The sequence below is a fragment of the Bradyrhizobium archetypum genome, from assembly GCF_013114835.1.
GTDB lineage: Bacteria > Pseudomonadota > Alphaproteobacteria > Rhizobiales > Xanthobacteraceae > Bradyrhizobium > Bradyrhizobium archetypum.
Genome location: NZ_JAAVLW010000003.1, coordinates 55993 through 113314 on the forward strand (window position 1 = coordinate 55993; position 57322 = coordinate 113314).

Genomic DNA, 57322 nt, shown 5'->3' on the forward strand with positions numbered 1-57322 from the left:
TCCGGGTTCCCGTCGAATCAAGGGGTGAGTTCAGACTCACTCCTTGAGGGCCTTTTTGACGGCCGGTTCCCTCAAAAATTTTGGGTTCCACCCCCTGCCCCTAGGGGCGATTTGGCGCTCAGCCCCTGTATATTGGGCAAATGATTTGTTTTTGCATCGAGCGATTTAGATGCGATTTCCTTGGCGGCGGATATGGCAGAATCCGGGCGAACTCCTACTCCCCGGACTCCAAGACATGGCTACTCGCGCCCTCCTTTATCGGCGGCCCGCCGAACCCGCGATTCTTTTGGTCAAACACTGCTCGCAAGTCTTTGCGATCAGGCTGCGCCGGCACCGCCGGGCGCGGCGATATACCCTTCGTATCCATCCGACCGATCGCGAAGCGATCCTGACGATGCCGCCGCGCGGCACGCTTGCGGAAGCCAAGGAGTTTGCGCAGCTTCATGGCGGTTGGATCGCCGCCCGTCTCGGCCGTCTGCCGAAGGCCGCGCCCTTTCAACCCGGCACCATCGTGCCGTTACGCGGCGTGCCGCACCGCCTGGTGCATCGCGCCGGCGAACGCGGCACGGTGTGGACCGAAACCCGCGACAGCGGCGAGAAGATTCTGTGCGTCGCCGGCGGCTACGAGCACATGGACCGGCGCGTCCATGATTTTCTCAAGCGCGAGGCGCGTAAGGATCTGCACAAGGCCTCGCTCGCCTATGCCGCGGAACTTGGCGTGCGGGTCAGGCGTGTGTCGATCCGCGACCAATCGAGCCGCTGGGGTTCATGCACCTCGGCCGGGTCGTTGTCGTATTCCTGGCGGTTGATCCTCGCGCCGGCCTATGTGCTGGACTATCTCGCCGCCCACGAGGTCGCCCATCTCGTCGAAATGAACCATTCGCCGCGGTTCTGGCGCGTGGTCGATCGCATCTGCGATCATGTCGAACGCGCCAAGCGCTGGCTCGACACCTACGGCAACGATTTGCACCGGTACGGGGTGGAGGATTAGCGGTCGCCGCCAACACTGCTGTCACGCCCGGCTTGACCGGCCGACGCAGTATTCCAGAGACGGTGGTGATCAACCGAAAAGCCGCAGCGTACTGGATACCCCGGTTTCGCGGGGTATGACGCTCTGAGAAGGTCGCGGGATATCTCGCTTACCTCCCAAACAACCGATCCACCAGCCAGCCATCCAATCCCGCGGCCGCTTCCGGACGCACATTTGGATTGGGCGGCGGCGCGGAGGTTCGCGCCGGCGGCGGCCGATAGGAACCGCCCGACGGGGCCGGCACCGGCGGCGGCGCGCTGACCTGCGACGCGGTCTGGAACAGGTTCGACATGAAGCCGCCGCGCTGCGTGTTCGGCAGGCTGGCCACCGGCACGCCCTGATGGGCCGCGCGCATGAAGCGGGTCCACACGTCCACCGGAAGGCCGCCGCCGGTTGCCTTCTTGGTCGGCGAGTTGTCGTCATTGCCGAGCCAGACACCGGTGACGAGGTTGGCGGTGTAGCCGACGAACCATGCGTCGCGGAAATCCTGGCTGGTTCCGGTCTTGCCGGCGGCCATCCAGCCCGGAATCTCCGCCTTGCGCGCGGTGCCGGACAGCAGCGTCTCCTGCATCATGGTGTTCATCATCGCGACATGACGCGGCTCGATCACCTGAGCGGGCCGGTCGGGCTGCCGCGCATACAGCAGCTTGCCTTCATTGGTGCGGATCCTGGTCACCACATGCGGGGAGATGCCGAGCCCGCCATTGGCGAACGGTGCATAGGCGCCGACCAGTTCGATGACGGACACTTCCGAGGTGCCCAGCGCGATCGACGGGTTGGCGTCGAGCTTCGATGAAATCCCGAGCCGGTGCGCGGTCCGCACCACATTCTTCGGGCCAACTTCCAGGCCAAGCCGTACCGCAACCGTGTTGAGCGACATGGCCAGCGCCTGCGTCAGCGTCACCGGGCCGAAATATTCGTGGGTGTAGTTCTCGGGGCGCCAGCCCTTGAGATCGAGCGGCGCATCCTGGCGGATCGTCTCCGGCGTCAGGCCGCCCTCGATCGCAGTCAGATAGATGAACGGCTTGAACGCCGAGCCAGGCTGGCGTTTCGCGGTGACTGCGCGGTTATACTGGCTCTCGGCATAGTTCCGCCCGCCGACCATGGCGCGCACCGCACCTTCAGGCGTCATCGCCACCAGTGCGCCCTGGGTGACGTTGAACTTCACGCTCTTGGCCGCCAGCTCGTCGATGATGGCAGCTTCGGCTGTGCTTTGCAGCTTCGGATCGATCGTGGTCTCGACCACGATGCTCTGGTCGATCTGGCCGACAAGATCGTCAAGCACTTCGCCGATCCAGTCGGCGACGTAGTTGACGGTACCGGCGCCGGCCGGCTTCACGTGGTAGGAGGGATGTCCGATCGAGGCCTTGGCCTGCGCGTCGGTGATGAATTTGGCTTCCGCCATCGCCGCGAGAACGATCTGAGCGCGCGCCTCCGCACCTTCCGGATTGCGGTTCGGCGCCAGCCGCGACGGCGACTTGACGAGACCCGCCAGCATCGCCGCTTCCGCGACCGTAACGTTCTTCGCCGATTTGCCGAAATAGCGCTGCGAAGCGGCTTCGACGCCATAGGCGCCGGAGCCGAAATAGACGCGGTTCAGGTAAAGCTCGAGAATTTCGTTCTTGGAATGCTTGCGCTCCAGCCACAGCGCGAGCTCCACTTCCTGCAGCTTGCGCGCCATCGTCCGCTCCTGGGTCAGGAACAGGTTCTTGGCGAGCTGCTGTGTCAGCGTCGAGCCGCCCTGCGAGACGCCGCGATGCAAGAGGTTGGCGACCGCTGCGCGCGCGATGCCGACGGGGTCGATGCCGTAATGCGAATAGAAGCGGCGGTCCTCGATGGCGATGAACGCCTTCGGCAGATAGGGCGGCAGGTCCTTCAGTGCGACATTGGAGCCGGGCGCTTCGCCGCGCGAGGCCAGCACGCTGCCGTCGAGGCCGACAATCTGGATGGTAGGCGGGCGCTTCGGAATTTCCAGCGACTGGATCGCCGGCAGATGCGCGCCGACCCAGACCACGACGCCGACCGCCGCGATCACGGCCCACAGGCCGAGCACCGCGCCCCAATAGACCAGCCGGCCAATTCTGATGCGGCCGCGCGATTTTCCGCGCCGCTTCGCGCCGCTTTTGGTCCCGCGCGGCTTGCGCTCCCGCGGCGGCTCCTCGTCGTCTTCGTCTTTGCGCTTGGCCACTGGTTTTTTCGGCTTCTCGTCGGCGGCGTCGGTGGCGTCGGGGATGCGATCGGCGGGCGAAAGGCGCAGGTCCGCGAGCGCGGCCGGAAGCCCGAACAGCGGCTCCTTGCGTGCGCCGCTCTTTTTCCGTCCCCACGCCATGACAAACGCCGTTCACACCCGTCCTGCCAAAGGCTACCGGCGGCTGTTTAAGGGTCGGTTACGGAAAGGTTAATGCGGGATTAGGAGGTGCGGCGGCGCCATATTAGGATCGGCGCAAGCGACAGCGTTTTGGGAGAAAGCCGCATGGGCCACGTCGATCCGACCAGGGAAGTATTCGCGCAGTTCAAAGCCAATGATCGGCCGGGTCCGATCCACATGCTCAATCTGGTCCGGCTGCGCACGCAGGCGGCCTATCCGGACGGCCGCCAGGCGACGGGAGCGGAAGCCTATGCTGCCTACGGACGCGAAAGCGGCCCGGTATTCGAGCGGCTCGGCGGCCGCATCGTCTGGCAGGGTCGGTTCGAGCTGATGCTGATCGGGCCGCAGGAGGAGCGCTGGGACCATTGCTTCATCGCCGAATATCCCAGCGTCGCGGCGTTCGCCGAGATGATCCGCGATCCCGTCTACCGTGAGGCCGTGAAGCACCGCCAGGCTGCGGTCGAGGACTCCCGCCTGATCCGTCACGCCGTGCTGCCGGTCGGCAAGACATTTGGGGAGATTCCGAAGTAAGAGCAATCTATCCGCTCATGGTGAGGAGGCGCGCGAGCGCCGTCTCGAATCATGCGGCCCGCTGGTGCCATTCATCCTTCGAGACGCGCGAAGACGCCCTTCGCAGGATGAAGTCCCGCAGTCGATTGCCGGGTCAAGCCCGGCATGACGACGCAAAAAATCGGCGGCCCCTAAGGGCCGCCGACCGCTTCTATCCGCCGATCATTTGGATTCTCGCCTCGCCGCGACTAGCCCGCCGGACCTGCGTCCTCGAGGATCGGGCCGAACATTTCCCAACGCTCGCCGTTGAACTTCATCATCTGCAACTGCTTGTTGACGCGGTAATCGGTCGGCGTGGTGTTGACGGTGATGCCCGGCAGCAGCAGGTCGAGCTGAACGTTCTTTAGGCTGGTGGCCTGCTTCAGCACGTTCTCGCGGGTCAGATTGTCGCCGCAAGCCTTGAGCACATGAATCAGCAATTGCGTGGTCATGTAGCCATAGGAGTTGAAGCTCGAATCCTTGTCGCCCTCCGGATAGTACTTCGCCATGAATTCGAAATACTTCTTCATGCCGGGGTCGTCCTTCCAGGTCGGATCGAGCGGATCCTTGCCGTAGTTGACGCTGATCACGCCCTTGGAAGCTTCAAGCCCCGCCGGCTTCATGACGGCGCCGACTGACGTGGCATTGATGTCGAGGATGTGCACCGGCTTCCAGTTAAGCTCATGGATCTTCTTGATCGCCTGCGCCGCCTGCTTGGGCGTCGTTGCCGAGAAGAACAGGTCCGCGCCGGCGTCCTTGATCTTGAGGATCTGCGAATCGACGGTCGGGTCGGCGACTTCGTAGGAAGCTTCCGCCACGATCATCTTGGCGGCCTTGTCGCCGAGGCCGGCCTTGATGCCGTTCAGGTAATCCTTGCCGAGGTCGTCGTTCTGATAAAGGATTCCAATCTTGGCGTTCGGATGTTCCTTTAGAATGTACTGGCCGTAGATGCGCCCCTCGACGAAGTAGTTGGGGTTGAAGCCCATCGTCCATGGAAAATTCTTTGGATCGGTGAACTTCGAGGCGCCCGTCGCCGCGAAGAGCTGCGGCACCTTCTTGGCGTTCAGATATTTCTGCACCGCCGCGTTCGAAGGCGTACCGAGAACCTGGAAGGTGAGCAGCACCTCGTCGCTCTCGACCAGCTTGCGCACCTGCTCGACCGCTTTCGGCGGCGAGTAGGCATCGTCATACTGGATCAGGTTGATCTTGCGGCCGTTCACGCCGCCCTGATCGTTGATCATCTTTATATAGGCGGCCTGGGTCTTGCCGATGGTGGCATAGGCGGAGGCCGGTCCTGAGAATGGATTGGTCTGGCCGATCTTGATCTCGGTATCGCTCGCGCCGGTGTCGTATTTCTTCTGCGCCGATGCCGTCGAGACCGACAGCGCAAGTGCGAGCGCCGTGCCGGTGGCCAGATGGAAAATACCCTTCCTCATATCCTTGCATTCCTCATGTTGTAATTAAGCCGATGATCTGGCCCGGGGGCTTTATTGAGCCAAGCGGACGCCATCGCTGCCGCGATAGTGACGGAACGGATGCTGCATTGCAAGATGCTCGCGTGCCGTGATGCCGGTGCCGAGTTCCATCTGCACAAACAGAATCCAGCGCTGTTGGCCTGCGGGGCCGGGACCGGGACCTCTCGACAGTGATTGGGTCCCCGGCTCCGCGTCTCAGCGTTCCACGCTGCGCCGCGTCTGGGACACGCCAGACCGGACCTTAACCTGCCGGTCCGGTATCTTCGATGATCGGACCGAACAGCTCCCAGCGCTCGCCGTTGAATCTCATCATCTGCATCTGCTTGTTGATGCGGTAATCGGTCGGCGAGGTGTTGGTGACCATGCCGGGCAGCGAAAGGCTGCCGGTGACGTTCTTCAGGTTGGCGGCCTGCTGCATGATGTTTTCGCGGGTGAGATTGTCGCCGCATTGCTGCAGGATCTTCACCAGCAATTCCGCCGTCGAATACCCATACGTGTTGACGGTATTGAGCTTGTCGCCCTCCGGGTAATATTTGTCCATGAAGGCGAAGTAGGCCTTGATACCGGGATCGTCCTTCCACTGCGGATCGCCCGGATCCTTGCCGTAGTTGGTCGAGATGATGTCCTTGGAGATGTCGAGGCCCGCCGGCTTGAGCGTAGCCGACACCGGGCTCGCGTTGATGTCGAGGATATGGACCGGCTTCCAGCCGAGGTCGGCGGCCTTCTTGATCGCCTGGGCTGCAAATTTCGGCGTGGAGGCGTCGTAGAGCAGGTCGGCGCCGGCAGCTTTCAGTTTGACGATCTGCGAGTCGATGGTCGGATCGGTCAGCTCATAGGAGGCTTCGGCGACGATCATCGAAGCTGCCTTGGCGCCCAGGCCTTCCTTCAGGCCCGTGACGTAGTCGCGGCCGAGATCATCGTTCTGGTAGAGAATGCCGATCTTGGCATTGGGATGATTCTGCAGAATGTATTTGGCATAGATGCGTCCCTCGGACTGGTAGTTCGGATTGAATCCCATCGTCCAGGGGAAATTCTTCGGGTCGGTGAATTTCGATGCACCGGTCGCGGCGAGGAGTTGCGGCACCTTCTTGGCATTGAGATATTTCTGGACGGCGGCATTCGACGGCGTGCCGATGATCTGGAAGGTGAACAGAACTTCGTCGCTCTCGACCAGCTTTCGTACCTGCTCGACGGCCTTCGGCGGCGAGTAGGCGTCGTCGTACTGGATCAGATTGATCTTGCGGCCGTTGATGCCGCCCTGCTCGTTGATCATCCTGAAATAGGCGGCCTGGGTCTTGCCGATGCCGGCATAGGCGGAGGCAGGTCCCGAGAATGGAACGGTCTGGCCGATCTTGATCTCGGTGTCGCTCGCGCCGGCATCGTATTTCTTCTGCGCGCTGGCCGGTGACGCCAGCGCGATTGCAACCGCCGCGCCTGCGATCAGATGAAGTACACCACCTCTCATAAGCTGCTCCCTTCCCTGATGTCGACCGATGATCCTGTTCCGCCCATCCGTTCGGAAAGCCGGACGTCATCGTTGGCAGCGAGTTTGGCGGAAGGGTTTTGCCGGCGCAAGATAGAGCGAAGGCAAAGACATTACGGCCGGCCGGAGCGCTGTTGCGGCCCCCCAAACCGGCGGAATTCGGGTGGACGCTACTACAGAGGAGGTGGAAAATGCGGCCCGCTCACCGATATTTTTGTAGGGACTGACGATGCCGGAAAGCTTCAACCTTGATCGCCTGGCAACCCCGATCGGAACGGCGCTGCTCGTCACCGATGCGGACGGCCTGCTCCGCGCGCTTGACTGGGAAGATTATGAGCCGCGCATGCAGCAGTTGCTGCGCCTGCACTACGGCGTGGTGGAATTGAGGCAAGCGCGGGCGCCGCGCGACCTGCGCGCCGCCTTGTCCGGCTATTTCAAGGGCGATCTCGATCGCCTCTCGGGGATCAAATGGCGCGTCGCCGGCACGCCGTTCCAGCAGAAGGTCTGGCACGCACTGCCGAAGATCGCGCCGGGGACGACGATGAGCTATGGCGCGTTGGCGGCAAGGCTCGACATGCCAAAAGCCGTCCGCGCCATCGGCCACGCCAACGGCTCGAATCCGATCAGCGTGGTCCTGCCTTGTCACCGCCTGATCGGCGCCAACGGCTCGCTGGTGAAATACGGCGGCGGACTGGAGCGCAAGCGCTGGTTGCTCATGCACGAGGGCGCGAAGATCCAGTGCTCAGGAACAGACAAGGGGATGATCTACGCAAGCTGAAACCGCGCTCGGAGCCGTCTGCCGTTTCAAATCAATCCGGATCGCGGGGCGCGCCGCGCATGTCCCGCAGGATATAGAGAAATACAATCAGCAGAGGGCCCCACGCCAGCATCGCGCCGACCAGCATCGCGTTTACCGTTGCCATGAAGGCTCCTCCGCGCGCACCGGCTGCGCAAAATGGTCTCCGCGGGCCGCAGGCCGAGGCCCCTGATAGAGCCACTTCCAATACATCCGGTTGCGCTCCAGTTGACGCTTGTAGATCTCGCGGCACTTCGCCGAGCAAAACTGTTGGAAGTACCAGCTACGCCGGACCAGCCCGAAGGGACGTTTGCATTCCGGATTTCCGCAGCAATTATTCATGACGCGACCTCCGCATTGGCACGCCGTATCCAGCGGGTGAAATTCTCGTGGCCCTTGTCCAGGCAGAAGCGTCCGCAGTAGCGTTCGCGCGCCGGATCTCGCAGAGAGATGATATTGGGGTCTTCGCTGTCACACTCGGAGCAACGCGGTTCTGTACGCATGGCGACCTCCTTCTGAGGAATTGCCGCTTGCCGATCAAAATGTGTGATGCTTTATGCCCTTCGTTCCTCGAAGGACGATGCGAGCTTGCGTCGTCGCCCGCTTATCTTCAACTTGTCCAGATGTTTGGCGGGATCATCCTTACGTATGAATGGCTCCCTCGGCGGCCGGATCGGCTCATTTGCTGGCGGCTTCGCTATTCGGCGCCAGCGCAGTTTCGAGGCACTTGATCAGCACCTCTCCGTCGAACGGCTTCATCAAGTAGCAGGTTGCGCCCGCCTTCATGGCCTGGGCGCGCTCGCCTTCGACCGAAAAAGCCGTGACGAAGATGAACGGAAAGCGATGTCCGGTGGCGAGTAGATGAGCTTGCAGCTCGAGCCCGCTCATGGCGGGCATTCTGACATCCGTTATCACGCACGATGTCTCATGCAGGTGGGGCGATCGCAGAAACTCCTCGGCCGACGCAAATGTGTGGACGACGTAGCCAAGCGACCGGACGAGATTATCGGTCGCGGCGCGGACCGACCCGTCATCGTCGATGATTGATATGATCGGCTTGGACAAGACGGTCCTTCCCGGAGACGACCAGAGGATGTTTCTTGCTGTGCCGCCTCGCAGTGGGAGAGTGCGCTGCAAATCAGGGAGGGAAAATCATACTTAGGTTTGCGGCCGGCCGGACGCGGGCCCGATTCCAAGCAGCTCCGCCATCCTCACGAGATCAGGCAGCGACTTGGCCGCCATTTTCCGCATGATGTGCCCGCGATGTATCTTCACGGTGATCTCGGCCACGCCGATTTCGGCCGCGATCTGCTTATTCATGAGTCCTGCGGTAACGAGCGCCATCACCTGCCGTTCGCGCGGAGTGAGGGTCGCGAAAAGCGCGTGCAGGTTTGCGAGAACCTTGGCTTCATCGCGGCTGTTGCGATCGCGTTCGATCGCCGCGGTTACGGCATCCAGCATGTCCTGATCGCGGAATGGCTTGGTCAGAAAATCGACGGCTCCGGCCTTCATGGCGCGGACCGTCATCGGAATATCGCCATGACCCGTCATGAAGATGATCGGAATGTGAATGTCGGCCTTGGCCAGTTCGGCCTGAAAGTCGAGGCCGCTGACCCGGGGCAGCCTGATGTCGAGGATCAGGCAACTGGGGACATTCGGAAGCTTGCATTGCAGAAATTCGTGAGCCGAACCGAATGCTTCGGCGCGCAATCCCACCGAGCGGAAGAGATTGCTCAGCGCCTCGCGCACCGATGGGTCGTCGTCAATCACAAAGACGACCGGTTCCTCGGCGGTCGCGAGGGTGGAAGGCGATGCCGGGCGACCGGTCACGGCGCTCCCTCCTGATTTGATGGCAGGCTGAATTGGAATGTCGCGCCAGGGCCGGCATTTGCGGAGGCGGACAGCCGGCCGCCATGAGCCCCGACGATGGAGCGGCAGATCGACAGGCCCATTCCCATGCCGCGGGGCTTGGTGGTGAAAAAGGCCTCGAACAGCCGCTCAAGATTCTCGGTGGCGAGGCCGACGCCGCAATCCTTCACCGTCACCATGATTTGGGTTTCGTCCTGGCATGTCCGGATTACCAGTTCCCGCGGTCGGTCCGTGACCGGCTGCATCGCCTCGATGCCGTTGATGACCAGGTTGAGAATGACTTGTTGCAACTGGATCCGATCGGCGAGGACCAGGGGGAGATCAGGGGAGAGCTCCAGCCGCAACATTACCTGGTGGCTGAGCAGCTGATGCTGCACCAGGCTGATGACCTCGTTGATGACATCATTGATGTGAATCGCGGTCTTCTGATCGGTAGCCTTGTTAACGAGCGCACGGACGCGCTGAATCACTTCGCCAGCGCGATTGCCGTCCCTGATGATCGACTCCACGGTCGCGCGCGCTTCCTTTAGATCGGGAGGCTCGCGGTCCAGCCAACGCTGGCATGCTGCGGCGTTGGTGACGACGGCGGCGAGCGGCTGGTTCACCTCATGGGCGATCGAGGCGGCAAGTTCTCCAAGGGCAGTCACGCGCGTGACATGCGCGAGCGAAGCCTGTGCCTCATGCAATTCCACCTCGGCTCGCTTGCGGGCTGTAACATCCGAAACTGCCCCGACAAAATCGATGCCGCTCGATGTATCCTTCACCGCATGAGCCCTGGCGTGGACATGCTTGACCGAGCCGTCAGGCATCAACAGCCGATAGCCATGCTCGAAGTCCTTCCACTCGCTCAACGCACGCTTGGTGGTCCGTAGAACGCGCGCGCGATCATCGGGATGGATGCGTTGTATCACGGTGGCCCGCTTGATTGAAGGCGCCTTGTCGAATCCAAAGATTCTGAAGGTTTCTTCCGACCAGATGAGTTCGTCGCTGCCGGCGCGCCAGCCAAAGCTGCCGGTGTGGCTCAATCGCTGCGCTTCGGCCAGATACATTTCGCTCTGCCGCAATGCATTTTCAGCCTGTTTGCGCTCGGTGATGTCCTCGCAGGCGATCAGAACGATCGGTTGATCATTCATTAGCCGCACGGCCTTGGCATTTTCACGGACCCATAGCGTCGACCCGTCTTTGCGGATCTTGCAGATTTCCCAACTATGGGTGCGGCCGATGTTTCCCAGGCACACGGCAACGTTGCTCTGCGCCGTTTGCCGCTCCTCGGCAGGAAAGACCTTCAGAACGGATTGTCCCAGCAATTCGTCGACGGAGTAGCCAAGTTGCGCGGCGCCGAATGTGTTGACGGACAGCACCGTTCCTGTCGCATCGACCATGAAGTACATCACCGGGTTGTGCTCAAATACCTCCTTCCATTGCGCCTCGCTGTTGCGCAGGGTCTCGATCGCGCGCGCTTCGGCGCTCGCCCGACCCTGAAGCAGGGCTTCCATCTGCCTGCTGCTACGGCCCACCAAGCCCATCATGATGACTGACGCGGCAAGCGAAGCGACGAGCAGCGTGATTGCAATGAAATAAGGGGTAGTCGTGGGCGCCGGGCCGAGCAGGAGCCAGATGCCGGCCGCTGCGCCCAACGCCAGCGCCATGCTGCCGAGCAGCCATTGCTCGGCCGCGCGCCACGACCTTATCGCCGGGTTACGCATCATCAGCACTGACACTCGGCCATCCGAGCGGCGATGCGTCGCTTACGTGTTCGCTATCATCAGCGGCGACAACGTCGCCCTCCTAACAGGCTGGATACTAGCAGCTTTTCAGGTGTCCGGAGGCAAAATCGGCCGGTCCTCCGCGCGTCTTCCTCGTTCCCTCCGGCGCGAGCTTCGCTAGCCAGGCTGTGATCCTATACCACGGTATGCTCGGCTCAACCGAATGGAACGGCCTGATCAACCTGCGTTCAATGGCCGGTTCCGCCTTGGCGAATTACGCTGTCGGAGTGACTGCAGCGGCGTCCGCCGAACCGTAGTATTCCGGGGATCGATGATGTCGAAAGCGCGCCTGCACCTGATCCGTTGCTCCGATGACGTTGAACCTCGACCGAGGATTCGGAGACGCGAACGCAACTTCCAGCTAACCGTTATCAACGGCGGCAGACCGGCGATCGCCGCGAGGCGAGAAAGCCCCTGGCGAGAAAACGATCGGCGAGAAGATCCTCTGAAAGCCCTGTTCGGTCTGGTCGATCAGGTCGTCCTCGCTGCCGAAGCAAACTACGCCGCCTTCATCGCAGCGAGCCTGACAACACTCGAGCTCTACGGTCGGATTGATCCGGGACAGTCCGTAGGACGGATAGAGCCAAGGGGTTCGGCGTACGGCCGGCCCGACGACAAACTCCACGAAACCCATCATCGTTTCCCAACGTGATCGCTGGGTATCGCTTCCGCCTTCGCTCCTTGAGTCACGGCGGACAAGTCGCTGCATCCATCCTACAAAATCGGGGTCTGCTTCGCCTGACACGCAAGCGCAATTGTGTATGCAACGGCCTGCGACAAACTGGCACGACGGGCAAATCACTTCTGATTTTCAGGAATCGAGTCAAGCCCAGGAATCAATAAGAATCAAAAATATTCTGCTTCCGTTCTCACCCAAATCAGTCGCACAACTCGGCCTGTCTCACCGCAAGATGAGGGGCGCTTCGCGATCGTCACCAACGTGCGGTGAGATGCGATGGACGTGGATTCAGAGACAGCAGCGATAGAACCGATAAGCCGCGGCGTACTGGATCCCGGCCTTCGCGGGGTATGACGCCCGAGGGTTGCGTTGCTACCTCCCGTCATTGCGAGCGCAGCGAAGCAATCCATCTATCCCCGAACGGCGCTATGGATTGCTTCGCGGAGCCTGTCATCAGGCGCGCATTCGCGCAACCCGTCGCCTCGCAATGACGGCAGGAGGCAGGGGCCGCATCTATCACGCCGCCGGCTTGGCGACATTGTCCTCCGCGGAGAGCAGATGGATCAGCGCGCTCTTGATCGCGGCCTGACGGGTCGGCGCGGTGATCTGGGCGCCGAGCAGGTCGGTGACGTAGAACACGTCGCGGGCACGCTCGCCGAAGGTCGCGACGTGGGCGGAGGCGATGTTGAGGTTGAGCTTCGAGATCGCGGTGGTGAGCTGATACAGCAAGCCCGGGCGGTCGAGGCCGGAAACCTCGATCACGGTGTAGCGGTCCGACCACTGGTTGTTGATGGTGACCTCGGGCTCGACCACGAAGGCGCGCACCTTGCCGCGGTTGGCCGCCTTGCGCGCCACCACTTCGGGCAGCCGCAACTTGCCCTCAAGCACCTGCTCGATCATCTCGCCGATGCGGGTGGCGCGCCGTCCCTCGTCCTCGTCGCGGTCGTATTCTCTGGAGATCGCGATGGTATCGAGCGCCAGGCCGTCGGTCGTGGTGTAGATCTGCGCGTCGACGATGTTGGCGCCGGCAGAGGCACAGGCGCCCGCAATGATCGACAGCAGCCAGGGGTGGTCGGTCGCAAGGATCGTCAGTTCGGTGACGCCGCGCGCCTCGTCGAAGCCGACATTGATCGCGAGCTTGTGGCCGGCCTGTTCGCTGGCGTGGATGAAGCGCGCCTGGCGGATTTTTCGCTGCAGGTCGACCTTGAGCCAGTAGGCCGGGTAATGCCGCGCGATATAGGCGTTGAGTTCGGCTTCCGGCCACTCGGTGAAGGCGGCGCGGAATTCGGCCTGCGCAAGCGCAATGCGCTGCGCGCGGTTTACTTCCGAGAAGCCGCCGGTCAGCACCGGCTCGGTCTCGTAATACAGCGTGCGCAAGAGCTGCGCCTTCCAGCCGTTCCACACGCCCGGGCCGACGCCCCGGATGTCCGCGGTGGTCAGGATGGTCAGAAGCTTCATCTGCTCGACGGATTGCACGACAGCGGCAAAATTCTCGATCGTCTTGCGGTCGGAGAGGTCGCGCGATTGCGCCAACGTCGACATCGTCAGATGCTCTTCGATCAGCCACGCCACCAGCTCGGTGTCGCCGGGGGAAAAGCCGAGCCGCGGGCACAGTCGCCGCGCCACCCTGGCGCCCGCGATCGAATGATCCTCGGGACGGCCCTTGGCGACGTCGTGCAGCAGGGTCGCGATGTAGATCACCGCGCGATGCTCGGGCTGGATCTTGCGGAACAGGTCGCTCGCGACCGTGAACTCGTCGTTGCCGCCGCGCTCGATCTCCTGCAGGAAGCCGATGCAGCGGATCAGGTGCTCGTCCACCGTATAGTGGTGGTACATGTTGAACTGCATCATCGAGACGATCTTGCCGAAGGCGCGGATGAAGTGGCCGAGCACGCCGGTCTCGTTCATCCGCCGCAGCACGGTCTCCGCGTCGTTCGACGTCAGGATCTCCATGAACAGCCGGTTGGCTTCCGGATTCTCGCGAAGCTGGATGTTCACCAGTTTCAGCGAGCGCGTCACCATGCGCATTGCATCGGGATGGAAGGCGAGGTTGTTCTTCTGCGCCAAATGAAAGATCCGGATCAGGTTGACCGGGTCGTGCTTGAAGACGTCGGGCGCGGCGAGGTTGATGCGGTTGTTGTCGATGATGAAATCGTCGCTGTCGGGCACCCGCCGTCGCTTCGTGCTCGGCCGCAGCCGCGCCACCATGCGGCTCAGGACCGGCGCGGGCTTGGCCTGCTCGTCTTCCAGCTTGGCGCACAAGATCGCGGTGAGATCGCCGACGTCCTTGGCGACCAGGAAGTAGTGCTTCATGAAGCGCTCGACATCCTGCATGCCCGGATGCGAGGTGTAGCCGAGCCGGACCGCGATCTCGCGCTGCATGTCGAACGACAGCCGCTCCTCGGCGCGGCCCGAGACGAAATGCAGGTTGCAGCGCACCGACCACAGGAAATCGGCGCAGCGGCGGAAGGTGCGGTATTCCTGCGCGTCGAACACGCCGCGCTCGACCAGCTCGCCGGTCTCGCGGACGCGGTAGACGTATTTGGCGATCCAGAACAGCGTGTGCAGGTCGCGCAGGCCGCCCTTGCCGTCCTTGACGTTGGGCTCGACCAGATAGCGCGACTGCCCGGCGCGGCGGTGCCGCTCCTCGCGCTCGGCGAGCTTGGCGGTAACGAATTCGGACGCCGTGCCCTGCACGACATCCTTGTCGAAGCGGGCGACCAGTTCGTCATAGAGCGGCCGGTCGCCGGTCAGAAATCGCGTCTCCAGGATCGCGGTGCGGATCGTCATGTCGCCGCGGGCTTGACGGATACATTCGTCGACCGAGCGCGTGGCGTGGCCGACCTTCAAGCCCATGTCCCACAGGCAATAGAGAATTGCTTCGGCGACCTGCTCGCCCCAGGCGGTCTGCTTGTAGGGCAGGATGAACAACAGATCGATGTCGGACTCCGGCGCCATCAGGCCGCGGCCGTAACCGCCGGTGGCGACCACGGCCATGCGCTCGGCGCCGGAGGGCACATGCGAGCGATAGAGATGCTGGGTGGCGGCGGAATAGAGGATGCGGATGATTTCGTCCTGCATGAAGCAGAGCCGCTCGGCGCAGCGGCGGCCGTGGCGATCCTTCAGCAGGACGGCCTGCGCGGTCGCACGCGCCGCGATCATCTCGGCCTTGAGCAATTGCGCCAGCGCCGAGCGGAACACGTCCTCGCGACCGGCATGTTTTTCGGCAAGTGCATCGACCGCCGCGGTGATCCGCGCGGTATCAAAACGGTCATCCGCGTCGGAGCGGACCTCAGTCACGACACTGTCCATGATCTATCCCGATATCGGACGGCGCAGGGGCTGTCACGGGCGTTTGCAAGTCGACTTGAGGCTATGCAATGAGGCGGCCGAATTCCAGCCCTAACCTGTTGAAAAGATTAAAGTCGGTGAACGGAAAACCGCCCACGCCAGCCACGGTGATGACATGGCATCAATCGCCGACTATACCGGGATGCAAAATAAAGTCGGGAGACAGAACATGGACGCCGCCGAACTTCGCGCGATGCAGGCCCCGATCAAGGAACGCTACAAGTCCGATCCCTCCGCCGCGGTCATTACCCTGAAAGCCAAGGGCTCGATCGACCGTGACGGCATCGCCTGCAAGGTCGAGACCGGCCGCGCGCTGGCGGTAGCCGGCCTGCACCCGGCGACCGGCGGGTCCGGCCTCGAGCTGTGCTCCGGCGACATGCTGCTGGAGGCCCTGGTGGCCTGCGCCGGTGTCACGCTGAAGTCGGTCGCGACCGCCGTCGAAGTGCCGCTCAGAAGCGGCGTCGTCATCGCCGAGGGCGATCTCGATTTTCGCGGCACGCTCGGCGTCGACAAGGAGGCGCCGGTCGGCTTTCAGGAAATCCGCCTGCGCTTCGAGGTCGGAACCGACGCACCGCAGGACAAGCTCGACCTGCTGCAGAAGCTGACTGAGCGTTATTGCGTGGTCTATCAGACCATCAAGAACGGCCCGAAGGTCACGGTATCGATGAAGCGGGTGTGATCGCTTTCACCCTGCCCTGGAGGGGGAGTGTCCACGCGCGTGCTACGGGCGGCGGGGTGGGGTGACGTCTCTCCCCAGCCAACAGTGCCCGAGTTGAGAGATCACCCCACCCCGTCTCGCATTTCGCTACGCTCATGCGGACCGACCCTCCCCCTGCAGGGGAGGGTAAGAGAATGCAAATGCCCCCCGAACTCGCCTTCATCCTCACGCTCGGCCTGCGCATGGCGATCACCGCGGCATTCGTGGTGACGGCTTCCATCGTCACCGAACGCTCAGGCCCCGTCATCGGCGCGCTGATCGCGACGCTGCCGATTTCGGCGGGGCCGTCCTACGTATTCCTCGCGCTCGACCATGACGCAGCCTTCATCGCCGAGGGCGCGCTGGCGAGTCTGCCGATCAACGCCGCGACGATCTTCCTGGCGCTGATCTACGTCGTGCTGGCGCAGCGTCATGGCGCGTTGCTCAGTTGCCTCGCGGCCGTCGCCGTATGGCTGGCGCTTGCCACGATCATCCGCTCCGTGCAGTGGTCGCTCATCGGCGGCGTGATCGCGAACGTCATCGCCTACGCCATCTGCGTGCCGCTGCTCGCCCGCTACCGCCACGCCAAAATGCCGCCGATCCGGCGCCGCTGGTACGACATTCCACTGCGGGCCTCGCTGGTCGCGACGCTGGTGGCGACTGTGGTCACCAGCTCGAGCTGGGTCGGTCCGAAGGTCAGCGGCATGATCGCGCTGTTCCCGATTGTGTTCACCTCCATGATGCTGATCCTGCATCCCCGCATCGGCGGCCCACCGACGGCTGCCGTGCTCGCCAACAGCGCCTGGGGATTGATCGGGCTCGGCATTGCGATCGCGGTGCTGCATGTCGCGGCGCTGCAGTTCGGCTCGGCGATCGCGCTGAGCCTGGCACTGGCGACGTGTATCGGTTGGAATCTGAGCCTGTGGTGGCTCGGGCGGAGGAAGGCGGCGCATTAGCCACCGTCATGGCGAGCGAAGCGAAGCAATCCATTCCCTCCGCGCATGCGGATAGGTGGATTGCTTCGCTGCGCTCACAATGACGGGGCGAGAGTCTCACCCCTTGGGAAGCTTCGCCTTCAGCGCATACAACGCCTCCAGCGCCTCGCGCGGCGACATCTCGTCGGGATGTAGCGCCTTCACCGCTTCCATCAATTGCTCCGCTTCGCTCGGCGGCGCAGCTTCCACGGCGGCGCGGGAGGGGACGGCGAACAGCGGCAGATCGTCGACGAGGGCACGGGCGGTCTGGCCGCGATCCTGCGCCTCGAGCTTTGCAAGCACCGACTTGGCGCGCGCGATCACCGCCGGTGGAAGCCCTGCGAGCTTGGCGACCTGGATGCCGTAGGAACGATCAGCCGAGCCGGGAAGCACCTCGTGCAGGAACACAACGTCGCCCTGCCACTCCTTCACGCGCACGGTAGCGTTGAACATCCGCGGCAGCTTGGCCGAAAGCGCGGTCAGCTCATGATAGTGCGTGGCGAACAGCGCGCGGCAGCGGTTGGCTTCGTGCAGATGCTCGATCGCAGCCCATGCGATCGACAGGCCATCGAAGGTCGCGGTGCCACGGCCGATTTCGTCGAGAATAACCAGCGAGCGCGCGCTGGCCTGGTTGAGGATCACGGCGGTCTCGACCATCTCGACCATGAAGGTCGAACGTCCGCGCGCGAGGTCGTCGGCGGCGCCGACGCGCGAGAACAGCCGGTCGACGACGCCGATCCGCGCACGTGACGCCGGCACGTAGGAGCCGATCTGCGCCATCAGCGCGATCAGCGCGTTCTGCCGCAGGAAAGTCGATTTGCCCGCCATGTTCGGGCCGGTGATCAGCCAGATCTGGCCGGACTTCTGCGCCGGTCCCGGCGACAGGTCGCAGGCATTGGCGATGAATGGCTGGCCGTCGCGCCTCAATGCCTGTTCGACCACGGGATGCCGGCCGCCTTCGACCGCGAAGCCGAGCGAGCCGTCGACCTCGGGCCGCACGTAATTGTCGTCGACCGCAAGCTTTGCCAGCGCGGTCGCGACATCCAGCATCGCAAACGCATGCGCTGCGGCGCGCAGGTCGTCACTGGCGGCAAGCGCCATGGCGCAGAGCCGGTCGAAGATTTCCAGCTCCAGATTGAGCGCGCGGTCGCCGGCATTGGCGATCTTGGCCTCGGTCTCGCCGAGCTCGGCCGTCGTGAAGCGAACCTGGCCCGCCAGGGTCTGGCGATGGATGAAGGTCGCGTTCAGCGGCGGCGCCATCAGCTTGTCGCCATGCTGCGCCGTGACCTCGACGAAATAGCCGAGCACGTTGTTGTGACGAATCTTGAGCGCCTTGATGCCGGTGTCCTCGGCGTAGCGTGCCTGCATCGCGGCAACGACGAGACGGGAGGCGTCACGCAGGTTACGGCTCTCGTCGAGCGCGGCCTCATAGCCCTCGCGGATGAAGCCGCCGTCGCGCTTGATCAGCGGCAGTTGATCGCCGAGTGCGCGTTCAAATTCGCGCGCGAGATCGCGCGAGGGGCGGCGCAGCGCGTCCATCACGGCAATGATTTCGGATGGTGCGGCTTCGAGCTGCGCGAGGCGCGCCAGCGCCTGGCCTGCCGCGAGGATGCCGTCGCGCAAGGCGGCAAGATCACGGGGGCCGCCGCGTCCGACCGATAGCCGCGCGAGCGCGCGCGACATGTCAGGAGCGGCGCGCAGCGTGGTTCGGATATCGTCGCGCGCGGCGCTGTCGGCAACGAATGTCGCAATCGCATCCAGCCGCCTAGCGATGGCCGCGCTGTCGATGAGTGGAGCGGCGAGCCGCTGCGCCAGGAGCCGCGAGCCGGCGGCAGTGATGGTGCAATCGATCGCGTCAAGCAGCGATCCGCGCCGCTCGCCGGCGAGCGTCCGGGTCAGTTCGAGATTGGCGCGGGTGGCGGGATCGATCGCCATCGTGGTGCCGGCGGCCTCGCGCGAGGGCGGCGACAGCGGCGGACGTTTGCCGACCTGGGTGCGGTCGATATAGGTGACGGCGGCGGCGGCCGCAGTCGCCTCCAGCCGCGACATCGCGGCAAGGCCATCCATGGTGGCGACCGCGAAATAGTCGCACAGTCGTCGCTCGGCGGTGCCGCTGTCGAAGACGTCGCGGGTCAGCGGCGTGACCGAAGGTAGTTCGCGCAACAGCGGCCCAAGGTCAGCATCGCCATAAAGCGCGTCGGTGACGATCGCCTCGTTCGGGTTGATCCGCGCCAGCGTCGCCGCGAGTTCCGCGGTCGAGCATTCCGTGACCATGAATTCGGACGTGGAGATATCGATCCAGGCGAGCCCGATGCGGTCACCACCGGCGGAGGCGCGGGCGCGCGCGATTGCCAGGAGGTAGTTGTTGGTGCGGGCATCGAGCAGCGTATCCTCGGTCAGCGTGCCCGGCGTCACCAGCCGCACCACGCCGCGCCGGACCACGCTCTTGTTGCCGCGGGCCCGCGCCGCGGCCGGATCCTCGGTCTGCTCGCACACCGCAACGCGGTGGCCGGCATTGATCAGGCGGTGCAGATAGTCCTCGGAGCGCTCCACCGGCACGCCGCACATCGGGATATCAATACCTTGATGCTTGCCGCGCTTGGTCAGCACGATGCCGAGCGCTTTCGAGGCGATCTCGGCGTCCTCGAAGAACAGCTCGTAGAAATCGCCCATCCGGTAGAACAGCAGGAGCCCGGGATGGGCCGCCTTGATCTCGAGGTATTGTTCCATCATCGGCGTGATGCGCGAAGGCGCGTCGGTCGCCGGCGGGGCCTCGGGAGCTGCGGGGGAGGGGATGGATTGCTGGATGGTCATGCGGGCGGCAAACTACAAAATTTCGCCGCCCGGTCCTATTCCCATACCTGCGTTGTCAGAGTTTTCCACGCCCGGCGGCGCTCAGCCGATCATACGCCCGGAGCATGACGGCCCTCCGCGAAAGCACCGCAGGGGAACGCTGCCTCAATTGACCTGCCGCGGGCGCGCTCCTAAAACTCGCCATCAAATCCGGGTCAACGCCTAAAGCACGGCATTCAGGGAGAGATTCTATGCGTGATGTATTCATTTGCGATGCCGTCCGGACCCCGATCGGCCGTTTCGGCGGCTCGCTCGCCAAAGTGCGCGCCGACGATCTGGCCGCCGCCCCGATCAAGGCACTGATGGCGAAGCATCCCAATCTCGACTGGTCGCAGGTCGATGAGGTTTTTTTCGGCTGCGCCAACCAGGCCGGCGAGGACAACCGCAACGTGGCGCGGATGGCGCTGTTGCTGGCGGGCATGCCCGAATCGGTTCCCGGCCAGACGCTGAACCGCCTGTGCGCCTCCGGCCTCGATGCGGTCGGCGCCGCGGGCCGGGCGATCCGCGCCGGCGAGATCGATTTTGCGATTGCCGGCGGCGTCGAATCGATGACCCGCGCGCCGTTCGTGATGGGCAAGGCGCCGGAAGCGTTTGCCCGCTCGGCCGAGATCTATGACACCACCATCGGCTGGCGCTTCATCAATCCTCTGCTGAAGGCGCAGTATGGCGTCGATGCGATGCCGGAGACCGGCGAGAACGTCGCCGAGGAATTCCAGGTCTCGCGCGCCGACCAGGATGCGATGGCGATCCGCTCGCAGCAGCGCGCGGGCGCGGCGATCGCTTCCGGCTATTTCGCCGAGGAAATCACGCCGATCCAGGTGCCGGGCGGCAAGGGCGGTCCCATCACTGTCGACAAGGACGAACATCCTCGTCCCGAGACCACGCTGGAGGGCCTCGCGAAATTGAAGCCGATCGTCCGCAATCCAGGCACGGTGACGGCGGGCAACGCATCCGGCGTCAATGATGGCGCGGCCGCAATGATCCTCGCTTCCGAAGCTGCCGTGAAGAAGCACGGGCTGACGCCGCGGGCGCGCATCCTTGGGCTAGCCTCGGCCGCGGTGCCGCCGCGCATCATGGGCATCGGCCCGGTGCCGGCGACCAAGAAGCTGATGGAGCGGCTCAGCATCAAGATCTCTGATTTCGATTTGATCGAGCTCAATGAAGCCTTCGCTTCGCAGGGCATAGCTTGCCTGCGGCAACTGGGCGTCAAGGACGATGCGGACTTCGTCAATCCGCATGGCGGCGCCATCGCACTCGGCCATCCGCTCGGCATGAGCGGCGCGCGGCTGGCGCTGACGGCGGTGCACGGCATGGAGAAGCGGGGCGGGAAGCTTGCCTTGGCAACCATGTGCGTCGGCGTCGGTCAGGGCGTGGCGGTCGCCATCGAAAAGGTCAATTAAGACAGCTATTTGGGAGAGCGAAAAACAACGCTTTCCCAAATTAGTTATGTCATATAATGATCTGGCGGCGCCACTGGCGACGAAATCGTAAAACGATTTTGCGCTGATTGCGCGATGCGAGGAGGAATTCGTCATGACATTGGTCTATCCAGTGCAAAGTCTCGCGGCGCATCCGCCGCGGCTGTCTCCCGCCTACAAGAGCACGGTCAAGCGCTCGCCCACCAAGCCGCTGATTCCGATGCGGCACACGCTGTCGGAACTGACCGGGCCGGTCTATGGCCACGAGACGGTGCGCGAAGGCGATCACGACCTCACCATCCACGGCAAGGGCGAGCCGATTGGCGAGCGCATCATCGTGCACGGCCATGTGCTCGATGAGGATGGCCGCGGCGTGCCGAACGCGCTGGTCGAGCTGTGGCAGGCCAATTCCTGCGGCCGCTATGTCCACGTCGTGGACCAGCATCCCGCGCCGCTCGATCCGAATTTCACCGGCGCCGGCCGCGCACAAACCGATGCGCAAGGCTATTACCGCTTCGTCACCATCAAGCCCGGGGCTTACCCTTGGGGCAATCACCACAATGCCTGGCGTCCCGCGCACATCCACTTCTCGGTGTTCGGCCACGCCTTCGTCTCGCGCCTGGTGACCCAGATGTATTTCCCGGGCGATCCGCTATTCCTGTTCGATCCGATCTTCAACTCGGTCACCGACGAGAAGGCGCGCAACCGGATGATCTCGTCATTCGATCTGGAGAACACCAAGCCGGATTGGGCGCTGTGCTACCGCTTCAATATTGTGCTGCGCGGGCGCAACGCCACGCCGATGGAGAACAGTTAAGTGCCACAGACCAAGCCGGACGGCATCACCCCGTCGCAGACCGTCGGTCCCTATTTCGCCTATGGCCTGACCCCGAACGGCAAATACGACTGGAACGATGCGTTCAACAACAATCTGGTGACGCCGGACACCTCGGGCGAGCGCATTCGCGTCGAGGGCACGGTGTTTGATGGCGACGGCGCGCCGGTCGTCGATTGCATGCTGGAGATCTGGCAGGCGGACGCGCAGGGCCGCTTTTCCGACCCGCAGGACAAGCGAGCGCTGCCGAACTCCAGCTTCAAGGGCTTCGGTCGTATCGGCACCGATGCGAAGGGAGCGTATGCCTTCGACACCATCAAGCCGGGCGTTGTGCCCGATCCCGACGGCAAGCCACAGGCGCCGCATATCCTCCTCGCGGTCTATGCGCGCGGCATGCTGCTGCACCTGTACTCGCGGATCTATTTCGACGGCGAGGCTGCCAACGCGACGGATCCCGTGCTGGCGCTGGTGCCGGCCGATCGCCGGTCGACGCTGATCGCGACGCGGCAGCCGGGTAACGGCAATCCGGTCTATCGCTTCGACATCCATCTGCAGGGCGACGAAGAGACGGTATTTTTTGACGTGTAGTCGAAACGACACGGCAAACGAGGCCGCACGACAGGCAAGACTTCGCACATGATGACGCTTCGCCAAGTCGAGGTGATCCGCGCCGTGATGGTGACCGGCACGATCGGCGGCGCGGCGAGGCTGCTGAACGTGTCGGCGCCCGGCATCAGCCGGCTGGTGAAGTATACCGAGAAGTCGCTCGGCGTCCGCTTCTTCCAGCGTCAGAACGGACGCTATTTCCCGACGCCTGAAGCGCGCAACATCTTCGAGCAGATCAACGGCGTCTATGAGAAGATGGATGATCTCTCCGAGATCATCTCCAAGATCGGACGTGGCGACCTGTCCGAATTGCGTATCGGCTCGGTGCCGAGCATCTCGCAGGTGATGGTGCCGCGCGCGATCGAGCGCGTGCGACGCCGCTATCCCGAACTGCGGATCGACATCAACATCCTCAAGATCGAGGAAGCGGTCGACTATCTGTTGCTCGGCCGTGGCGATTGCGTCGCCATGAGCTACCGGCTCGAGCATCCCGGCCTCGACTTACTGCCGCTGGCGTCGGGCGAATTGTACTGCATCGTGCCGGCCGCGCACGAGCTTGCCGGGTGCAAGCAGGTCTCGGCCAAGGAGATCATCCGCTATCCCCTGATCGGGATCGATCCCAACGATCCCTATGGACGGATCATGGCGGAGATATTTGCGCGCAACAAACTCGGCTACGACATCACCATCCGCGCGCGCTTCGGCACCACCGTGTGTGCGCTGGTCAAGGCCGGCCTCGGTATTGCCGTGATCGACCAGTTCACCGTCGCCCATGGCGGCTATCCCGGCATTGAGCTGCTTAAAATCGTCGAGCCGACTCGGTTCGACACTTACATCGCAGTGAAGCGCGGCGCGCCGCTGTCGCTTCACATCGAGTATTTTATCGAATGCCTGCGCTCGGAAATGCGCGCCGTGGGGCCGGGCAAGACAGCGCCCCGAAAGCCCGATTCCAGGTCGCGCAAGAAATAACATGATGTTATCTATCCGGCATAAATGGGTAATTGTGTTAGGTCGGCAAAGCGCTATCGTCTCGCGAGATCGGGGCATGTCCCGATCCAACCCCTGCCGCTAACCGCGCATTGCGCCTGATGACGAAATCATGAGTCCTGCCGCCCGACCCATTGCTCCGGCCGACCGCCGCTTCCTCACCGGCCTGATTGGCGCGCCGATCGCGCATTCGGCGTCGCCTGCAATGCATGAGCGGGCCGCTGAAGCGCTCGGCGCGCATTGCCATTACCAACTGATCGAATTCGCAGGCGCCGGCCGCGAGGAATTGCGCCTGCTGCTGGACGGCGTGCGCCGGCTCGGTTTTGCCGGCGTCAACGTCACCTTCCCATACAAGGAGGCGGTGATTTCCCTGCTCGATGAATTATCGCCGGGGGCGCGCGCGATCGGTGCGGTCAATACCGTCCTGGTCAGGGATGGCCGGCTGATCGGATATAACACCGACACGACAGGATTTGCCCGGGCGATCACCGAGCTTGTCCACGATCCCGCACAGAGCCGTGTCGCCGTGATCGGCGCAGGCGGCGTCGGCAAGGCGATCGCCTTCGCACTCGCGGAGACCGGCGTGCGCGAGATCAGGATTTTTGACACGGATCGCGCCAAGGCCCATCAACTCGCCGCGCAACTCAGGGGCCAAGGCGAAGCAAGGGCGGCCAACAGCGTCGACGACGCGATGCGCGATGCTACCGGCGTCGTCAACGGCTCGCCGGTCGGCATGTTGCCGAACCGCGGCACGCCGGTGCCGGATGCACTGTTGCGCAGGGGCCTCTGGGTAGCGGATGCGGTCTACACGCCGCTTTGGACGCCGCTGTTGAATGCCGCCAAGGCCAAGGGCGCCGAGGTCATGACCGGGCGTGAGCTCGCGATCTATCAGGCCGCCGACGCATTCGAATTGTTTACGGGATTGAAGCCGTCGGCGATCGAGATGGGAAATGCATTCGACGCCGTGATGGCCAAGCGCTACGCTAAAGTGAATGCAGCATAGCGCATGATCCGGAAAAGCGGGTACCGCTTTTCCAACAGGATCGTGCTCAAATCAAACAATGCGGCCGGTCACAAGGTCGCTCAAGTCAAGAGAGAAGAGGGATGGAAATGAGATCTCGAATTTTCGCTGGACTCCTGCTTGCAGCGGTGTCGGCCGGCGCGGCGTTTGCGCAAGGCGGGCCGATCAAGCTCGCCGATGTCGCCGAACTGTCCGGCGGCGGCGCTACCGTCGGCAACAACTGGAAGAACGGCATCGACCTTGCGATCGAGGAAATCAATGCCAAGGGCGGTTTGCTCGGCCGCAAGCTGGAAGTCACGCATGCGGATTCGCAGTCGAATCCCGGCGTTGCGCGGGCGCAGGTGCAGAAGGCGCTCGACAATGAACCCTACGTGCTGCTCGGCCCCGGCTATTCCGGATCGGTGAAGGTCACGTCGCCGCTCGCCGCGGAAGCCGGCATCGCGCAGATCATGGGCGGCGAGGCCGCCGAACTGACGCAGGGCGGCAACAAGTTCCTGTTCCGCACCTCGTTCGGCCAGCAATCCTCGATGCCGAAGGTCGCCAAATACATCCACGACGAACTGAAGGCGAAGTCGGTCGCAATCGTTTGGGTCAACAACGACTTCGGCAAGGGCGGCCGCGACGTCATCACCAAGGAATTCGCCAAATACAATATCAAGATCGCCGCCGACATCTCCACGGAAGCAGGCCAGGCCGATTTCGCCGCCGACGTCTCCAAGATCAAGGCCGCGGCGCCCGATGCCGTCTTCATCTACCTCAACGAGGAAGAAAGCGCGCGCATCCTGAAGGAGCTGAAGCGCCAAGCGATCACCGTGCCGCTGGTCGGCGAGACGACGCTGGTCGGCCAGAAGGTCGTCGAACTCGCCGGCGACGCCGCGAACGGTGCGCGCGGCCATGTCGGTCTGACCACCGATGCGCCGGTCGATCTGGTCAAGGCGTTCAGGGAGAAGTTCGTCAAGAAATACAACTACGTCCCCGACCACAACGGGCTGAAGGGCTATCTCGCGATCTACATGATCAAGGCTACCACCGAGAAGATGGGTAAGGTCGACGCCAAAAGGTTTGCGGATACGCTCCACGGCCTCACCATCAAGGCCGCGAGCGAGCCGGGCATCCTGATGGATGTGACTTTCGACGAGAAGGGCGACATCGACCGCCAGGGATTTTTGGTCGAGATCGTCGAGGGCAAGCAGGTCGTCAAGCAGGTGCTGCCGAAGCTGAATTGAGCTGTGACGGGATGAAATCGAGCCACGACGCAAGCTGCACTCCCTCTCCCGCTTGCGGGGGAGTGCCGCGGGTGGGGGTGTAGCCGCGAGTCGCACCGCCGCTGTGGAGAGAGCCCCCACCCGCATCGCATCTATCGATGCGTGCGACCTCCCCTGCAAGCGGGAGAGGTGAAGGAGCGAAGCCGGCTGATGCAATTTGAGCCTCGATGTGCGGAGCCAATCTCCGCGAGTTATGGGGAAAACCATGTCCAACCTGCTTGATCTGCTGGTGGCGGGCCTTGCGACCGGGGCGATCTACGCCCTCGTCGCGGTCGGGTTCACGCTGCTGTGGCAGACATCGCAAACCATCAATTTCGCACAGGGCGAATTCGTGATGCTGCCGGCCTTCCTGATGCTGGCGGTGATGCATGCAGGCGCGCCGTTCTGGCTTGCCGTCATTCTCGGTATCCTGCTGTCGCTGCTGCTGCTTGGGCTCGGCTTCAAGCTCTTGCTGGTCGACCCGATGCTGCGGCATGGCGTGCTGCCGCTGGCGATCGCGACGATGGCGCTGGCGATCGGCATGAAGGAAGCGGTGAAACAGTTCTTCAGTGCCGAGGCCTCGCCATTCCCATCCATCGTGCCGGCCGGTGACGTCTCGATCCTAGGCCGTGTGGTCTCGCTGCAGAGCCTGGGCGTGCTCGCGCTCGCGATTGCGGTCGTGATCGGCCTGACTCTGCTGTTGAATCGCACGTCGATCGGCCACCAGATGCAGGCAACCGCACAGAATCCGACAGTCGCACGCATCATCGGCGTGCCGGTCGAGCGGATGATCCTGCTGACTTTCCTGATCAATGCGTTTCTGGTGGCGTTGGCCTCGCTCCTGATCACGCCGATTTATCTCGCGAAATTCTCGTCCGGCGAGGTGCTGGGGCAGGCGGCATTCATCGCCGCGATCGTCGGCGGCTTCAACCAGGTGCGCGGCGCCATTGCCGGTGGCCTCCTGATCGGCGTCGTCGACAATCTCGCGGCGGCCTATGTGTCGACGCAGTATCGCGCCGCGGTGCCGCTCGCACTGCTGATCATCATCATTCTGTTTCGTCCGCAGGGGCTGCTCGGCCGGCCCGAGGAGCGCACGGTATGAGCGCCACCGCAAAATACTGGCGTATCGCGCTCGGCGTCGCCGTCATTGCCGCGCTGATCATCGCGCCGATGAATTTCAACCGCTATGGCCTCTATATCCTGAGCCAGTGGGCGGTGATGACGATCGCCGCGATGGGGCTCAATTTGACGCTCGGCTATGCCGGCCAAGTCTCGCTGGCGCAGGGCGCGTTCGTCGGCATCGGCGCCTATGCAGCGGCAATCATGACCACGCAGGGCATGCCGCTGATTGCTGCGCTTGGCGTTGCGGTCGTGATGTGCTTTGCGATCGGCTGGATCCTCGGCTATCCCGCGCTGCGCGTGCAGCATCACTACCTTGCCTTCGTGACGCTCGCGTTCTCGACGCTCGCCTTCCTGGTGTTCCGCAACGAGGACTGGCTCACCAAGGGCATCTACGGCATATCAAACATTCCGCGGCCCAATGTCCTGGGCTTTGCCACCAATCGGCCGCTGCCATTCTATTATTTCTGCCTCGGCTCGCTCGGCATCGTCTCGCTGGCGATGTGGTGGTTGATCCGCTCGCCCTGGGGCCGCGCCTTTGTGGCGCTGCGCGAAAACCCGGTGCGGGCGCTGTCGCTCGGCATCGACACGCGGCGCTATACGCTGATGGCGTTCGCGATCGGCTCAGCCCTCGGCGGCGTCGCCGGCACGCTCTACGCGCCGCTGACGCAATATATCGATCCGGTTCCCTTCAACCTCTCGCTCTCCCTCGACCTGTTGATGATGGTGATCGTCGGCGGCTCCGGATTCTTCTTCGGTCCGTTCCTCGGCGCCATGATCGCGGTGCTGCTGCCGGAGTGGCTGCGCTTCACGGAAGGCTATTACCTGATGCTCTATGCCGTCGCAGTGATGCTGCTGCTGATCTATTCGCCAACCGGCATCCTCGGCATTCTCGACCGCTACCTGAGCGAGCGCCGCACCAAAGCGGCCTCCGCGCTGCGGGCCGTCGCCAAGTCCCGGCTGGAGACGGCGCCATGACCGCGGTCCTCGAAGTCAGCAACATCAAGAAGAGCTTTGGCGGCATCAAGGCCGTCGACGGCGTCAGCTTCGATGTGCGGGAGGGCGAGATCCTCGGACTGATCGGCCCGAATGGTTGCGGCAAATCCACGCTGTTCAACTGCATCCTCGGCCAGCTCACGCCGACCGACGGCGAGGTGAAGGTCGACGGTAAGGTCGTCACCGGGCTGCGGCCATCCGAGCTGAACCGCCTCGGCGTCAGCCGCACCTTCCAGCTCCTGCAGGTGTTTCCGAAACTGTCGGTGCGGGAGAACCTGATCCTTGCCGGCCAGGAGCACCAGGGCAACATGATGTCGCGGCTGTTCGGTCCCTCCGATGCCGGGCTGAGCGCCGCGGCCGACCAGATGATCGGCTTCTTCAAGCTCGATCATCTCGCGACCGAAGCCGCGGGTGGTCTCTCTTATGGCCAGCAAAAGCTGCTTGATGCCGCCATGGCGTTCATGGGCGGGCCGCGACTGGTGCTGCTCGATGAGCCCGCCGGCGGCGTCAACCTCACCATGCTCGGCGATCTCAAGGAACGGCTGGCGGCGATCAACCGCGAGAAGCGCGCCACCTTCGTGGTGATCGAGCATAACATGGAATTCGTGATGTCGCTGTGCACGCGCGTGATGGTGATGGCGGAAGGCAAGCTGCTCGCGATGGGTACGCCCGCCGAAGTCCGCGCCAATCCCGCCGTCATCGAAGCCTATCTTGGCCACTAGAGGGATCGATCCATGAGCGACGTCATTCTGGATGTTCAAGGTCTCGTCGGCGGCTACGGCAAGATGACGATCCTCAACGGTACCAGCTTCTCGGTGCCGGCGGGCTCCATCACGACGGTGATCGGTCCGAATGGTGCCGGCAAATCCACGGTGTTCAAGGCGATCTTCGGCCTGTTGAAGCTGCGCGAGGGCAGGATCGTATTCAAAGGGCGCGATGTCACCGGGCTGAGCCAGCGTGAACTGCTTAATGCTGGAATCTGCTACGTGCCGCAAGGCCGCAATATCTTCCCCGAGCTGTCCGTGCGCGACAACATCCAGCTCGGCGCCGTCGTCGCTGGCCGCGACATCACCGATCTACCTGCCAGGATCGAGACGGCGCTCGATAAATTCCCCGCGCTGCGCAAGAGGGCCACGCAACAGGCGTCCACGCTGTCGGGTGGCGAGCAGAAGCAGCTCGAAATTGTCCGCGGGCTCCTGCTTAATCCGCAACTGCTGCTGATCGACGAGCCGTCGATCGGGCTTTCGCCGCTGATGGTGCAGCAGACCTTCAATATGCTGAAAGAGCTTCGTGACCGCGGCGTGTCGATCCTGATGATCGAGCAGAACGCGCGCTCGGCGCTGGAGATTTCCGATTACGGCATCGTGCTCGAGCTCGGCCAGACCCGGCTCGTCGACAAGGCTGATCGCGTGCTGAACGATCCCCGCATCGGGCAGTTGTTCCTAGGGGGCGCCATGACGGAGACGGCGGCATGAGCGGCGCGATGCGGATCGGCGTGGCGGGTGCCGGGCTGATCGGCCGCAGGCACATCGAGCTGATCGCGGCGTCGCCCGATTGTGTGCTGGCTGGCATTGCCGATCCCTCGCCCGAGGCAAAAGCACTCGCCGAATCCCAGGGGATATCGTGGTACGCCGATCATCGCGCCTTGCTGGAGCAGGAGACGCCTGATGGCATGATCATCGCGTCGCCCAACGCGCTGCATCTGCCGATGGCACTCGATTGCGTTGCGCATGGCGTGCCGGCGCTGGTCGAGAAGCCGGTCACGGATACGGTCGCCGCCGCGCAGCGTCTATGCGAAGCGGTGCGGCGCAGGAACGTGCCGGTGCTGGTCGGCCATCACCGTCGGCACAATCCTCGGATCAAGGCGATCCGCGACAAGATCGCCGGCGGCGAGATCGGTCAGCTCACCGCGGTTATCGGGCTCTGGCTGTTGAAGAAGCCCGACAATTATTTCGATGTCGCATGGCGACGCGAGCCGGGCGGCGGGCCGCTGTTGATCAACCTGGTGCATGACATCGATAATCTCAGATTCATCTGCGGCGAGATAGCAGAGGTTCAGGCGATGAGCTCGAACAAGGTGCGAGGCTTTGCCGTCGAGGACACCGCGGGCCTGCTGCTGAAATTCGCCGATGGCGCGACCGGCACAGTGATGCTGTCGGATGCGACGCCGGCGCCGTGGAGCTGGGAACTATCCTCGGGCGAGAACGCCGCCTATCCGAAGCAGGATCAGCCTTGCTACCTCTTCGCCGGCACCAGGGGATCGCTGTCGGTGCCGACCATGGAGCTGTGGTCGTATCCGGGCGAGGGCGGCTGGTATGCGCCGCTCTCCCGCACCGGGGTGGATGTACCATCGGCCGATCCGCTGGTTGAGCAGCTCCGGCATTTTTGCGCCGTGATCGCTGGACGCGAAGCGCCGCTGATTTCCGCCGAGGACGCCATGGGCACGCTCGCCGTCGTGGAAGCCGTGCGGGAAGCGGCGCTCACGGGCAATCGTGTATCCCCTCGCCGGATCATGGAGCAGGCCGCATGAACAAGCGCTCGATTGCCACCGTTTCGCTCAGCGGCGCGCTCGACGAAAAGCTGCGCGCGATCGCCGCCGCCGGCTTCGCTGCCGTCGAGATCTTCGAGAACGATCTGCTCTCGTTTAACGGCAGCCCGCGCGATGTCGGCCGGATGTGCCGCGACCTCGGGCTTTCGATCTGCGCCTTCCAGCCGTTCCGCGATTTCGAGGGCATGCCGGAGCCGCAGCGCACCCGCAATTTCGCGCGCGCCGAACGCAAGTTTGACCTGATGCAGGAGTTGCAGACCGACCTGATGCTGATCTGCAGCAACATTTCGCCGGCTTCCCTCGGCGGTATCGATCGCGCAGCCGGCGATTTCCACGAGCTGGGTGAGCGGGCCGCCGCGCGCGGCCTGCGCATAGGTTACGAGGCGCTCGCCTGGGGTCTTCACGTCAACGACTACCGCGATGCCTGGGAGATCGTGCGGCGCGCCGACCACAAGTCGATCGGCATCATCCTGGACAGCTTTCATGCCTTGGCGCCGTCGTTCCCAATGCTGCCGATTCAATCGATCCCGGCCGACAGGATTTTTCTGGTGCAACTGGCCGACGCGCCGAAACTCGGCCTCGACGTCCTGTCCTGGAGCCGGCATTTCCGTTGCTTCCCGGGGCAGGGCGATCTGCCGGTCAAGAGCTTCGTCGAAGCCGTGCTCGCCACCGGCTATGCCGGCCCGCTGTCGCTGGAAATCTTCAACGACCAGTTCCGCGCCGGCTCCGCGGTCCGCACCGCGACCGACGGGCTGCGCTCGCTGATCTTGCTGGAGGAGCAGGTCTGCAGCGCGGTTCCGGGGGCGCCGGCAACGCCGCTGCAGCCGAAGGCGCGCAGCCGCGGGGTCGGCTTCATCGAGTTCGCCGTCAGCGAAGAGAAAGCGCGCGAGCTTGCGGCGCTGTTCGGCCCGCTCGGCTTTCGCAAAACAGGTGTTCACCGCAGCAAGGACGTCGAGCGCTGGTCGCAAGGCGATATTAATCTCGTGATCAATTGCGAGCCTGATGGATTTGCGCATTCGCACTTTGTCACGCACGGCCCCGGCGTCTGCGCCATCGCCGTTGACGTGGATGATGCCGGCAGCACCATGGCGCGGGCGGAAGCGCTGAAGGCGCTGACCTTCTACCAGCCCGTCGGTCCGGGCGAACTCGAGATTCCCGCGATCCGCGGCGTCGGCGGCAGCCTGCTGTACTTCCTGGAAGAGGCCGGCAAGAACTGGGGCCTCGATTTCGAATCCCTGCGTAGCGATGCGTCCGCCGACAGGCTCGATGCGGTCGATCACATCTCGCAGTCGATGCCGTATGATGAGATGCTGTCCTGGCTGTTGTTCTATACCGGCATCCTCGATCTGGAACGGCTGCCGCAGGTGGAGATCGCGGACCCGGTCGGGCTGGTGCAGAGCCAGGCGCTGATCAACGGCAATCATGCCCTGCGCGTGGTGCTCAACGGCTCGTCGGCGAGCCGCACACTGTCGGCCCGGTTCATCCACGAATTCTTCGGCTCCGGCGTGCAGCACGTCGCGTTCTCGTGCCGCGATATCTTCGCCTCGGTCGCCGCGATGCGCGCGCGGGGCGCCGATTTCCTGAAGATTCCCGACAATTACTATGACGATATCGAAGCCAAATATGGCCTCGACGCCGCGACCATGGCGGCGCTGCGCGACAATCAGATCCTCTACGACCGCGAAGGCGAGGGCGAATTCTTCCAGGTCTATACCCACGCCTTCGACGAGCGGTTCTTCTTCGAGATCGTCGAGCGGCGCAACTATCACGGTTTTGGTGCGGCCAATGCGGCGATCAGGCTGGCGGCGCAGACGAGGGAATCGCGGCCGCTGACCATGCCCAAAGCGTGACCGCCAGGAATCTAGACCATTGCGGACGACGTGGAACGGCGGGGATACCAAGCGCCGACGAGCTATAGCTGTCAGTGAGCCGGCGGGGTAAGATCGTGTGATCGTCAGGGCGCCGGCACCGGATTGCGCATGGTCGAACCCAGGGAATCCGCCAGCAAGGCACGCGAGGTGCTCGGCCTGCTCGGCTTCCTGCTGGTTGCCACCGCCCAGGTCTCGAACATGATTTTGGCGCGCGGCGTTGCCGGAAGTGTGCCGCCGTTCTCGATCGCGTTCTTTCGCTGGACCATCGTGGCGCTCGGATTGCTGCCGGCGGTCGTGATGGCATTGCGGGAAAAGCCCGGCGTGTTGCAGGGGCAGACCTTCGGTATCGTGGCCGCTGGCTTCCTCGGCATGTTCATTTGCGGCGGCCCGGTCTATCTCGCGGGCGTTACGACCTCGGCGATCAACCTGGCGCTGATCATGGCGCTCGCGCCGCTCGCGGTACTGCTGTTTTCGTTCATATCAGGCCAGGAATCGGTTCGTCGAAACCAGATCATCGGCATGCTGCTGTCGCTGACGGGCGCGGCGCTGATCATTACCAAGGGACAGGCCTCCGTTGGCGCCAGCATCGTCACCGGCGATCTGCTCGCATTGCTCGCGATGCTGGGTTGGGCGGGCTACACGCTGTTGCAGAATCGTGTCGGCAGCGGCGTGAGTTTTCTGGCGCGGATCGGGCTGTTCGCAGCAGCGGGCGCGCTGTTCTCGCTGCCGTTTGCCATCCATGAAATGTGGTCTGCGCCATCAGCCGCGTTCAGCACCCGCGCGCCGCTGGTCTATCTCTTCGCAGGGTTGGTGCCCGGGCTCTTTGCCTATTCGGCCTATGCCTATCTCGGCTCGAAGTTCGGCGCGGTGTCGACGTCATTGAGCCTCTATCTCGGGCCGATCGTCAGCGCGGTGCTGTCGATCCTGTTTCTCGGGGAAGCGCCGACCACGATCCATCTAATCGGCGGTGCATTGTCGCTCGGCGGCATGTGGTTGAGCCTGCAGGCCAAGCAGAGCGGGCGATAGTACTTAGCACCAAGCGCAATTCGCCGCCGCCCGTCCGCTCCCTGCGTCGGCCATCGCCGGGCCTTGACATGTGCAGTCGTTTATATAACATATCCTTTATATAAAGGATTTGACATGACGAACCTCGATGCTGCCTTCTCCGCGCTCGCGGACCCGACCCGCAGGGCCATCCTTGCCCGCCTCGCATTGGGCGAAGCGACCGTCATGGAGCTGGTCGAACCGTTCGAACTGACCCAACCCGCCATCTCGCGTCATCTGAAGGTGTTGGAGGGCGCCGGACTCATTGTCCGGCGCGTCGAAGGCGCGAAACGGCCCTGCCGGCTGGCACCCTCAGCCATTTCCGAGATCGACCAATGGCTCGCGATGCTGCGGAAAGCCCTATCCGCGAATTACGATCGGCTCGACGACGTTCTGGCCGCCATGAAAACCGAAAAATGAAAGGCAACCCTATGACCAAGATGACGCTTACGACCGAAGGCGACCGCCATGTCATCGTCACCAGGCGCTTTGCCGCGCCGCCGGAAGCCGTGTATCGCGCGCACACCGAGCCGGCGCTGATCCAGAGATGGCTGCTCGGTCCGGAAGGCTGGACGATGCCAGTCTGCATCAACGAGGCGCGACCGGGCGGCAAGATTCGCTACGAGTGGACGAACAGCGAAGGTGCCGGATTTTACGTAACCGGCGAGTATCTCGAACTGGTGCCGTTCAGCCGGCTCGTTCACGTCGAGCGCATGCACATGCCCGATGCGACGCCGGACAACCACGTTGAAACGACCTTCGCGCCGGATAGTACCGGCACGTTGATGACGATGCGGATGATACTGCCCGACGCCGCGACGCGGGCCGCCATGCTGTCCACCGGCATGGAGCACGGCATGGAGGCGAGCTACGCCCGGCTCGAGGGCATGATCGCCCTATCCCCTCGCGCCTAGCCGCGACACATCTCCCGCCAGCGCGCAGGGCTCGTCCCGGCAGCATAGCAACGGAGTTCATCGTGATCGAACCGCTTCGCGTCATCAAGACGACGCCCCAACTCACGGCCGTGATCCCGATTCAGGTTTCGCGCGACGACATTCGCAAAGTGATGGGACCGGGCCTTGCCGAATTGAAGACCGGCGTTGCGGCGCAAAACGTTGCGGTCACGGGCCCATGGTTCACCCACCATCTCCGCAACCCGGGCGCAGTATTCGACTTCGAAATATGCCTGCCGGTCGCAACGCCTGTCACGCCGGCAAATCGCATGAAGCCAGGGCTATGGCCCGCCATGGGCATCGTGCAGACCACCTATCATGGCGGCTACGAGGGGCTCGGCAGCGCCTGGGGCGAATTCATTGGCATGATCAAGCGTGCAGGTCACAAGACTGCCGACGGACTTTACGAAATCTATGCGGTTGGTCCGGAGACGAGCGCCGATCCCGCCGCGTGGCGGACGGTGCTCAGCAAGGAGCTGGCGGAGGATTAGAATAAACTGGTCGAATACGAGGAAAACTCGCGGCGACAAATTCTACTCCATCACCGCATGATCCGGCGCGGTCGACTGCTCGCGCAGCGTCGCCTTGGTCGAGCCGATCATGATGGCGAGCGGGATGGCGCAGGCGGTGAAGATCATCACGAGCTGGTAATCGTACGAGAACGCGATGATCTGCGCCTGTATCTTGACCATCATATCAGCCATGGCCCGGCCCTTGTCGGTGGCGAGGTCGATCAGGCCGCGCACTTCCGCCGTCTGCAGGGCATGATTGAACGGATTAATGTGTTCCGACAGGACCGCGTAGGTGTAGCGCGTGCCCTGGGTTAGTTGCGAGATCACGAGCGATATCCCGATCGAGCTGGCGACATTGCGCATCAAGGTCAGCATCGAGGTGCCATCGGTGCGCAGATGGTTGGGTAGCGTCAGGAACGCCACCGTGGAGAGCGGCACGAACACCAGGCCGAAGCCAAAGCCCTGGACCACGCTGATGATCACGATCTCGGTCACGCCGGTCTGGTCGGTCCAGCCTGTCATGTAGAACAGCGACAGGCAGGTGATGCCGAGGCCGGAGACGATCAGCGTTCGCGCCTCGATATGGCGCATCATGCGGCCGACCAGCATCATCGCCACGAACGTGCCGCAGCCGCGGCTTGCGAGCAGAAGGCCCGCGGTGATGATGGGATAGCCGATCACATTCTGCAGGAACGGCGAGGAAAGCGCCATGGTTGAGAACAGCACCAGGCCCATCACCGCCATGAACACGCAGCCGCCGACGAAATTCTTGTCCTTGAACAGTGCGAACTGGATGAACGGATGTTGCGTGGTCAACGAATGCGCCAGGAAATAATAGAAGCCGATGCCGGCGATGATGAATTCGGCGATGATCTCGTTGGATTCCAGCCAGCCGAGCTGCTCGCCACGGTCGAGCGCGAGCTGCAGCGCGCCAATCGCGATCGCCAGCGCCGTGAAGCCGAACCAATCGAAGCGCAGCTCGAGGTCCTTGTTGGTCTCGTCCATGAAGATCACGAGGCCGAGCACGGTGATCACGCCGAACGGCAAATTGACGAAGAACACCCAATGCCAGGAATAGGTTTCGGTCAGCCAGGCGCCGAGCGACGGGCCCATGATCGGCCCCATCATCACGCCCATGCCCCAGATCGCCATCGCCTTGGCCCGTTCGTGCAGCGCGTAGGAGTCGAGCATCACGGCCTGCGACAGCGGCACCAGTGCCGCGCCGAATACGCCTTGCAGCAGGCGGAACAGCACCATCTGGCCGATATCCTGCGCCAGCCCGCACATCACGGACGCAATGGTGAAGCCGGCCGAACAGATGATGAAGATGCGCTTGCGGCCGAAGCGGTTGGCGATCCACCCTACCGGCGCGGTCATGATCGCGGCAGCGACGATGTAGGACGTCAGCACCCAGTTGATCTGATCCTGCGACGCCGACAGCGTGCCCTGCATATAGGGCAGCGCGACGTTGGCGATGGTGGTATCCAGCGCCTGCATGATCGTCGCCGTCATGGCGCAGATCGTCACCATGTTCCGGCGCAGGCCGGGAACGAATGCCGACGGCTGGCCCGGCGTCGCCATCGCGCTAGTCGCGGTCCTGGTTAGCCGCGGCCGGCGCGAGGCCGAGCAGCGCCGACAGCGAGCGGCGGTGATTGGTGTCGATGGTGGCGTAGACGCTCATCCCGGCCTTAAGCTTGCGGACGAACTTGTCGTTCTTGTCGAAATAGATCCGCACCGGCACGCGCTGCACGACTTTGACGAAATTCCCCGACGCGTTCTGCGGCGGCAGGATCGCGAACTGCGCGCCGGTGCCGGGCGAGAGCGAGCCGACCGTGCCCTTGAACGGGTGATTGGGGAACGCATCGACCTCGAGCGTGACGGACTGGCCGACCGCGACATAGGTGAAATCGGATTCCTTCGGATTGGCGTCGACCCATGGGTTCGCGGTGTCGATGATGCTGAACACCGGCGTGCCGGCGGTGACGAAGCGGCCGAGCTGAATCTGTTCGACCTGCGTGGCGATGCCGGCCATCGGCGCGCGCATCACCGTGTGGTCGAGATTGCGTTGGGCCTGGTCGAGCGCAGCTTTAGCCTGGGCATAGGGCGGGAATTCCTCGAGCGGCAGCTCGGGATTGCCGAGCAGTTGCGCCTTGGCGGCCGCGATCTTCTGCTGCAGCAATTGATACTGCGCGCTCGCGGTAACGAGGGCGGTCGATGCATTGTCGAGGTCGAGCTGCGAGCCGAAATTGTTCTTCACCAGCGCAGACTTGCGCTCGACATCACGCCGCTTCAGGTCCATGCCCTGCTGCGATAATTCGCTCATCTGGCCGTAGATATTGAGGTCGGCCTTGAGATTGTCATAGGTGACGTTGGCCTGCGCCAGGTTGGCCTTGGCCTGCGCGAGGGCCAGGCGGAACGGCACCGGATCGATCTCGAACAGGACGTCCCCCGGATTGACCTGCTGGCCCTCCTTCACCACGACCTTCTCGATCTTGCCGGAGATGTCGGGCGTGATGAGAACCTTCTGCGCGCCGACATAGGCGTCGTCAGTGGTCACGTAGCGGCCGCCATTGAGGTAGAACGCCACGCCTGCCACCAGCGCGACCAGCGGCAACACCACAAGCAGCAGAAAGCGGCGGTAACGGCGCAGGCCGGCCATTAGCCGGCGGCGCGGCTCGGCCGCGAGTTTCGGCCGCGACGGCGTCGCGGGAGCGCCCTTCTGCTCGGGCGGAAATTTGAGCACGGGATCAGCCATAACGCTGTTCCTTTCGCGGAGGTTCATTCGCCGAATTCTGGATCGCGTTGCGAACGTTTTCCTTGATCAGGTCGAGTTGGTCGAGCAGGCGGTGGGCATCAGCGGGGTTGATGCCGTCGAGTGCGGTCGCCGTCAGTTCGGAGCGCAGTCCAGCGAGCTTGCCGAGCAGCGGGCGCGCGGCCTTGCGCAGATAGAGGCGGTTGACGCGGCGGTCGTTCTCATCGCCGCGGCGCTCGATCCAGCCATTGTCGCAGAGCTTGTCGATCAGCCGCGTCAGCGTGATCGGCTGCATCTCCATCTGTTCGGCGAGCTCGGATTGCTTCAGGCCTTCGGTGCGCTCGACCTTGGCCAGAACCGCCCATTGCGCGCGGGTGATGCCGTAGCGCGCCGCTTGCCGGTCGGCATAGGCGCGTACCATCCGCTGCACCTCGCCGAGCGTGAACAGAAAATTCATATCCACGGAACCGCGCATCGCCCTCAGCCTCCATAAGCTTCGGCTATAATAAGCTTGCTTATGAATTCTGCAAGCTGAAGGCGGCCTGACCCGCTTTCAACACATGGCTGGGAACCGAATTGTGTGCGGGCTTCAGGATTGGCCCTCGAACTGCTACAAAGGTCGATATGAGCCTGACAAAGCCGACATTTCCCGCGCCGGGCCACGATCACCGCCGCTGCACCGCGGAAGCGATCGCGCATGCGGAAGCGGTTTGCGCGCGGCGGGCCCAGAAATTTACCCCGATTCGGCGCCAGGTGCTTGAGGCGCTGCTGTCGAGCCACCGGCCGCTCGGCGCCTATGAAGTGATCGACGAGCTCGCCAAATCGATGCCGCGCCCAGCGCCGATCACGGTCTACCGCGCGTTGGATTTTTTGATGGAAAACGGCCTCGTGCACCGGATCGAGAGCCGCAACGCCTTCCTTGCCTGCGCGCATGATCATGACGAGACGTCAATGGTGGCATTCCTGATCTGCGAGCTGTGCGGCTCGGTCGGCGAAATTCCAGCAGCCCCCGTCGCGCAAAGCCTCAACGCGGCGGCGCGCGCCTCGGGTTTCGCGCCAAAGCTCTCCGTCGTCGAGATCGCCGGCACCTGCGCCCATTGCCAGAAATAACAAGAAGCGGCACCAAAGCCGGCCACGAGGATCAATGTCGTCGGAACCAGCCAAACCTTCCGCCGGGCGCGCGCTCACCCCGGGCGCCATTGCCTTGATGCTGATGCTGTGCCTGAGCTGGGGTTTTAACCAGATCGCGGTCAAGCTCGCATTGCCCGATGTCCCGCCGATGCTGCAGGCCCTGATCCGGTCTGCCGGGGCATTGCCGGTGATGCTGTTCGCGGGATGGCTGCGCGGCGTAAAATTCTTCGAGCGCGACGGTTCGCTGGTCCCCGGGCTGCTGGCCGGCACGCTGTTCGGCATCGAGTTCGTGCTGATCTTCACGGGACTCGTGTTCACTTCGGCGTCGCGCGCGGCTGTGTTCCTCTACACCGCGCCGTTCTTCGTCGCGCTCGGCTCCTACCAGTTTCTCGGCGAACGTCTCAGCCTGCTGCAATGGGGCGGCCTCGGCTTGAGCTTTGCCGGCGTAGCGCTGGCGATCGGCGTGCCGCAAGCGAACGTCGACACAAAAGTGTTGCTGGGCGACCTGCTGGTGGTCGGCGGTGGCGCGCTGTGGGGCGCGACGACGCTGATTGCCAAGGGCACCAAGCTTCGCAACGCGGCACCAGAAAAAGCGCTGGGCTATCAGGTCGCCGTGTCGATCCCGATCCTGGGCTGCGCCTCCCTGCTGTTCGGCGAGAAGATCACCCACCTGCCGAGCGCATTGTCGATCTCGCTTCTGACCTATCAGGCGATCTGGGTGGTCGGTTGCACCTTCGTGCTGTGGTTCGCACTGGTGAAGACCTACTCGGCGAGCAAGCTCTCGTCATTTACCTTCGTCACGCCATTGTTCGGCGTCGTCGCCGCCTATTTCATCCTGCACGACACGCTGACGATTGCCTTCGGCGCCGCCGCGCTGCTGGTGATCGTCGGGCTCTATCTCGTGAACAAGCCGGACCCGAAGGTGGTGCCGGATCCGAACGTGCCGGCGTGATAGCGAGACGTGTCCGTCATTGCGAGCGCAGCGAAGCAATCCATCTCGCCGCAAGTGGAGACGTGGATTGCTTCGTCGCTTCGCTTCTCGCAATGACGGGGAGAGAGTCTATCCCGTCTCGATCGGCAACGACGCATCCTTCGCCCATTCGCCCATCGAGCCGTCGTACAGGGTGAGGTTGTCGTAGCCGAGCCGATGCAGCAAGAACAGGTCGACGGTCGCCGAGATGCCGCCGCCGCAATAGGCGATGACCCGCTTGTCCTTGGTGATTCCCTGCGCCTGGAATTTGGTCTCGGCCTCCGCGAGCGGGACGAAGGCCTTGGTCTTGGGATCGAGCAATGTTGCCGCCGACACGTTGCAACTGCCGGGCACGCGGCCGGGCCGGCCGTAGCGGCTGGGCTCCAGGCCTTTGTGGAATTGCGGGCCGAGTGCGTTGACGATGATGGTGCCCGGCTCCGAGCTCGCGGCGAGCGTCTGGTGCTTGTCGACGAAAAAGCCGTCCCTTGGCCTGGCTGTGAATGTCGCCGGCTGATATCCCTTCGCGGGTCCGGTTTCGAGCGGGCGTCCCTCGAGCTTCCATTTGTCGAGACCGCCGTCGAGCACCGCGACGTTCTCGAAGCCGAGCGATTTAAGCATCCACCAGAATCGCGTTGCCCACATCGGCGTGCCGATGCCGTACAGCACCACCCGGCTTGCGCTGGATACGCCATGACCGCCGAATGCCCGCTCGAGGCGCGCGACATCCGGCATCATGAAGCGAAGCTCGGTATTTGGATCGGAGAACTCGCCCTGCAGATCGAGAAAATCCGCGCCCGGAACATGGCCGGCCTCGAATGTGTGCCGCCCGGATACGGTGAGATAGGGCTGGCCAGAGCCTTCAGGCGCGGGCTCGAGATAGGTGGTGCAATCGAACAGGCGCAGTTCGGGCTGGTTAATAATGTCAGCGAGTTCCGTCGTGGTGATGAGCTCATTTAGCACCGACATGCCGCCTCCCATTATTTGCATTTCAGTAATGCTTAAGGCCGGCAGCGGGCCATGAAAAGGCGCGGAATCCACGCCCGGCCTTTCAATTCGGCGATTTGTGTCCAATATAGCGAATAACGGAAGACGAGGTCTTTTGCCCTGCTTTTGGCCGCCGTGGCTGGCCTAAGCCGCTGAATATACAATGTAAAACTCCAAATGTGACGAGGCGCACAGCGCCTTCGCCGCCCCCTTGGTGATTGTCACCAAAACCTGATATTCGAGGCCCCATGAACAAGCCCGAAATAATCCCGCAAGACGACGTCGCCGGTCCGAAGGCCCGGCATCAAACCACCCAGGTCATGGTCGGCAATGTCGCCGTCGGCGGGGGCGCACCGATCGTCGTGCAGTCGATGACCAATACCGACACCGCCGATGTCGAAGGCACGATCGCGCAGGTCGCGGCGCTGACCCGCGCCGGATCGGAGATGGTGCGCATTACTGTCGACCGCGAGGAGGCCGCTGCCGCTGTTCCGCATATCCGCGACGGCCTGCGCAAGCGCGGCATCACCACGCCCCTCATCGGTGACTTCCATTACATCGGCCATAAGCTGCTCGCCGAATATCCTGCGTGCGCCGAGGCGCTCGACAAGTACCGCATCAATCCCGGCAATGTCGGCTTCAAGAACAAGCGCGACACCCAGTTCGCCGACATCATCGAGATCGCCAACAAGAACAACAAGCCGGTCCGGATCGGCGCCAATTGGGGCTCGCTGGACCAGGAACTGCTCACCAAGCTGATGGACGAGAACACGGCCTCGCCCAATCCGCGCGATGCCCGCGCGGTGACGCGTGAGGCGATGGTGCAGTCGGCGCTGCTGTCGGCTGCCCGCGCCCAAGAGCTTGGCATGCCCAAGAACCGCATGATCCTGTCGGCCAAGGTTTCCGCCGTGCAGGACCTGATCGCGGTCTATCAGGAGCTGGCGCGCCGTTCGGATTACGCCATCCACCTCGGTCTCACCGAAGCCGGCATGGGTTCGAAGGGTATCGTGGCGTCCTCCGCTGCGCTCGGCATCTTGTTGCAGGACGGCATCGGCGACACCATCCGCATCTCGTTGACGCCCGAACCCGGCGGCGACCGCACGCTGGAAGTTCAGGTCGCGCAGGAACTCCTGCAAACTATGGGCTTCCGCACCTTCGTGCCGCTGGTGGCGGCGTGCCCGGGCTGCGGCCGCACCACCTCGACCACGTTCCAGGAGCTGGCGCGCTCGATCCAGGATTTCATCCGCGACGAGATGCCGAGCTGGAAGACGAAGTATCCGGGAGTCGAGCAGCTCAACGTCGCTGTGATGGGTTGCATCGTCAACGGCCCCGGCGAGTCCAAGCACGCCAATATCGGCATCTCCCTGCCGGGCACCGGCGAAGCGCCGGCAGCGCCCGTGTTCGTCGACGGCAAGAAGTTCCGCACCCTGCGCGGGCCGACCATTGCCGCCGACTTCAAAGCGCTGGTGATCGATTACATCGACCAGCGGTACGGCAGCGGCGCCAAGGCGCCGGTGACTGCGGCGGAGTAATCTCCGCCGCTCGTCGTCCCCGCGAAGGCGGGATCCATAACCACAGCACCTTGTGGTTATGGCGGGCTGTGACTCCAGCTTTCACGACAATTTGCCCTTGTGGTTATGGGTCCCGGCTCAAGGCCGGGACGACGTCTACTGCGTTGCGCTTTGGATTCGCAACGCTACCATGCCTCCCAATCAAGGACGGTTGGGAGAACGCCGATGTCTTCGTTGTCCGGCAAGCAAGGACCCCGTTACAGGCACACTGCCGACGAGAGTGAGCCGTACGAAACCATCGCAGTCGAGAAACTCACCCCGATCATCGGCGCGGAAATCTCCGGCGTCGATATTGGCAAGCTGGTGTCGGACGACGCGCGCTCCAATCGCCAGATGGACGAAATCCATCGTGCGCTCGCCGAAAACCTCGTCATCTTCTTTCGCGACCAGCACATCACGCCACAGCAACATCTCGCCTTCGGACGCAAATTCGGTGAACTGCATGTGCACCCAGCGGCGCCCAACGAGGGCGATCCGGCGTTGATGAAGATCTATGCCGACAAGGACTCGCCGCGCGCCAATGGCGAAGGCTGGCACTCGGACGTGTCCTGCGATCTCGAACCGCCGATGGGCTCGATCCTTTATATCAAGCAGTGCCCGCCGCGCGGCGGCGATACGCTGTTCGCCAACATGTACGCGGCCTATGAGGCGCTGTCGGACCGAATGAAGACCTATCTCGACGGGCTGACCGCGCTGCATGACGGCGAGCAGACCTATCGCGGGCTCTACGCCAACTATGGCGTTGCCGATCGGGTAGAATATCCGCGCGCCGAGCACCCGGTGGTGCGCACCCATCCCGTCACCGGCAAGAAAGCGCTCTACGTCAACCGCGGCTTCACCCGCCACATCATTGGCATTCCCCGCGACGAGAGCGACGCCATGCTCGCCTACCTCTACCAGCACGCGGAGAACCCGCTGTTTCAGTGCCGCTTCCGCTGGACGGAAAACGCCATCGCCTTCTGGGACAACCGCTGCACCCAGCACCGCGCGATGTGGGATTATTGGCCGCACACCCGCTCCGGCACGCGGGTAACGGTGAAGGGGGAAAGGCCGGTGTAAAGCGGCAAGCGCACCCCGGATGCAGTGCATCACGAAGCGGTGCGCCGCGTTCGGGACACGAGACTGGACGAGCGTTGACGTTGTCGGTCCCTCGCGTCAATCATCCGTAAAAGCAAAAGAACATCGGGAGGTCCGCTCATGCTGCGCGCCGAAGACAACAAATTCCTCACCGAGAGCGGGCCCGGAACAGGCATGGGCGAACTCTTGCGCCGGTTCTGGATTCCGGTGCTGCTGTCGGAAGAATTGCCCGAGCCCGACGGCACGCCGAAAAAGATCGTCGTGATGGGCGAGGAGCTGCTCGCCTTCCGGGACACGCGCGGGATCGTCGGTGTCATCGATCAGTATTGTCCCCATCGCGGCGCCAATCTCTGGCTCGGGCGGAACGAGGAATGCGGCATCCGCTGCGTCTATCACGGCTGGAAATTCGATACCGACGGCCGGTGCGTCGATATGCCAACCTCCTATCCCGACCTCAACGCAAAGGACCTCATCCGCATCAAGGCCTATCCGGTACGCGAATGGGGCGACATGATCTGGGTCTATATGGGGCCCGCCGACCAGATGCCAGAGCTGCCCGATCTGGAAATGGCGCTGGTGCCGCCCTCGCACCGCTACGTCTCCAAGAAATGGCAGGACTGCAACTGGGTGCAGGCGCTGGAGGGTTCGATCGACACCGCGCATTTCACCTTCGCGCATCTCTCCTTTGAAAAGGAAGAGAACGAGATCCTCGACATCAAGAGGCATTTTGTGAACCCGCTCGTCCGCGTCGCGACCGATCACATGCGCTGGATTGCCGAGGACCCGCGCCCCGTGATCAAGATCAGTCCGCATGATGCGGGATTGACGATCGCCGGCGGCCGTCTCACCGGCAGCGACAACATCTACTGGCGCATCGCCCAGTTCCTGATGCCGGTGCATGCCTATGCGCCGAGCGCGATGCCGGGCGAGAACATTTTCGGCCAAAGCTTCGTGCCGGTCACCGACACCAATTGCTGGATCTACACCTATGCCTGGAATCCGGAGCGGCCGATCACGGATGCCGAACGCGAGGCCTATGACCGCGGCAATGGCGTCATCGCGGAAGTCGACGAGAATTATGTGCCGCTGCGCCACAAGGGCAACGACTACTTGATCGATCGCAAGCTGCAGAAGACCAAGAGCTACACCGGCATCAAGGGCGTTTCCGAGCAGGATGCCGCCGTGCAGGACAGCCAAGGTCCGATCGCGGACCGCACCCGCGAACATCTCGGCCCGACCGATCTCGGCATCATGCATTTCCGGAAGCTGGTGATGGACGCCGCCCGCGCGCTGCAAAAAGGCGAGGCGCCCCCGCACCTGAAGCATCAGGACCGCTACGCCGTGCGCTCCGGCGCCTGCGTCACCAGCAAGACCAAGGACCTCCCGGCGGTCATGATCGAGCGGTTCGGCGATCCGGCCGGCTTCGTTGGCGGTCCCGGCAGGAACGCGGCGGCGGAGTAGCCCTGCTCTCCCACCGAGTCGTCCCCCCGAACGCGGGACGACAGTTACAACACGATCTTCGGATACTCCCGATTGCTCAAACTGGCTTCCTCCAGATCGAGATCGCGTTCGATCCGCCGCCTGGTTTCGTCGGTGATCTTGCCGTTGCGGAGCAGGACGTGGATGAATTTCCGTTCCGCCGCGATCAATTCCCGCGTCAGCGCGGTACCGGCTGCCGTGATGTCATGCGCGTCGGGATCAAGTGAACTGGGCAACTGGCTGGTACGGATTTCATGCCGCGCCCTGAGCAGCTTGACGACTTCATCGGAGAGTTCGCGGTCATCGGTGATGGCGTCGAGCGATTTGAGCGCGGCATCAAGCGCCTCGCGCCGCGCCGCGATCTCGGCCTCATGTTCCGCGATATGCTCGCTGCGGCCGTCCTTGGCGACACCAAGCCATCGCACCACCGCTGGCAAGCCGAGCCCCAGCCCCACCAACGTGATGAAGATGACGCCAAAGGCGACGAACAGGATCATGTCGCGGTAGGGGAATGCTTCGCCGCCAGGCAGCGTAAACGGCAGCGCCAGCGCGGCTGCCAGCGAGACCGCGCCACGCACGCCGGTGAAGGCAACCACGAACGCCGCCTGCCAGGATGGCGCCGGATCGCGTTCGCGCGTCCGCTTGCTGAGCAGCCGCGGCAGATAGGTCGCGGGATAGACCCAGGCAAAGCGCGCGACGATCACGATGATGGCGACCAGCGCCGTGGTGAACAGAATATCCTGGAGCGGAAACGCCTTCGATTTCTCGAACAACAGCCGCATCTGGAATCCGGTCAGCAGGAACAGCAGCCCCTCGACCAGATAGATCACCAGGTCCCAGAAGAAGATGCCCTGCAGGCGCGTTGCGGACGAAATCAACAGCGGTCCGTTCCAGCTGATATAGAGGCCGCAGGTGACGGTCGCGATCACGCCGGAGCCGCCGAGATGTTCGGGGATCCAGTAGGCGAGGTAGGGGGTGAGCAGCGACAGCGTGATCTCGACCTGCGGATCGCGCGCGTGATGCCGTGCGCGCAAGGAAAGCCAGCCGACAGCCACGCCGAACAGGATTTCGCCGATCACGATGACGGCAAAGGTGCCGGTGGCCTTCGGCAGCGAGAACACGCCGGTTGAAATTGCCGCCACCGCGAACCGATAGAGGATCAAAGCGGTGGCGTCGTTGGCGAGCCCCTCGCCCTCAAGCACGACGAGAATACGGCGGGGCATGCCGAGCTTGCGGGCAATGGCCAGCGGCGCCACCACGTCCGGCGGCGCGACGATGGCGCCCAGCAGGAAGCCGATGCCCCACGGCAGCCCGATCAGATAATGTGTCGCGGTCGCGACCGCGCAGGCCGTGAAGATCACGCAGCCGACCGACAAGAGGATGATCGGGCGGAGATTGGACCTGAATTCGCGCCAGCTCATGGCGACGCTCGCCGAATAGATCAGCGGCGGCAGGAAGACGAGCAGCACCAGCTCTGGCGGCAATTCCACCGTCGGCATGCCCGGCACGAAGGCGAGCATGATGCCGGCGAGCAGCAGCAGGATGGCCGGCGCGACATCGATCCGCCGCGCCAGCAACGCGGTCCCTGCCAGCACGGCGAGCAGGATCAAAAAAATCTGAAACGTGGCTTCCATGATCGCCCCATCGCAGGGAAGCGCCATCAGGTCAATGCGCAGGGCCCACGCAACTCGCGCGGTAGGATCGATCCGGCATCAGGTCAACCCGCAGCAGGCTCACCCCGCGCGCCCACGCGGGCGCAAGCCTGACTATTCGCGCAGATCGTAGCGGTAGGATTTCGAGACGATCTTCCAGCCGTCGCGCAGTTTCATTGCCACGAGATAGTCGGTGAAATAGCGCGGCGGCAATTGGCAGCGCACCTTGACGAAGGCGGTCTGGTCATCCGAGCGGTCGATCGTGACGATGAAATCCTCGCGCGGCTTGCCTTCAGCCTTGGCGGAGGGCCGCTTGCGCACGCGGTCGAGCCAGTCCGGAACGCTCAGCACCTGCAACTCGCCCTTTTCAAGCCAGCGCAAATCGGCGGAAGGGTCGAAGATCGCGCCGAGCTTGTCGGCATCGCCCTCGTACAGGCCGTCGAAATAGTTCTGCACCACGGCTTCGACGGTCGATCGGTCAGGATTCACGGCTTTCCTCCCGGCAAAACGGAAATTGTTCAAGGCGAATTAAGCCATGAACCGGCTGATTGCGCTATTGAGAAAGGGCGAACGCTCGCATCGCAGCCGAAGATGGCGCTTGTCCGGTGGGCTTGCGAGGGGAACCGGCGCGGAAACAGCCTCGGCGGTGGCCGAACCTGCGGGCCTGTTCGCCTGACTAAGGACTATAGCGAGGGGCCGATTCACGTTGGCGTGGTTCGTGACCTAACTCACAAAGCCCGCCCAATCCTTCTGATAGGCAGGCCGGTGTGGTAAAAAAGTACGAGGCTCCGGAGGAGTCAGGATGATATCTGGATCGCAAAAATTGTGCCGATGGGCACTGGCAGCCGCCGCCTTCCTGCTGGTGAGCGAGCCGGCCTTTGCCGAGAAGCGCGTGGCGCTGGTCCTCGGCAATTCCGCCTACCAGAATGTCGCACCGCTTGCCAATCCGGTTAACGACAGTTCCAAAATCGCGGCGACCCTGAAGGACGCGGGCTTCGATGTCGTCGATGCCCGCCGGGACCTGGCGGCGGCCGAGACCCGTCGCACGCTCCGCGACTTCGCCGATCGCGCGCGCGATGCCGATATCGCCGTGGTCTATTATGCCGGCCACGGCATCGAGGTGGATGGTGCGAACTATTTGATTCCCGTCGACGCGCGGCTGGAACGCGATACCGACATCTATGACGAAGGCCTCTCGCTCGATCGCGTCCTGATAGCGATCGAGCCGGCCAAGAAATTGCGCCTCGTCATTCTCGACGCCTGCCGCGACAATCCGTTTTCCCGGACCATGAAACGCACGATCGCTTCGCGCGCGATCGGGCAGGGCCTTGCCAAGGTCGAGCCGACCAGCCCGAATGTCCTGATCGCCTATTCGGCCAAGGCCGGTTCCACCGCAGCCGATGGCGACGGTCAGAACAGCCCCTTCACGACGGCGCTGTCGCACCATTTGACGAAGCCTGGGCTCGACGTGCGCCGCGCCTTCGGCTTTGTCCGCGACGAGGTGCTCAAGACCACCAATAATCGGCAGGAACCCTTTGTGTATGGTTCGCTCGGCGGTGAAGACGTGCCGCTGGTGCCGGCGCGTCCGGCGCCTGCGGCGGCGGCCCCTGCCGCACCGGCCCTCAGCGCGCAGGCCGAAGCCCGCCGCGATTACGAGCTCGCGCTGCAGATCGGCAACAAGAGCGCGCTCAACGCTTTCATCACCCAATATCCCGATGGCTTCTATTCGAGCCTGGCAAAACTTCAGCTCGACAAGATCGCCGCCGAGGAAGCACGCATTGCGGCGACCGAGAAAGCGCGGCTGGCCGAGCAGGAGCGGGCGCGGCTCGCGGCCGAAGGCGCCCAGAAGTCGCAACAGGCGAAAGCGGAAGCCGAAGCTAAAGCCGCCGAACAGGCGCGCCTTGCGGCTGAAAAGGCCAAGCAGGTCGCACAGGAACAGGCGGCCGCGGCCGAACAGAAGCGCGTCGCCGCCGAAAGCGCCGCCGCCGACAAGGCGCCGGCTGCAACCGACAAGCCCATGAACGTTGCCGCCCTGACCGCAGGGCCGCCGCAGGCTGACGTTACGAAATCGGTACAGGCCGAACTGCGCCGCGTCGGCTGCCTGACCGGCAATGCCGATGGCAACTGGAACAGCGCCTCGCAGCGCTCGCTGACGCAGTTCAACCGCTATGCCGGCACCAAGCTCGATACCAAGGTCGCCAGCGTCGATACGCTCGATACGATCAAGCTCAAGTCATCGCGGGTATGCCCACTGGTCTGCGAACATGGCTTCAAGGCCGCGGGCGAGCACTGCACCAAGATCGTCTGCGCCGAGGGCTCCTTCCTCAACGACGACAATGAATGCGAGAAGCGCCGCGCCAAGAGGCCGGTGGCAAGCCGCGACAGCCCGGAACCACGGCGGCCCAGGGAGGCACGGCAAGGTCGGGAGCCGCGGCAGGTGATTGTGACGCGTTCGCAGAACCCGAATGCTCCAGGGATGTCCCAGCAGGGCCGTCCGCTGACCGGTCAGGAACGCGCGGTGGGTTGCCACTCGTATGGGGCTATCATGTCGGGCGTGTGCCCGTAGCAAGGCCGGAGTTTCCACACTGTAATGGCCGGGACAAGCCCGGCCATGACGAGTTTGTGGACAAAGCTCAGATGGCGCTTGCCGCGATATTCACCATCAACGCCAGGAGCGCGGTGTTGAACACGAACGAGACGATGCCGTGCGCCGTCGCGGTGCGGCGGATGACCTTGTCGGTAATGCCGACATCGGAAACCTGCGCGGTCATGCCGATCACGAACGAAAAGTAGACGAAGTCCCAATAATCCGCCTCGGCATGCGCGTCGCCGCTCGGAAACTGCAGGCCGCCGGGCGTCTTGCCGCGATAGAAATCATGCGCGTAGTGCAGCGCAAAGGCGGTATGCACCACCACCCATGACAATACGATCGTGACCGTCGCCAGGATTAGCCCGGCCGGGTTGCCCTTGGAGGCACCGAGCTCGAACACGATCGCGCCAAGGCTCGCAAGGGCGCCGAACGCGGTCAGCAACAGGATCAGGAAACGTCCGTCATCCTGCAACACCGCGCTGCGCCTGATGTGGCCGACGTCGCAGCGCAGCATCATGATGTAGGCGAGCACGAGGTATAGTGCGGCGAAGGCATCCCAGCCGACGATAAGGCGCGTTACCAGTCGCCGCGTGTCAGGCAGCAGGAAGAATACGACGAGGCCGAGGGCGATCGCGATGAAGGTCCGCGGTCGCCCGTAGACGACGCGGACTGGCATCGGCAGGTTCCGGAACCGAACAAGGTGCTTTTCGAATTCCTTGTCCATCCGCTCGCCTTCCCATGCGCGTTAGTTCTTGCGCTCCGCGACGAAGCGCGCGGCAGCCCGCAATACATCGCCCTTTGTCCCGAAGATCGAAAGCGCTGAATCGGCGCGCGCCAATAGATCGCGCACGCGCTGCTTGGCGCCGTCGATGCCGAGCTGGGTGACGAAAGTGGTCTTGCCGAGCGCCGCATCGGCGCCGGCCGGCTTGCCAAGTGCGGCGGCATCGCCCTCTACGTCGAGCAGATCGTCGGCGATCTGGAAGGCTTCGCCGAGCGCACGGCCGTAATCGTCAAGCGCCTGATATTCTTTCGGCGAGGACTGTCCGAGGATCGCGCCGGCGATGCAGCCATAGCGGAGCAACGCGCCGGTCTTCATCTGCTGCAGCTTCGCCACGTCGACCGGCTCGCGGTCGCCGAACCGCCCTTCGCCGGCGAGGTCGAGGATCTGGCCGCCGACCATGCCGCCGATACCGGAGGCACGCGCCAGGGCACGCGTCAGGAGCAGGCGCACATTGGCGTCCTTGTGGATCTCGTCGCGGGTGACGATGTCGAAGGCAAGCGTCAGCAAGCCGTCGCCGGCAAGGATCGCGGTGGCGTCGTCGGTCTTCTTGTGCAGCGTGGGCCGGCCGCGGCGCAGGTCGCTGTTGTCCATCGCCGGCAGATCGTCATGGATTAGGGAATAGCAATGGATGCATTCGAGCGCGGCGCCGACCAGAAGGGCGGCCTCATGCGGGACGCCGAACACAGCCGAACTTTCGACCACCACAAACGGTCGCAGCCGCTTTCCGCCGTTAAGGCTGGAATAGCGCATCGCGTCCATCAGCCGCTTCGGCCGCGCGATCTCGTCGGGCAACAGCTCATCGGACAGTAGCTTCGCCAGCAGGGCTTCGGTGTCCTCCGCGGTCTGGTCCAGTCGTTTGGCAAATTCGGCAGTGGCGGTGGTCATTAAGAATAGCTCCAGATCAATTCGGCCCGGACAATGTTTGATGGCGGGCGCTTCGTCAATTCCATGACATCAGTCACAAAACCGCTGGAAAACGCCCGAAATATCATGGAGATGTCACTTGGGTGGGGCCTATTCTTCGCCCCGGGGGCCGGCTTGGGCCGAACCGGAAGCATCCGATTTGCGCGTTGTCCGAATTCTAGTGCTGGTCCTGCTGGCGGTGCTGTTGCTCCCCTATGTGGTGACGCCGTTCTACCGAACGGGTCACCCGATCTCCGCGCTGATGGCCTGGCGCTGGCTCACGGGCGCGCCGGTGTCGCGGCAATGGATCGATTTCAACGCGATCTCGCCCTACCTGCCGCGCTCGGTGGTGGGCTCGGAGGACGCCAGATTCTGCAGCCATCGCGGCGTGGACTGGGGTGCGTTGCAGGAAGCGATCGATGATGCGGAGGACGGCGAGCCTGCTCGGGGCGGTTCGACCATCACCCAGCAGGTGGCGAAAAACCTGTTCCTGTGGCCGGGCCGCAGCATGATCCGCAAGGCGCTGGAACTGCCGCTCGCGATGTGGATCGACCTCGTGCTGCCGAAGCAGCGGATCCTGGAAATCTACCTCAACATCGCCGAACTCGGCCCATCCGGGCAGTTCGGGGCCGAGGCCGGTTCCCTTTACGCTTCTGGCCGCTCGGCCGCGACGCTCACACCGCGCGAGGCAGCGTTGCTGGCGGCGATTCTGCCCAATCCTGTCAGGCGCAGCGCCCGCAATCCCGGCCCCGGAGTACGCCGCCTGGCCGCGACCTACAGCGCGCGGGCGGGTGCCGTGCAGCGCTGCTGGAGCGAAAATCGTGCTTTTTGAGCCAATTTTCGGCTCCTTTTACCGCAAGCTACCCTAGCTTTACGCCATCCCATCCTCTATAAGCGCGGCCTTATCGGCATCGTAGCCCGTGCGCGAAGCGCTGGGCCGTCCGCATTTGGACGATGCCTCCGACAACACCCCTAGAGGACCGTTATGGCCGTTCCCAGAAGAAAAACATCGCCGTCGCGGCGTGGCATGCGCCGCTCGGCGGATGCGCTGAAGAAGCCGACCTATGTCGAGGACAAGGATTCCGGCGAGCTGCGCCGCCCGCACCACCTCGACCTGAAGACCGGCATGTACAAGGGCCGCCAGGTTCTGAAGAAGAAGGAATCCTGACTGGGGTTCGGGGATAAGGCGTCGCGACCAGCGGCGTCTGCCCGAATTTGGCCAACGAGTGGGCCAACGGTTCCCTGAAGGCGAAGCGAAGCTTTGCCCGGGGGACATTCCGGTTTTCCTAGCAAGGCGCGATACCCATGGTCGGTTTTCCGCTGCTTCTGATTCCGCTCGCGATCTACAACATCATCGTCTTCCTGATGCCCACCGTGTCGTTCACCGACCCGTTGGTGAAGTTGACGTTGATGTCGGGGGCGGAATGGACGGTGACGCTGAGCGACGTGCTGCTTACGCTCAGCATCCTGCTGCTGCTCGCCGAGGTCATCAAGGGCGCGCGCCCCGGCGCGAAATATCTCACCGACCATCTGCTGTCGCTGATCGTGTTCGGCGCGGCGGCGGCCGAATTCTTGCTGTGGCCGAAGTTCGGCACGTCGACCTATTTCCTGATGACGGCGCTGTCGCTGGTGGATTTCCTCTCCGGCCTCGCGTTGCGAACGCGGCGGCGTGCAGTTGCGGCGGCGCCAGCCGCGCAGCCGGCGGAAGCTGCAAAAGCGAAGGAAGCGGCAAAAGTCGAGACGCCAGCAGCCGAACCCGAACCCGCGCCCATGCCGGCATCGGCAACGGCCGCACCAGCGCCTGCCGCGCCATCGACGCCGGCGGCAGCCTCGGTCGCCGAATCGGTGCTGGCGGATCGCCCCGAACCGAAACCGGCCGAGCGTCCCGAACTGAAACCGGCGCAGCCCGCCGCTATGCCCGAGGCGGCCTCGTCTGCAGCGCCGTCGCCGGAAGCTCCGTCACCGGAGATCGCCTCGCCGGGACTGCAGCCGGGCTCGGGCCCTTCGCCGTCGCCGGACAAGCCGGATACGCCCCAGCGCTGATCTAGACGGTTTGCCGCGTCCGGAAGCCGGCGCCGTAGCGCCGGGTCTGGCTGGCGCCATAGGCCGTCTGCGCATCCGCGAGCGAGGCGCGCCGGAGGCCGCGGGTCTGCGAGGCCTGGTCGGCGGTCGCGATCAACTGCGCAAGGAAGGTCGGATCAGGCCGCGGCATGGCAGCTCTCTGCGACCAGTGAACGGACTGGGTGATCGGCACCAGCTCAACGCAGGCCGGCTCATCGAGGTTGACGAACTCGCCGTCCAAAATTTCCTCTGATCGATCGATATCCAGCATCGCACACCGTAACCGGCTGAACTGTCACATTTTGGGACGTTACGTCGCCCTGCGATCTGACCTCGCAAGGCCTATGCCGCTCCCTCCCGATCCGTTCCCGGCCGATCCGGGAAGCATGTGAAACATGGTTTCCGGATTATTTATGAACTTTGCCTAGCCTGTCCTTCGAAACAACCACTATCCTCAATTTTTGAGGGAATCACCCGCGGTGTCCCGAATCGAGGCGTCCTGATGGCCCCTGTCCCGCAAGCCTCCAGCATCCTTGCCTCCCTGGGCCAGGCCGCCTTCCTCTGGGACCTGGCCGCGGACACCATCACCTGGAGCGATAATGCCGCTGATGTCTTCGCCGACATCCCGACGGAAGCGCTCGCCAGCGGCAGCAGGTTTGCTAAGCTGATCGAGCCCTCCCGCTCGATCCGAACGGATGCGCTCGCGCAGTCGGCGCCGGCGCGGAGCGGCGAGGGCGTTGCCTATCGGATCGAATATGGCGTGCGGGCCACGAGCTCGGCGCCGATACTCTGGATCGAGGAAACCGGTTGCTGGTTTGCAGGGCCTGACGGCAAGCCGGTGCGGGCGCAAGGCATCGTCCGTATCAACAACGAGCGCCACGCCCGTGACGAACAGCTCATGCGGCTGTCGAGGCACGATCCGCTGACCGGTGAACTCAATCGCACGCATCTCGTCGCGGCGCTGGCGGAAGCGATCGAGGAAGCCATGCGTTTCCGCTCGGCTTCCGCCTTCATGCTGATCGGCATCGATCATCTGGCGCGCGTCAACGACGCCTTCGGCTTCGACGTCGCCGATGCCGTGATTGCCGAAGTCGGAAAACGTATCCGCGCCAAGCTGCGCGCCGGCGACGTGCTCGGGCGGTTCTCCGGCAACAAGTTCGGCCTGATCCTGAGGAACTGCACCGTCGACGACACCAATATCGCCGCCGAGCGCTTCCTCGCGGGAATCCGCGACGAGGTGATCCCGACCAAATCCGGCCCCGTCTCGGTCACGGCCTCGATCGGCGCAATCAGTATCCCGCGTTACGCCCGCAACCCTGATGAGGCGATCAACCGCGCCCAGGAAACGCTCGATGCCGCCAAGCGCCGTCGCGCCGGATCGTTCTCGCTGTGGAAGCCGAACGTCGAACGCGACGCCCAGCGGCGCGTCAACATCCGCGTCACCGACGAGATCGTCACCGCACTGAACGAGCGACGGATCGTCACCGCTTTTGAGCCCGTAGTCGAAGCGCGCTCGCGGCAGCCGGCGTTCTACGAATGCCTGGTGCGGATGGAGCAAGAGGACGGCCGGGCGCTGCTGGCGCCCGACATCGTGCCGGTGGCCGAGCGGTTGGGCCTGATCCGGCTGGTCGATCACCGCGTGCTCGAACTCGCGGTCGCCGAACTTGCGGCTTCGCCGAGCGTGCGGCTCAGCCTCAACATCTCGCCCGACACCACGATGGACCCGGATTGGTGGATGGGAATCGAATCGCTGATGCAGGCCCATCCCGGCGTCGGCGAGCGGCTGATCGTCGAGATCACCGAGACGGTTGCGATCCAGGATATCGACGATGTTCGTGACTTCGTCACCCGGTTGAAGAATTTCGGCAGCCAGATCGCGATCGACGACTTCGGCGCCGGTTACACTTCATTCCGCAACTTGCGCAAGCTCGGCGTCGATATCGTGAAGATCGACGGCGCCTTCGTGCAGAACATCGCGCGCTCCGCGGACGATCGCGCCTTCGTGCATACGCTGATCGACCTGGCGAACCGCCTGCAGATCAAGACGGTGGCGGAATGGGTGCAGGACGAGGAAGCCGCCGTGATGCTGCGCGAATGGGGCTGCGACTACATCCAGGGCCGCCTGATCGGGCTCGCCTCGCCGCAGCGGCCTTGGGCCGCGGCAACGGACGCCGTGCTGCCAGCAGCGAGTTAGCTCTCTCCGCGCGTCCTCCCTGCGAACGCACGCGAACGCAGGACGACAGTGGAGAACGTGAGATGAAGGAGAGTTCTACCCTTCCTTCTTCGGCTCTTTCGACATGCGCTCGAGGCGTTCCTGCATGTCCTTCATCTGGCGGCGAAGATCATCGATATTGTCTTCGTCCAGCGCCGGCTCCGGCACCTTCTCCGGTTCGGAGGAGGCCGCTCCGGCGCGTGGCGGCACGAACGGCTTGAACATCGAGAACGTCTGCTGAAACAATTCCATGTTGCGACGGACATGTTCTTCGAGCGGCGCGAATGGCGTTCCGCTGAACGTGTTGGCAAGCTGCTTGCGGAATTTTTCCTGTTCGCGCGTCAGCGTATCGATCGACTGCTCCAGATATTTCGGCACCACCATCTGCATGCTGTCGCCGTAGAAGCGGATCAGTTGACGCAGGAAAGTCGTGGGCAACAGATTTTGCCCGGCCTTGTTTTCCTGCTCGAAGATGATTTGCGCCAGCACCTGGCGGGTGATGTCGTCGCCGGTCTTGGCGTCATAGACGAGGAAATCCTCGCCTTCCTTCACCATCGCCGCGAGATCCTCGAGCGTCACGTAGGTGCTGGTGCCGGTATTATAGAGCCGCCGGTTGGCGTATTTCTTGATCGTCGTAGGTTGGTCTGACTTTGCCATAAGCTCACACATCGACACCGAGAGCAGGGAACCCGGCGGCTTCGCCGACGGGCAGACGAGCAACGCAAACGCAGCAAAGTAAGCATTTTCAATGCGGTTCGGCTACCGTTTTGTGCGGCACGGTTAATTCCAAGGCATGGACACTGCTATGGAAACACTCGCGGGGATCAATTTGAATGCGCCGCGGCACGAATTTGGGCCCTGCCGATTGACATGGATCAACGAGGTTAACAGGATAAGGTGAGAGACAGGCCCGCCATCCGGCCCGCCCGCCGTCGAAGAACCTCAAGCCCAAGAAACCCCATAAGGAGATGTCCATGTCAGACGATGTCGTCATCGTCAGCGCCGCCCGCACTCCGGTCGGCAGCTTCAACGGCGCGTTCGCCACCACCCCGGCCCACGACCTCGGCGCCATCGCCATCAAGGCCGCGCTGGAGCGGGCCGGGGTCGAGCCCGGCCAGGTCTCCGAAGTCATCATGGGCCAGATCCTGACCGCGGCGCAGGGCCAGAACCCGGCCCGTCAGGCCTCGATCAATGCCGGCATCCCGGTGGAAAGCCCGGCGTGGGGCGTCAACCAGCTCTGCGGCTCGGGCCTGCGCTCGGTGGCGCTCGGCTACCAGGCGCTGCTCAACGGCGATTCCTCGATCGTCGTCGCCGGCGGCCAGGAATCGATGAGCATGGCCCCGCATGCGCAATATCTGCGCGGCGGTGTCAAGATGGGTGGCCTCGAGCTGGTTGACACCATGATCAAGGACGGCCTGTGGGACGCCTTCAACGGCTACCACATGGGCAATACCGCCGAGAACGTCGCCAAGCAGTACCAGATCACCCGCGCCCAGCAGGACGAGTTCGCCGTTGCCTCGCAGAACAAGGCCGAGGCCGCGCAGAAGGCCGGCAAGTTCAAGGACGAGATCACGCCGGTCACCATCAAGACCCGCAAGGGCGACGTCGTGGTCGATACCGACGAATATCCGCGCCATGGCGCTACCCTCGATGCGATGGGCAAGCTCCGCGCGGCCTTCGAGAAGGACGGCACCGTGACCGCCGGCAACGCGTCCGGCATCAATGACGGCGCAGCCGCCGTCGTGCTGATGACCGCCAAGGAGGCGGCCAGACAGGGCAAAAAGCCAATCGCCCGGATCGTCTCGTGGGGCCAGGCGGGCGTCGACCCCAAGATCATGGGCACCGGCCCGATTCCCGCCTCGCGCACGGCCCTGAAGAAGGCCGGCTGGAACGTCGGCGATCTCGACCTGATCGAGGCCAACGAGGCGTTCGCGGCGCAGGCCTGTGCGGTCAACAAGGACCTCGGCTGGGATACCTCCAAGGTCAACGTCAACGGCGGCGCGATTGCGATCGGTCACCCGATCGGTGCATCGGGCGCGCGCGTGTTGGTGACCCTGTTGCACGAGATGCAGAAGCGCGATGCCAAGAAGGGCCTCGCCACGCTGTGCATCGGCG

Annotated in this window: 51 protein-coding genes and 1 pseudogene (1 of these 52 cut by a window edge); 32 read left to right on the forward strand and 20 right to left on the reverse strand. The window is 63.5% G+C overall.

From position 1 onward, the window contains the following. Positions 1-140: 140 nt before the first annotated feature. Positions 141-991 (forward strand): annotated as a pseudogene (locus HCN50_RS08925) (M48 family metallopeptidase). Between the two features lie 148 nt (positions 992-1139). Here HCN50_RS08925 and HCN50_RS08930 read toward each other — a convergent pair. Continuing rightward, complete coding sequence (locus HCN50_RS08930) at positions 1140-3359, reverse strand: transglycosylase domain-containing protein (RefSeq protein ID WP_171709282.1); 2220 nt, start codon at positions 3357-3359, stop codon at positions 1140-1142. Positions 3360-3503: 144 nt separating this feature from the next. Between HCN50_RS08930 and HCN50_RS08935 the strand changes: the two genes are divergently transcribed. Continuing rightward, positions 3504-3929: a DUF1330 domain-containing protein gene (locus HCN50_RS08935; protein ID WP_171709283.1), complete on the forward strand. Its 426-nt coding sequence runs from the start codon at positions 3504-3506 to the stop codon at positions 3927-3929. A gap of 227 nt (positions 3930-4156) precedes the next feature. Here the strand turns inward: HCN50_RS08935 and HCN50_RS08940 are convergent, their stop codons facing one another. Both HCN50_RS08940 and HCN50_RS08945 read right to left on the reverse strand, forming a co-directional pair. Continuing rightward, positions 4157-5383 (reverse strand): ABC transporter substrate-binding protein, encoded by a 1227-nt coding sequence (locus HCN50_RS08940; protein WP_171709284.1) that lies wholly within the window; start codon positions 5381-5383, stop codon positions 4157-4159. A 280-nt stretch (positions 5384-5663) separates the two neighbouring features. Then, positions 5664-6887 (reverse strand): ABC transporter substrate-binding protein, encoded by a 1224-nt coding sequence (locus HCN50_RS08945; protein ID WP_171709285.1) that lies wholly within the window; start codon positions 6885-6887, stop codon positions 5664-5666. A 247-nt stretch (positions 6888-7134) separates the two neighbouring features. Between HCN50_RS08945 and HCN50_RS08950 the strand changes: the two genes are divergently transcribed. Beyond that, complete coding sequence (locus HCN50_RS08950; protein ID WP_171709286.1) at positions 7135-7683, forward strand: methylated-DNA--[protein]-cysteine S-methyltransferase; 549 nt, start codon at positions 7135-7137, stop codon at positions 7681-7683. A 356-nt stretch (positions 7684-8039) separates the two neighbouring features. Here the strand turns inward: HCN50_RS08950 and HCN50_RS08955 are convergent, their stop codons facing one another. The 6 genes from HCN50_RS08955 to HCN50_RS08980 form a co-directional block, all read right to left on the reverse strand. After that, entirely contained in the window at positions 8040-8204 is a 165-nt protein-coding gene (locus HCN50_RS08955) for a hypothetical protein (protein ID WP_171709287.1), read from the reverse strand. A gap of 175 nt (positions 8205-8379) precedes the next feature. Then, entirely contained in the window at positions 8380-8766 is a 387-nt protein-coding gene (locus HCN50_RS08960; protein ID WP_210264861.1) for a response regulator transcription factor, read from the reverse strand. Between the two features lie 93 nt (positions 8767-8859). Beyond that, on the reverse strand, positions 8860-9531 hold the full coding sequence (locus HCN50_RS08965; protein WP_171709288.1) for a response regulator transcription factor: 672 nt from the start codon (positions 9529-9531) through the stop codon (positions 8860-8862). Next, entirely contained in the window at positions 9528-11291 is a 1764-nt protein-coding gene (locus HCN50_RS08970; protein ID WP_311967673.1) for a PAS domain-containing sensor histidine kinase, read from the reverse strand. Before HCN50_RS08970 ends, HCN50_RS08965 begins: the two co-directional genes overlap by 4 nt. Positions 11292-11697: 406 nt before the next feature. Next, a complete protein-coding gene (locus HCN50_RS08975) occupies positions 11698-11970 on the reverse strand; it encodes a hypothetical protein (RefSeq protein ID WP_171709289.1) in 273 nt (90 codons plus the stop codon). Between the two features lie 561 nt (positions 11971-12531). Continuing rightward, positions 12532-15327, reverse strand: a complete 2796-nt coding sequence (locus HCN50_RS08980; RefSeq protein ID WP_171709290.1) for a [protein-PII] uridylyltransferase — start codon at positions 15325-15327, stop codon at positions 12532-12534. A gap of 208 nt (positions 15328-15535) precedes the next feature. Here HCN50_RS08980 and HCN50_RS08985 point away from each other — a divergent pair, with 208 nt between their 5' ends. Both HCN50_RS08985 and HCN50_RS08990 read left to right on the forward strand, forming a co-directional pair. Then, a complete protein-coding gene (locus HCN50_RS08985) occupies positions 15536-16045 on the forward strand; it encodes an OsmC family protein (protein ID WP_171709291.1) in 510 nt (169 codons plus the stop codon). Positions 16046-16224: 179 nt separating this feature from the next. Further along, entirely contained in the window at positions 16225-17019 is a 795-nt protein-coding gene (locus HCN50_RS08990; protein ID WP_171709960.1) for a hypothetical protein, read from the forward strand. A gap of 96 nt (positions 17020-17115) precedes the next feature. Here the strand turns inward: HCN50_RS08990 and mutS are convergent, their stop codons facing one another. Next, positions 17116-19851: a DNA mismatch repair protein MutS gene (gene mutS, locus HCN50_RS08995; protein ID WP_171709292.1), complete on the reverse strand. Its 2736-nt coding sequence runs from the start codon at positions 19849-19851 to the stop codon at positions 17116-17118. A gap of 230 nt (positions 19852-20081) precedes the next feature. Here mutS and pcaF point away from each other — a divergent pair, with 230 nt between their 5' ends. The 16 genes from pcaF (at position 20082) to HCN50_RS09075 (ending at position 35023) form a co-directional block, all read left to right on the forward strand. Further along, positions 20082-21290, forward strand: a complete 1209-nt coding sequence (gene pcaF, locus HCN50_RS09000; RefSeq protein ID WP_171709293.1) for a 3-oxoadipyl-CoA thiolase — start codon at positions 20082-20084, stop codon at positions 21288-21290. A gap of 133 nt (positions 21291-21423) precedes the next feature. Further along, positions 21424-22125, forward strand: a complete 702-nt coding sequence (pcaH, locus tag HCN50_RS09005; RefSeq protein WP_171709294.1) for a protocatechuate 3,4-dioxygenase subunit beta — start codon at positions 21424-21426, stop codon at positions 22123-22125. After that, the gene (pcaG, locus tag HCN50_RS09010; protein WP_171709295.1) at positions 22126-22731 is read left to right on the forward strand and encodes a protocatechuate 3,4-dioxygenase subunit alpha; all 606 of its coding nucleotides are present in this window, start codon (positions 22126-22128) and stop codon (positions 22729-22731) included. Between the two features lie 48 nt (positions 22732-22779). Then, the gene (locus HCN50_RS09015; protein ID WP_171709296.1) at positions 22780-23718 is read left to right on the forward strand and encodes a LysR family transcriptional regulator; all 939 of its coding nucleotides are present in this window, start codon (positions 22780-22782) and stop codon (positions 23716-23718) included. A 130-nt stretch (positions 23719-23848) separates the two neighbouring features. Next, positions 23849-24739, forward strand: coding sequence for a shikimate dehydrogenase (locus HCN50_RS09020; RefSeq protein WP_171709297.1), 891 nt, complete (start codon positions 23849-23851; stop codon positions 24737-24739). 107 nt (positions 24740-24846) lie between these two features. Further along, positions 24847-25983, forward strand: a complete 1137-nt coding sequence (locus tag HCN50_RS09025) for an ABC transporter substrate-binding protein (RefSeq protein WP_171709298.1) — start codon at positions 24847-24849, stop codon at positions 25981-25983. A gap of 244 nt (positions 25984-26227) precedes the next feature. After that, entirely contained in the window at positions 26228-27103 is an 876-nt protein-coding gene (locus HCN50_RS09030; RefSeq protein ID WP_171709299.1) for a branched-chain amino acid ABC transporter permease, read from the forward strand. Continuing rightward, on the forward strand, positions 27100-28098 hold the full coding sequence (locus HCN50_RS09035; RefSeq protein WP_171709300.1) for a branched-chain amino acid ABC transporter permease: 999 nt from the start codon (positions 27100-27102) through the stop codon (positions 28096-28098). Before HCN50_RS09030 ends, HCN50_RS09035 begins: the two co-directional genes overlap by 4 nt. After that, positions 28095-28838: an ABC transporter ATP-binding protein gene (locus HCN50_RS09040; RefSeq protein ID WP_171709301.1), complete on the forward strand. Its 744-nt coding sequence runs from the start codon at positions 28095-28097 to the stop codon at positions 28836-28838. Before HCN50_RS09035 ends, HCN50_RS09040 begins: the two co-directional genes overlap by 4 nt. Positions 28839-28850: 12 nt before the next feature. After that, complete coding sequence (locus HCN50_RS09045; protein WP_171709302.1) at positions 28851-29591, forward strand: ABC transporter ATP-binding protein; 741 nt, start codon at positions 28851-28853, stop codon at positions 29589-29591. Continuing rightward, entirely contained in the window at positions 29588-30646 is a 1059-nt protein-coding gene (locus HCN50_RS09050) for a Gfo/Idh/MocA family protein (protein ID WP_171709303.1), read from the forward strand. The genes HCN50_RS09045 and HCN50_RS09050 overlap by 4 nt, the downstream gene beginning before the upstream one ends. Then, entirely contained in the window at positions 30643-32514 is a 1872-nt protein-coding gene (locus tag HCN50_RS09055; protein ID WP_171709304.1) for a bifunctional sugar phosphate isomerase/epimerase/4-hydroxyphenylpyruvate dioxygenase family protein, read from the forward strand. Before HCN50_RS09050 ends, HCN50_RS09055 begins: the two co-directional genes overlap by 4 nt. A 129-nt stretch (positions 32515-32643) precedes the next feature. Further along, complete coding sequence (locus tag HCN50_RS09060) at positions 32644-33561, forward strand: DMT family transporter (RefSeq protein ID WP_171709305.1); 918 nt, start codon at positions 32644-32646, stop codon at positions 33559-33561. 114 nt (positions 33562-33675) lie between these two features. Then, positions 33676-33999: an ArsR/SmtB family transcription factor gene (locus HCN50_RS09065; RefSeq protein ID WP_171709306.1), complete on the forward strand. Its 324-nt coding sequence runs from the start codon at positions 33676-33678 to the stop codon at positions 33997-33999. Continuing rightward, positions 33996-34493 (forward strand): SRPBCC domain-containing protein, encoded by a 498-nt coding sequence (locus tag HCN50_RS09070; RefSeq protein WP_235976865.1) that lies wholly within the window; start codon positions 33996-33998, stop codon positions 34491-34493. Before HCN50_RS09065 ends, HCN50_RS09070 begins: the two co-directional genes overlap by 4 nt. A 62-nt stretch (positions 34494-34555) precedes the next feature. Then, positions 34556-35023 (forward strand): GyrI-like domain-containing protein, encoded by a 468-nt coding sequence (locus HCN50_RS09075; protein WP_171709307.1) that lies wholly within the window; start codon positions 34556-34558, stop codon positions 35021-35023. Between the two features lie 42 nt (positions 35024-35065). Here HCN50_RS09075 and HCN50_RS09080 read toward each other — a convergent pair whose 3' ends face one another. Genes HCN50_RS09080 through HCN50_RS09090 form a run of 3 tightly spaced genes read right to left on the reverse strand, consistent with a single transcriptional unit; the run spans position 35066 to position 38271 of the window. Beyond that, the gene (locus HCN50_RS09080; RefSeq protein WP_171709308.1) at positions 35066-36625 is read right to left on the reverse strand and encodes an MDR family MFS transporter; all 1560 of its coding nucleotides are present in this window, start codon (positions 36623-36625) and stop codon (positions 35066-35068) included. Positions 36626-36629: 4 nt separating this feature from the next. Then, on the reverse strand, positions 36630-37799 hold the full coding sequence (locus HCN50_RS09085) for an HlyD family secretion protein (protein WP_171709309.1): 1170 nt from the start codon (positions 37797-37799) through the stop codon (positions 36630-36632). Then, positions 37792-38271, reverse strand: a complete 480-nt coding sequence (locus tag HCN50_RS09090) for a MarR family winged helix-turn-helix transcriptional regulator (RefSeq protein WP_171709310.1) — start codon at positions 38269-38271, stop codon at positions 37792-37794. The genes HCN50_RS09085 and HCN50_RS09090 overlap by 8 nt, the downstream gene beginning before the upstream one ends. A gap of 149 nt (positions 38272-38420) precedes the next feature. On the opposite strand from HCN50_RS09090, the gene HCN50_RS09095 reads away from it, so the two are divergent. Together HCN50_RS09095 and HCN50_RS09100 are read left to right on the forward strand one after the other, a co-directional pair. Continuing rightward, on the forward strand, positions 38421-38906 hold the full coding sequence (locus HCN50_RS09095) for a Fur family transcriptional regulator (RefSeq protein ID WP_171709311.1): 486 nt from the start codon (positions 38421-38423) through the stop codon (positions 38904-38906). A gap of 34 nt (positions 38907-38940) precedes the next feature. Next, entirely contained in the window at positions 38941-39879 is a 939-nt protein-coding gene (locus HCN50_RS09100; protein WP_171709312.1) for a DMT family transporter, read from the forward strand. A gap of 108 nt (positions 39880-39987) precedes the next feature. On the opposite strand, the gene HCN50_RS09105 is transcribed toward HCN50_RS09100, so the two are convergent. Then, positions 39988-40863: a sulfurtransferase gene (locus HCN50_RS09105; protein ID WP_171709313.1), complete on the reverse strand. Its 876-nt coding sequence runs from the start codon at positions 40861-40863 to the stop codon at positions 39988-39990. Positions 40864-41129: 266 nt separating this feature from the next. Here HCN50_RS09105 and ispG point away from each other — a divergent pair, with 266 nt between their 5' ends. The 3 genes from ispG (at position 41130) to HCN50_RS09120 (ending at position 44990) form a co-directional block, all read left to right on the forward strand. Beyond that, on the forward strand, positions 41130-42413 hold the full coding sequence (ispG, locus tag HCN50_RS09110; protein WP_171709314.1) for a flavodoxin-dependent (E)-4-hydroxy-3-methylbut-2-enyl-diphosphate synthase: 1284 nt from the start codon (positions 41130-41132) through the stop codon (positions 42411-42413). Positions 42414-42617: 204 nt separating this feature from the next. Beyond that, on the forward strand, positions 42618-43511 hold the full coding sequence (locus HCN50_RS09115; protein ID WP_171709315.1) for a TauD/TfdA dioxygenase family protein: 894 nt from the start codon (positions 42618-42620) through the stop codon (positions 43509-43511). Positions 43512-43649: 138 nt separating this feature from the next. Beyond that, positions 43650-44990 (forward strand): Rieske 2Fe-2S domain-containing protein, encoded by a 1341-nt coding sequence (locus tag HCN50_RS09120; protein WP_171709316.1) that lies wholly within the window; start codon positions 43650-43652, stop codon positions 44988-44990. Positions 44991-45034: 44 nt separating this feature from the next. On the opposite strand, the gene HCN50_RS09125 is transcribed toward HCN50_RS09120, so the two are convergent. Continuing rightward, positions 45035-46642 carry a Na+/H+ antiporter gene (locus HCN50_RS09125; protein WP_171709317.1) on the reverse strand — a complete coding sequence of 536 codons (1608 nt, stop codon included), beginning with the start codon at positions 46640-46642 and terminating at the stop codon, positions 45035-45037. A gap of 132 nt (positions 46643-46774) precedes the next feature. After that, positions 46775-47149: a nuclear transport factor 2 family protein gene (locus HCN50_RS09130; RefSeq protein ID WP_171709318.1), complete on the reverse strand. Its 375-nt coding sequence runs from the start codon at positions 47147-47149 to the stop codon at positions 46775-46777. Positions 47150-47462: 313 nt separating this feature from the next. Between HCN50_RS09130 and HCN50_RS09135 the strand changes: the two genes are divergently transcribed. Beyond that, positions 47463-49226: a caspase family protein gene (locus tag HCN50_RS09135; RefSeq protein WP_171709319.1), complete on the forward strand. Its 1764-nt coding sequence runs from the start codon at positions 47463-47465 to the stop codon at positions 49224-49226. Positions 49227-49293: 67 nt separating this feature from the next. Here the strand turns inward: HCN50_RS09135 and HCN50_RS09140 are convergent, their stop codons facing one another. Beyond that, positions 49294-49926: a DUF1345 domain-containing protein gene (locus tag HCN50_RS09140; RefSeq protein ID WP_376700273.1), complete on the reverse strand. Its 633-nt coding sequence runs from the start codon at positions 49924-49926 to the stop codon at positions 49294-49296. A 69-nt stretch (positions 49927-49995) separates the two neighbouring features. Continuing rightward, positions 49996-50916 carry a polyprenyl synthetase family protein gene (locus HCN50_RS09145; RefSeq protein WP_171709321.1) on the reverse strand — a complete coding sequence of 307 codons (921 nt, stop codon included), beginning with the start codon at positions 50914-50916 and terminating at the stop codon, positions 49996-49998. A gap of 178 nt (positions 50917-51094) precedes the next feature. On the opposite strand from HCN50_RS09145, the gene mtgA reads away from it, so the two are divergent. The 3 genes from mtgA (at position 51095) to HCN50_RS09160 (ending at position 52977) form a co-directional block, all read left to right on the forward strand. Further along, positions 51095-51766 carry a monofunctional biosynthetic peptidoglycan transglycosylase gene (gene mtgA / locus HCN50_RS09150; protein WP_171709322.1) on the forward strand — a complete coding sequence of 224 codons (672 nt, stop codon included), beginning with the start codon at positions 51095-51097 and terminating at the stop codon, positions 51764-51766. A 153-nt stretch (positions 51767-51919) separates the two neighbouring features. Beyond that, positions 51920-52102, forward strand: coding sequence for a 50S ribosomal protein L32 (rpmF, locus tag HCN50_RS09155; RefSeq protein WP_024509484.1), 183 nt, complete (start codon positions 51920-51922; stop codon positions 52100-52102). Positions 52103-52239: 137 nt separating this feature from the next. Then, complete coding sequence (locus HCN50_RS09160; RefSeq protein ID WP_171709323.1) at positions 52240-52977, forward strand: hypothetical protein; 738 nt, start codon at positions 52240-52242, stop codon at positions 52975-52977. A gap of 1 nt (position 52978) precedes the next feature. Here the strand turns inward: HCN50_RS09160 and HCN50_RS09165 are convergent, their stop codons facing one another. Further along, positions 52979-53266: a hypothetical protein gene (locus tag HCN50_RS09165; protein ID WP_235976867.1), complete on the reverse strand. Its 288-nt coding sequence runs from the start codon at positions 53264-53266 to the stop codon at positions 52979-52981. Positions 53267-53497: 231 nt separating this feature from the next. On the opposite strand from HCN50_RS09165, the gene HCN50_RS09170 reads away from it, so the two are divergent. Continuing rightward, complete coding sequence (locus tag HCN50_RS09170) at positions 53498-55189, forward strand: bifunctional diguanylate cyclase/phosphodiesterase (RefSeq protein ID WP_171709324.1); 1692 nt, start codon at positions 53498-53500, stop codon at positions 55187-55189. A 75-nt stretch (positions 55190-55264) separates the two neighbouring features. On the opposite strand, the gene phaR is transcribed toward HCN50_RS09170, so the two are convergent. Beyond that, complete coding sequence (gene phaR, locus HCN50_RS09175; RefSeq protein ID WP_171709325.1) at positions 55265-55864, reverse strand: polyhydroxyalkanoate synthesis repressor PhaR; 600 nt, start codon at positions 55862-55864, stop codon at positions 55265-55267. A 317-nt stretch (positions 55865-56181) separates the two neighbouring features. Here phaR and HCN50_RS09180 point away from each other — a divergent pair, with 317 nt between their 5' ends. Beyond that, on the forward strand, positions 56182-57322 hold the 5' portion of the coding sequence (locus HCN50_RS09180) for an acetyl-CoA C-acetyltransferase (protein ID WP_171709326.1). The gene runs 38 nt beyond the window's last position; only the first 1141 of its 1179 coding nucleotides appear in the window; its start codon is at positions 56182-56184; its stop codon lies off the right edge, out of view.

Excerpts from the sequence above, each read along its gene's own strand:
- HCN50_RS08930 (WP_171709282.1), bottom strand. The coding sequence starts at position 3,359 with ATGGCGTGGGGACGGAAAAAGAGCGGCGCACGCAAGGAGCCGCTGTTC.
- HCN50_RS08935 (WP_171709283.1), top strand. The coding sequence starts at position 3,504 with ATGGGCCACGTCGATCCGACCAGGGAAGTATTCGCGCAGTTCAAAGCC.
- HCN50_RS08940 (WP_171709284.1), bottom strand. The coding sequence starts at position 5,383 with ATGAGGAAGGGTATTTTCCATCTGGCCACCGGCACGGCGCTCGCACTT.
- HCN50_RS08945 (WP_171709285.1), bottom strand. The coding sequence starts at position 6,887 with ATGAGAGGTGGTGTACTTCATCTGATCGCAGGCGCGGCGGTTGCAATC.
- HCN50_RS08950 (WP_171709286.1), top strand. The coding sequence starts at position 7,135 with ATGCCGGAAAGCTTCAACCTTGATCGCCTGGCAACCCCGATCGGAACG.
- HCN50_RS08955 (WP_171709287.1), bottom strand. The coding sequence starts at position 8,204 with ATGCGTACAGAACCGCGTTGCTCCGAGTGTGACAGCGAAGACCCCAAT.
- HCN50_RS08975 (WP_171709289.1), bottom strand. The coding sequence starts at position 11,970 with ATGGGTTTCGTGGAGTTTGTCGTCGGGCCGGCCGTACGCCGAACCCCT.
- HCN50_RS08980 (WP_171709290.1), bottom strand. The coding sequence starts at position 15,327 with ATGGACAGTGTCGTGACTGAGGTCCGCTCCGACGCGGATGACCGTTTT.
- HCN50_RS08985 (WP_171709291.1), top strand. The coding sequence starts at position 15,536 with ATGGACGCCGCCGAACTTCGCGCGATGCAGGCCCCGATCAAGGAACGC.
- HCN50_RS08990 (WP_171709960.1), top strand. The coding sequence starts at position 16,225 with ATGCCCCCCGAACTCGCCTTCATCCTCACGCTCGGCCTGCGCATGGCG.
- mutS (WP_171709292.1), bottom strand. The coding sequence starts at position 19,851 with ATGACCATCCAGCAATCCATCCCCTCCCCCGCAGCTCCCGAGGCCCCG.
- pcaF (WP_171709293.1), top strand. The coding sequence starts at position 20,082 with ATGCGTGATGTATTCATTTGCGATGCCGTCCGGACCCCGATCGGCCGT.
- pcaH (WP_171709294.1), top strand. The coding sequence starts at position 21,424 with ATGACATTGGTCTATCCAGTGCAAAGTCTCGCGGCGCATCCGCCGCGG.
- HCN50_RS09015 (WP_171709296.1), top strand. The coding sequence starts at position 22,780 with ATGATGACGCTTCGCCAAGTCGAGGTGATCCGCGCCGTGATGGTGACC.
- HCN50_RS09020 (WP_171709297.1), top strand. The coding sequence starts at position 23,849 with ATGAGTCCTGCCGCCCGACCCATTGCTCCGGCCGACCGCCGCTTCCTC.
- HCN50_RS09025 (WP_171709298.1), top strand. The coding sequence starts at position 24,847 with ATGAGATCTCGAATTTTCGCTGGACTCCTGCTTGCAGCGGTGTCGGCC.
- HCN50_RS09030 (WP_171709299.1), top strand. The coding sequence starts at position 26,228 with ATGTCCAACCTGCTTGATCTGCTGGTGGCGGGCCTTGCGACCGGGGCG.
- HCN50_RS09035 (WP_171709300.1), top strand. The coding sequence starts at position 27,100 with ATGAGCGCCACCGCAAAATACTGGCGTATCGCGCTCGGCGTCGCCGTC.
- HCN50_RS09040 (WP_171709301.1), top strand. The coding sequence starts at position 28,095 with ATGACCGCGGTCCTCGAAGTCAGCAACATCAAGAAGAGCTTTGGCGGC.
- HCN50_RS09045 (WP_171709302.1), top strand. The coding sequence starts at position 28,851 with ATGAGCGACGTCATTCTGGATGTTCAAGGTCTCGTCGGCGGCTACGGC.
- HCN50_RS09050 (WP_171709303.1), top strand. The coding sequence starts at position 29,588 with ATGAGCGGCGCGATGCGGATCGGCGTGGCGGGTGCCGGGCTGATCGGC.
- HCN50_RS09055 (WP_171709304.1), top strand. The coding sequence starts at position 30,643 with ATGAACAAGCGCTCGATTGCCACCGTTTCGCTCAGCGGCGCGCTCGAC.
- HCN50_RS09060 (WP_171709305.1), top strand. The coding sequence starts at position 32,644 with ATGGTCGAACCCAGGGAATCCGCCAGCAAGGCACGCGAGGTGCTCGGC.
- HCN50_RS09065 (WP_171709306.1), top strand. The coding sequence starts at position 33,676 with ATGACGAACCTCGATGCTGCCTTCTCCGCGCTCGCGGACCCGACCCGC.
- HCN50_RS09070 (WP_235976865.1), top strand. The coding sequence starts at position 33,996 with ATGAAAGGCAACCCTATGACCAAGATGACGCTTACGACCGAAGGCGAC.
- HCN50_RS09080 (WP_171709308.1), bottom strand. The coding sequence starts at position 36,625 with ATGGCGACGCCGGGCCAGCCGTCGGCATTCGTTCCCGGCCTGCGCCGG.
- HCN50_RS09085 (WP_171709309.1), bottom strand. The coding sequence starts at position 37,799 with ATGGCTGATCCCGTGCTCAAATTTCCGCCCGAGCAGAAGGGCGCTCCC.
- HCN50_RS09090 (WP_171709310.1), bottom strand. The coding sequence starts at position 38,271 with ATGCGCGGTTCCGTGGATATGAATTTTCTGTTCACGCTCGGCGAGGTG.
- HCN50_RS09095 (WP_171709311.1), top strand. The coding sequence starts at position 38,421 with ATGAGCCTGACAAAGCCGACATTTCCCGCGCCGGGCCACGATCACCGC.
- HCN50_RS09100 (WP_171709312.1), top strand. The coding sequence starts at position 38,941 with ATGTCGTCGGAACCAGCCAAACCTTCCGCCGGGCGCGCGCTCACCCCG.
- HCN50_RS09105 (WP_171709313.1), bottom strand. The coding sequence starts at position 40,863 with ATGTCGGTGCTAAATGAGCTCATCACCACGACGGAACTCGCTGACATT.
- ispG (WP_171709314.1), top strand. The coding sequence starts at position 41,130 with ATGAACAAGCCCGAAATAATCCCGCAAGACGACGTCGCCGGTCCGAAG.
- HCN50_RS09115 (WP_171709315.1), top strand. The coding sequence starts at position 42,618 with ATGTCTTCGTTGTCCGGCAAGCAAGGACCCCGTTACAGGCACACTGCC.
- HCN50_RS09120 (WP_171709316.1), top strand. The coding sequence starts at position 43,650 with ATGCTGCGCGCCGAAGACAACAAATTCCTCACCGAGAGCGGGCCCGGA.
- HCN50_RS09125 (WP_171709317.1), bottom strand. The coding sequence starts at position 46,642 with ATGGAAGCCACGTTTCAGATTTTTTTGATCCTGCTCGCCGTGCTGGCA.
- HCN50_RS09135 (WP_171709319.1), top strand. The coding sequence starts at position 47,463 with ATGATATCTGGATCGCAAAAATTGTGCCGATGGGCACTGGCAGCCGCC.
- HCN50_RS09140 (WP_376700273.1), bottom strand. The coding sequence starts at position 49,926 with ATGCCAGTCCGCGTCGTCTACGGGCGACCGCGGACCTTCATCGCGATC.
- HCN50_RS09145 (WP_171709321.1), bottom strand. The coding sequence starts at position 50,916 with ATGACCACCGCCACTGCCGAATTTGCCAAACGACTGGACCAGACCGCG.
- rpmF (WP_024509484.1), top strand. The coding sequence starts at position 51,920 with ATGGCCGTTCCCAGAAGAAAAACATCGCCGTCGCGGCGTGGCATGCGC.
- HCN50_RS09160 (WP_171709323.1), top strand. The coding sequence starts at position 52,240 with ATGGTCGGTTTTCCGCTGCTTCTGATTCCGCTCGCGATCTACAACATC.
- HCN50_RS09165 (WP_235976867.1), bottom strand. The coding sequence starts at position 53,266 with ATGCTGGATATCGATCGATCAGAGGAAATTTTGGACGGCGAGTTCGTC.
- HCN50_RS09170 (WP_171709324.1), top strand. The coding sequence starts at position 53,498 with ATGGCCCCTGTCCCGCAAGCCTCCAGCATCCTTGCCTCCCTGGGCCAG.
- phaR (WP_171709325.1), bottom strand. The coding sequence starts at position 55,864 with ATGGCAAAGTCAGACCAACCTACGACGATCAAGAAATACGCCAACCGG.